The following is a 56,883-nucleotide window of genomic DNA, read 5'->3' on the forward strand; positions in this document are numbered from 1 at the left end:
TTACAGTCGTTAATAATGGTTCTTGTAAAGAAGTGGTTGCGTATTTAAATGATTTGTTTTTAGAAAATAGAATTCAAGATTTAATTCATGCGCAAAAAATAGGAAAATTAAATAGTATTATTAAAGCGCTAAAAAGTAGCTCAGAACCATTAATTACAATTACAGATGCAGATGTTTATTTTAAACCAAATTGGTTATCTAAAACTATGGATGTTTTTAATAATTTTCCAAAAGCAGGTGTTGTAGGAATAGTACCACAATTTAAACAGTATGAAAATTGGGGGTATAATATTATTTTTGATAATTTATTTAATTCTAATATAAATTTTACAGAAGTTAATAATGCTAATGGATTAATAAAATTTTATAAAAGTATTGGTTGGAATGATGATTATAATAAAAGTTATTTAAAGTATAATTTAACTGTTAAAAGTAATATAGATACAAACTTAAAGGCAGTCATTGGAAGTGGACATTTTGTAGCTACTTACAAAAGAAAATTATTTGATTCAGATCTAAAATTTACAGATTATTTATTAGGAGGTAATACCGAAGGAGATTATTTAGATAAGCCATGTGTTAAAAAAGATTTATGGAGATTAACAACCAATGGAAACTATGGGTATCATATGGGGAATATTTTAGAACCTTGGATGAAAGATAAAATTGATTATTCTTTACAAGATGAAATTAGTATTGATTTATCAAAAGAAACTAATGAAATAGTAAAAGATAAATTTTTTTATTTTTTACTAAAAACAATATTAATGAGACTTTTTTATAAAAGATTTAAATCTAAATTTTATAAAAAATGGGGATTACCTAAAGAATTGCATTCAACCTATTAATATGATTAAATTTTCTATTGTTATAACAACCTATAACCGGTTAAAAGATTTAAAGATTACATTAAAATCTTTAGAGAATTTAATTCAACGAAATGATGTTGAGTTGGTTATTTGTGATGATTATTCTACAGATGGAACTCAAGTTTTTTTGAAAAATAATTATATTAAACATACTTTAATTCTTAATAAAAAATCGAGAGGACTTATCTATAATAGAAATATTTTAAATAGTATAGCAAAAGGAAATTATATAATATCCTTAGATGATGATGCTCAATTTTTATCAGAAAATATTTTAGAAGAAATAGAAAAATGTTTTTTAAGTAATTTAAAATGTGGAGTTCAAAGCTTGAGAATTTTTTGGGGGAAAGAAAAACCTAGTATAATAAAAAGTATCGAAGAATTTCAAGTAAATAAAGGTTTTGTAGGTTGTGGTCATGTTTGGAGAAAGTCTGCATGGGAATCTATTGTTGATTACCCATCATGGTTTATTTTTTATGGAGAAGAGGATTTTGCTTCTTTCCAATTATTTAAAAAAGGATGGGATATTTTATATAATCCAAATATATTAGTACATCATAGGGTAGATATAAAATCTAGAAAAAAAGAACAAGATTATAGGTTAAGATTAAGAAGGTCTTTTAGATCGGGTTGGTATCTGTACTTTTTATTTTATCCATTAAAAGAAATACCTAGAAGGTTGTCATATACTTTATGGCAACAAATAAAACTAAAAACATTTAAAGGGGATTTTAAAGCTACAATAGGTGTTTTTCAGGCTATATTAGATGTAATTTATAATTTTCCTAAATTGCTAAAAAATGCAAATAGATTAACAGTTAACGAGTTTAAAGAATATCAAAAATTACCAGAGACAAAGCTATATTGGAAACCAGAAAAAAAATCATGAAAAATATAGTTATTATACCTGCTAGAGGAGGTTCTAAAAGGTTGGCTAATAAAAATATATTGGAATTAGAAGGAATTCCTTTATTAGTGCATAGTATTAATTATGCTAAAGAAAATAGGGATTTAGGTATAGATATTGTTGTTTCTACAGATGATTCTGAAATTAAAAGAATAGCATTAGAAAATGATGCAATGGTTGTTGATAGACCTGAAGAAATTTCAGGAGATTTTACGACTACGGTTGCTGTAATGAAACATGTTATAGATAAATTAAATACTAAATATGATCATGTTATTTTATTGCAACCAACAAACCCATTAAGACCAAAAGAGTTATTGAAAAGTGCTTTTAATTCTTTTATTAAAGGAAATTTTGACAGCTTAATGACGGTTAGTAAAAATGAGCATAAATTAGGTAAAATCATAAATGATATATTTGTACCATATACGTATCAGTTTGGACAAAGAAGTCAAGACATAGAGCCTTTGTATTACGAAAATGGTTTGTTGTATATTACAAAGACGTCATTAATATTAAAAGAACAAATTTTAGGAGAAAATAATTATCCTTTTATAGTAGAGCATCCTTTTGCTAAAATTGATATAGACACTTTAGAAGATTTTAATTTAGCATCTTTTTATTATAAAACATATAAAAATGAATAATCCATATATAGAAATAGCAGGAAGAAAAATAGGACCTGACTTTGCTCCATTAGTTGTAGCAGAATTAGGTATTAACCATGAAGGAAATATAGAAACGGCCTTTCAAATGGTAGATGCAGCGGCAAGAGCTGGAGTTGAAATTCTAAAACATCAAACGCATATTGTAGCAGATGAAATGAGTGGAGCTGCTAAAAAAGTAATTCCAGGAAATGCAGACATTTCTATTTATGAAATTATGGAGCGCTGCTCTTTAAATGAAGAAGAAGAAATAGCCCTTAAAAATTATGTAGAAAGTAAAGGAATGATTTTTATTTCTACTCCTTTTTCTAGAGCCGCAGCAGATCGTCTGGAGAGAATGAATGTGGATGCGTATAAAATTGGATCAGGAGAATGTAATAATTATCCATTATTAGAACACATAGCGGGTTTTGGAAAACCTGTAATTATGAGTACCGGGATGAATACTATTGAGAGTATAACCAAAGCATTGGCGGTTTTTGATAAATATAAAGTACCTGTAGCTATTTTGCATACTACAAATTTATATCCAACGCCACCAGAATTGGTTCGTTTAGGAGCGATGACAGAAATGCATGAAGCTTTCCCGGATAGAGTTTTTGGTTTATCAGATCATACAATAACTAATCACGCTTGTTTAGGAGCAGTAGCTTTAGGGGCCAGTATTTTAGAAAGACACTTTACAGATCATATGCAAAGAACAGGTCCAGACATTGTTTGTTCTATGGATGAATTTGAAACTAAAAATTTAATTACAGGTTCTCAATTAATGTGGAAAATGCGGGGAGGCATTAAAGAACCTGCAAAAGAAGAACAAGTAACCATAGATTTTGCTTTTGCTACCATTTGTACTATTAAATCCATTAAAAAAGGAGAAATTTTTACTAAAGAAAATATTTGGGTAAAAAGACCAGGTACTGGAGAAATTTTAGCAGAACATTTTAATAATGTTTTAGGAAAAGTAGCTAAAGTAGCTATTAATGATGATGAACAGTTAACGTGGTTACATGTCAAATAAAAAAATAGCTTTTTTAACAGGAACAAGGGCCGATTTTGGTAAAATTAAATCTTTAATTCAGGCACTTGAAGATAACTTAAATTATACACCTTATGTATTTGTAACAGGTATGCATTTAATGCAAGAATACGGTTATACACTTATAGAAATAGAGCGTTGTGGTTTTAAGCATATAGACACGTTTCAAAATCATACAGATGAAACTACGATGGATTTAACATTAGCTAAAACGATTGAAGGTTTTTCTGGTTATATTAAAAAAGTGAAACCCGATTTAATCGTTGTTCATGGAGATCGAGTTGAAGCATTGGCAGGTGCCATTGTAGGTAGTTTAAATAATATTTTAGTTGCTCACATTGAAGGAGGTGAAGTTTCTGGTACTATTGATGAATTGATTAGACATTCTGTATCCAAGATGAGTCATTTACACTATGTCGCAAATGATTTAGCAAAAAAAAGATTAATACAAATGGGAGAACTAGATGATAATATACATGTAATTGGCTCTCCAGATGTAGATATAATGTTTTCTAATAATTTACCTTCTTTAAAAGAAGTAAAAGAGTATTATGAAATTCCGTTCGAGAATTATGGTGTAGTGATGTATCATCCTGTTACAACTGAAATAAATGAAATGGAAAATTATGCCAGTCAATTTGTAGATGCTTTGTTAATGGATAATAGAAATTATGTGGTTATATTTCCTAATAATGATTTAGGATCTAAAGAAATTTTAAAAGCTTACAAACGTTTAAAAAATAATGTTAGATTTAAAGTTTTTCCATCTATTAGGTTTGAATATTTTTTAACTTTATTAAAAAAGAGCGATTTCATTATTGGGAATTCTAGTGCAGGAATTAGAGAAGCTCCTTATTACGGAATTGCTACTATAAATATAGGAACAAGGCAAGAAAATAGATCTTTGCATGAACATATTATCCATTCAGATTATAAAAGTGAATCTGTTTATAATTCAATTCAAAGAGTTAAAAGCATAAAAATTAAAAAAAGTAAACCTATTTTTGGTTTTGGGAATAGTGCAGAATTATTTGTAAAATCTTTAAATAATTTATCTTTTAATAAAGACAATGTCCAGAAACAGTTTATAGATTTATAAAGAACAATTATGATGAAAAAAATTGCCGTTTTAACAACTGTATCTAATTTTGAATTATACAATAAGACCAATCATTTATTTGGTTTAGAGTATGACAGATATGTAATAGATGGAAGAGATGGTATGTATGGTATACAGAGTGTTTTATATATGATGAAAAAGTTTAAGAACTTAGATTATGACTATATTATCATGGCTGATGAAGATTTTATTTTACAATCAAATAAAACACTTATAGATTTAATAGATGAGATGGATAAAAATAATATCACGGTCTCAGGAGTAAGAGATGGAGGTGTTATTAATCATAGAAATTATAACCCGTTTTGTATCAATACTTTTTTTTCAGTTATTAATTTAAAAAAAATAAAATTGATATGGAATAAAAAAGAAATGTTATCTAACCAAAAAATAGAAATTGGAGAGTTTTTTTTAAATGAAGTTTTAGATTATCAATATGATGAATGTAGTCTCTATGAACCTTATTATTGTTTTTATTTATGGTTATTACGTAAAGGAGAAAAAATTAAATATTTAACTTCTAAATCTCTAAATCTTAATAATGACTGTATTACAAATGTAATTTATCATAATAGTATAATTATAGGTTTCCATTCTTGGTATGCTAGAGCCTATGGTTCAAATAAGAAACAGACAGAAAGAATTGATTTACTTTTAAATGATTTAGATAATAATAGTCTAGTAACAATAAATTATATATTATGGAAAGACAATACTTTTAAGTATAAATTATACCTGAAAAAGTTTTTTAGAAAAATTATGATAAAGTTGAATAGAAATAAATAAAGTTATTTTAGAAAATATATTATTATGAAAGCTTTTATTTTATTACCGGATGGTGTAGGATTACGAAATTTTGCTTTTGGTAAGTTTTATGAAGAAGCATTAAAACAAAATTTTGATGTAACTTATTGGAATAACACTAGTTTTCCTATAAAAAATTTAGGTTATAAAGAAATTCAGGTAGAAATTGGCAAGTGTAAACCAATTTCTGACTTGTATAAAAGAGCAAAAAAAATAATTGAATTAAAGCAGAATTATAAGAATTTTAAAGATGAAGCTTACCTATCTTATATATTTCCTAATAGTTACAAAAGTTTAAAAGAAGGTCTAAAATCATTATATGTTGATGGATTAGTTTCTATTTATAATTCACAGAAAGGACTTCTTAAAATAGAACAAAAACTACATCAATTAGAAAGAAAGTCAGAGTATTATATAAAATCAAAAGAAACTTTAGAGAGAGAAAAACCTAAAGTGTTATTTTTAACAAATCAAAGACCTGCTAGTGCAATAGCCCCCCTTTTAGCTGCACAAGATTTAAATATACCTACAGTTACATTTATTTTTTCTTGGGATAATTTACCCAAAGGAACAATGGTCGTAAATTCGGATTATTACTTTGTATGGAGTGAACACATGAAAAAGGAACTGTTACAATATTACCCAAAGGTTCATGAAAATCATATATATGTAACTGGGAGTCCTCAGTTTGAATGTCATTACAACACGAAGTTTACTTCTAAAAAAGTATTTTTTAGAACATATAATCTTAAACTAGATAGAAGATATATCTGCTTTTCTGGGGATGATGTTACCACTTCTCCTAATGATCAGTTTTATTTAGAAGATGTTGCAAAAGCAGTACGCAACTTAAATAGTAAAGGATATAACATAGGTATTATTTATAGGAAATGTCCTGTTGATTTTACCAATAGACATATTGAAATTTATAATAATTTTAGAGAAGAAATTGTGTTGATTGATCCTAAATGGAATAATTTAGGCAATAGTTGGAACCAAGTTATGCCTTTACCAGAAGATTTAGATTTGTTGGCAAATACGGTTTATCATACAGAAATGGTTATTAATGTTGGTTCTTCAATGGTTTTTGATTATGTTGCCCAAGATAAATCTTGTGCTTATTTAAACTATAGGACTACTAAAAATGTGAATTTGAATTGGGATATTGATAGAATATATAAGTACATACATTTTCAATCAATGCCTTCAAATGATGCTGTTTTATGGGTAAATTCGGAAAACGATATAGAATCTATTATCATTAAAGCTTTAAAATCTCCAGATTTAAGTAATACAAAAGTGTGGTATCAATTTATTTGCGGATCTCAGCCAGAAAAATCATCCATACGAATATGGGAGACAATACACGAAATTATTAATAAAGAACAATAACCATTTTAAATTGTATGCACATAGCTTTCATTACTCCAGAATATCCAATATCTAGTTTTAAAGGAAACATTGGTGGAATTGGTACTTTTACAAAGAATTTTGCAGAACAATTGGCGAAAATTAATTTTGAGGTAACTGTTTTTGTTCATAGCCAGTCCATAGAAAATACATTGGTAGAAAATGGAGTAGAAGTTCATTTGGTGAAAAGAAAAGTATTTAAAGGGATTACTTGGTTTACAAATAGACGTTATTTTAATAAATATGTAAATAAGATAATTCATCAAAAAAAAATAAAAATAATAGAATCTCCAGAATGGACTGGTTTTACTGCTTTTATGAAATTTAATTGTCCTTTTGTAATAAGGTTGCATGGTTCGGATACTTACTTTTGTGATTTAGAAAAAAGAAAATTAAAAGCTAAAAATTATTTTTTTGAAAAGAAAGCCTTGTCTGGTGCGGATAAAATAGTTGGAGTAAGTAATTTTGTAGCTAAGAAAACCAAAGAACTATTTAAGCTAAATAATGAAATTGAAGTTGTACATAATGCAATTGATACAACTTTATTTATACCCAATCATAAACATATAAAATCAAAATCATTATTGTATTTTGGTACTATTGTTAGAAAAAAAGGGGTATTAGAAATAGCTAAAATGTTTAATGAAATAGTAGAAAATGATAATACTGTTACTTTAACTTTGTTAGGAAGAGATAATAATGATGTTTTTACAAAACAATCTACATTAGCTATATTTAAAGACTTATTATCCAAAAAAGCATTAAAAAATGTTACTTTTTTAAAGGCTGTACCTTATGAAGAAGTAATTACACATATTCAAAAATCTGAAGTCGTTTTATTACCAAGTTTTGCAGAAGCTTTCCCTATGACTTGGTTAGAGGCTATGGCTTTAGAAAAAAAGTTAGTGACATCAAATATTGGTTGGGCTAAAGAGTTAATGATTGATGGACAAACGGGTTTTACGATAAACCCAAAAGATACAGGTGATTTTGCTGACAAAGTTTTAACTTTGCTTAATAAGAAAGAAGAAGCAAGTAAAATGGCAAAAGAAGCAAGAAATAGAATTCTAAATCATTTTGATATGGAATTTGCGATTCAAAAGAATATAAAATTATATAAAAATTTAGTATGATTGTACTTTTTCATGATGGTGTAAAACCAATTAAGTATAAAGATACAGCTACTAAAGAGGAAGTTTTCTGTAACGAGAAAACAATTCAAAAATCATTATACAAGTTATCTGAAACATATTCAAATGAATTATTAATATGGTGTCATGAAGATTTAAGTGCTAATATTAATTATAAAGATATTAAATCTATTTTTCATCACCAACTAATTTTTGCGAGTTATAATGTAGGTTCAGTGGGAGTTATTTCTAAAGATATCGGCTATGTAGATCAGCATTGTTTTATAAATGTTAAAAGAGAAGTTCAATATCCTACTTGGCTTATGTCTGGCGATATTGGTGGAGCTTATGCAGCTGTAATTAAACAATCACAAGAAATTGTATTAATTTCTCAATCTTTTGGCTTATACTTATCTAGTTTTGCTAAATTAAGTATGCCTAAAGGTTTATTCTGTTATGCTACTCCTCAATTACTAAAAGGAGATTTTGAAAATGTAAAAATAGAATCAGCGATAAAGAATAGATTGTCTTTTAAATTTGTGCGAAGACATTATAAAATTGAATGGGTATTTATATTGTTTTTTTCTTTGATGTATCATCAAAAGAAAATTTACTTAGGAAATTTATTGATGAGTTTGTTTGTAAAAAGAAAATTAGGAAACAAAATAAGTTTTAAGAATGTACAAGTTTTATCAACAAAGAAAAAAATTGACAAAGAGTTATTTACAGTAGACGTTTTAATACCAACTTTAGGTCGTAAAGAACATTTGTATAATGTATTAAAAGATTTATCTAAACAAACGGTATTACCTGAAAAAGTAATTATTGTAGAGCAAAATGGGTTAGAAAGTTCGGTTTCCGAATTAGATTATTTAAATAATAATTGGCCATTTAAGATAGACCATACTTTTATTCATCAATTAGGAGCTTGTAATGCAAGAAATATAGCTTTATCAAAAGTAACATCAAATTGGGTGTTTTTTGCAGATGATGATATTCGGTTTGATAACGATTTATTACAGAAATCATTTGGTTACATTAATGATTTTGGAATGTCTAGTTTTAGTATAAGTTGTTTACAAAAAGGAGAAATTGAAAGTAATAAAACTCATTTTCAATGGGGGGGGTTTGGTACCAATGCATCTTTAGTCGAAAGTAAATATATAAAAGATTGTACTTTTAAACCTGAACATGAATTTGGTTACGGTGAAGACAATGATTTTGGAATGCAATTGAGAAATAAGGGGTGTGATAATCTATATATACCATATGTTAAAATGCTCCATTTAAAAGCAGCCATTGGTGGCTTTAGGGCTAAGGTTCATCCTAAATGGGAAAAAGAGCAAGTACAACCTAAACCATCACCAACAGTTATGGCTTATAACTTAAAACATATCACTAAAGAACAATTAAAAGGTTATAAATTGTTATTGTTTTTAAAATTTTATAATAGACAGACTATTAAAAACCCCTTTAAATATCTTAAAAGTTTTAAACAACGTTGGAATATTAGTGTTAAATGGGCAACTAAATTAATGGAATATGAAGTTTAGTTTAATTATTTGCACCTATATGCGTCCGGAAGCAATTTTAAAATTGTTAAAATCTGTTGAAGAGCAAGAATTATATCCAGATGAAATTTTAATTATTGATGGTTCTACAGATGATAAAACAACGCTTGTTTTAGAGCAAAATACCTTTAAAAATCTTCGTTATTTTAAAGTTGAAGACAATAATAGAGGGTTAACAAAACAACGTAATTTTGGAATATCAAAGGTTTCTAAGAATGTGGAGGTTGTTTGTTTTTTAGATGATGATACTTTACTTGATAAAAAATATTTTATAAATTTAGTAAATGTTTTTGAATCTGATAATAAAATTACTGGGGTTGGTGGTATTGCTATAAACGAAAATAAATGGAAAAAAAATAAAGTAAATTATTATCATCCTAAAAAATATATTTCCATTGATGGTTTTCATGTTAAATTAGGTCAACGTCATGTATTTAGAAATTATTTAGGTTTAGGAAGTGATCAATTGCCTGGAATTATGCCTGAGTTTTCTAATGGATTATCTTGCGGCTATCCTTTAACAGGGAAGTGTTATCAAGTAGACTTATTGATAGGTATGTCTATGTCTTTCAGAAAAAAAGTAGTAGATGAAATAAAATTTTCAACCTATTTTGAGGGCTATGGCTTGTATGAGGATGCGGATTTCTCTTTAAGAGCTTTAAAATATGGGAAAAATGTATTGGCTACAAATGTGCTTTTAGAACATCATCATGCTGTTGAAGGAAGACCTAATAAGTTTAAATACGGTAAAATGGTAAGTAGAAATGGATGGTACGTTTGGAGAACAAAATACCCAAAACCAGGTTTAAAAGCTCGTTTTAAATGGAATGCAATTGCAGTGGTGTTAATGTATATAAGATTTGTAAATACATTTACTACAAATAAGAAAAAAGAGGCTTTTACCGAAGCCTTAGGAAGAAAAATAGGTTGGATTAGTTTAATATTCAACAAACCTTTAAAAGTATGAAGTTTGCAATAATATCTCATACTTTACATAAAAGTAAAGACCAAAAGCTATATGCTTACGAACCTTATGTTCGTGAAATGAATTTATGGTTGCAGAATGTTTCTGAAACTAGAATTGTTGCACCTGTATCTAAAGCCGAAATTGTAGCTATAGAAGTGCCTTATAATACTAGTAATATTCATATAAAGGAAATACCAAGTTTTAATGTATTGTCTTTAAAAACTAAAATAGTTTCGATTTTTAAAATTCCATTTATTTTATTTGAAATCTTAAAAGCTTGTTTTTGGGCAGATCATATTCATTTAAGATGTCCTGGTAATGTTGGATTATTAGGTTGTTTTGTACAAATTTTATTTCCTTCTAAACCTAAAACTGTAAAGTATGCAGGTAATTGGGATCCTAAAAGCAAACAACCAGTAAGTTATCGCATTCAAAAATGGATAGTTTCTAATACTTTTTTAACTAAAAACTGTAAAGTTTTGGTTTATGGAAATTGGGAAGGCCAATCAAAAAATATAGTTCCTTTTTTTACTGCTTCTTATATTAATCATGAAATTATAGATCTTCCTGAAAAAGATTTTTCTTCTAAAATTAATTTTATCTTTGTCGGAGCATTTACAGAAGGAAAACAACCAATGTTAAGTGTTAAGGTTATAGAGAAACTTTTAGCGAAGAAGATAAAAGTACAATTAGATATGTATGGTAATGGATTGGAGTTTATAAAAGTTCAAGAGTATGTTGAACAAAATAATCTTGAAAAAAATATTATTTTACACGGCAATCAACCTAAAGAAATGGTTAAAAAAGCGTTTCAAAAAGCACATTTCTTAATTTTTATTTCAAAATCTGAAGGATGGCCAAAAGTTGTTGCCGAAGCTATGTTTTGGAGTTGCTTACCTATTTCTTCTAAAGTTTCTTGTGTAGAGAATATGTTAGGTTATGGAGCTAGAGGAGCTATTGTAGAAAGTAATGTGAATGAAAATGAAATTGTGTCCATTATTGAAAATTATATAAAAAATAAAGAATTGTATAAAAAGCAAGTTTTAGAAGCTAAAAATTGGTCTCAACAATATACTTTAGAAAAATTTTCATCAGAGATTAAAAAATTACTTTTACATGAATAATTTAGGAGTAATACAGGTAATAGATTCTTTAGATGCTGGTGGGGCAGAAGTATTGGCTGTTAATATCGCAAATGGCTTGAGTGCAAAAGGAATTAATTCACATTTATGTGCTACTCGAAAGGAAGGGATTTTAAAAAGTAACTTAAATAAAAATATTGGTTTCTTATTTTTAGAAAAGAAAAATAGTATTGATTTCTCTGCAATTTTCAGGTTTAAGAATTATTTAAAGAGAAATAAGATTGGTATTATTCACGCTCATACTACATCCTACTTTTTTGCCTTTTGTGTGAAATTGGTGTATCCTAAAGTAAAAATAATATGGCATAATCACACCGGAAACTATATAAAGTTAAAAGGATTTAAATTTTTGGTGATTAAATTTACAAGTATTTTTTTTAAAGGAATTATTAATGTGAATGAAGAATTAAATACTTGGGCACTTAAAAAGTTAAAACATAAAAACGCAATAAAATTAGATAATTTTCCGCAATTCATTAATAAAAATAATACAACAAAATTATTTGGAGAAGAAAATAAAAGAATTGTAATTTTAGCTTCTTTAAGAGAGGTTAAGGATCATTTAAATATTTTAAAAGCATTTAATAGTCTACATATTAAATATCCAGATTGGACTTTACATTTTATTGGTAAAGACTTTAATGATGAATACTCTAATAGCTTAAAACTATTTGTTTTAGAAAATAATTTAGAGAAATCTGTCTATTTATATGGAGTTTGCTTAGATATATCGAATATTCTAAATCAAGCTACCATAGCTGTTTTGTCTTCGAAGTCGGAAGGACTTCCCGTTTCTTTATTAGAATATGGATTGGCTAAATTACCCGTTGTAGTAACTAATGTAGGTGAATGTGGTAAAGTTATTGAAAATGATAAATCTGGAATTGTTGTAGATAAAGAAAATAGTTTCGAATTGGCAAATGCGCTAGAAGAGTATATTAATTCAGAAGAAAAGAGAAATACTTTTGCTGCATTACATTATAAAAATGTAGCAGAAAATTATTCTCAAAAAAGCTTTATAAATCAATTAATAAAAATATATACTTCATAATTTGGTTCAGAAAATATTAAATAATAAATTAAAATTTATATGTATTCATATTCTTATAGGGTATTTAGGAACGTTTCCTATGTTTCCGAAAATTTATGGATTATTATGTCTTATTGTTCCTTTGGTAGTTATTGTTTATTCTAATAATAAAAATGAAGAAGCCTTTTTGTTTGCTTCTTATTTGGCAGGAGGAGAAATATTTTTAAGGATGATTCAGGGAACTCTTCTTTACGAAATTGGAAAATATGGTGTAATGCTATTTTTAGTCTTAGGTATTATTTTTGGACCTTTTAAACAGCGGTTTTCTGTACATTATCTGTTTTATATTTTACTTTTATTATTGGGTATTGTTTTTACTCAAGTGCCAGAAGGAGAGTCTTTACGTACAAATATTGTGTTTAATTTAAGTGGTCCGATTGTATTAGGTGTCTGTGCTTTGTACTTTTATTATAGGCCCATAAGTAAACAAGACTTAATGGATGCATTATTTTTTATGCTGTTACCATTGTTTTCAATGATTACCTATATGTATTTTAGAACACCAGATTTAAAAGAAATTCTTTTTGGAGGAGCAGCATTAGCTGAAACTTCTGGAGGGTTTGGACCTAATCAAGTTGCTGCAGCTGTTGGTCTTGGAATACTTATTATAGCTATTTTTTTATTATTGAAAGAGAAATTAACAGGCTATGTTTATTTAGATGCATTCTTTTTAATATATTTTATATACAGAGGCCTATTAACTTTTTCTAGAGGAGGTATTTTTACAGCCGCAATTTCTTTAGTCTTTTTTGCATTTTTTTATATTATATATAAGAAAATGAGTTTGCAGATCATTTTTAAATACGTGCTTATATTTGGATTATTTCTGGTTGCTATTTGGGTTTACACCTCTAATATAACAGGCGGAATGTTAGATAATAGGTACACAGGTAAAAATGCGGCAGGAATACAAAAGAAAGATATTACTACTGGTAGAGTAGATATATTAGCATATCAGTTTACTAATTTTTTTGAACATCCTTTGGGTATTGGAGTTGGTAATGGTAAGTATGAAAGAATGAAATCACAAAAAAGAATGACAGCAGCTTCTCATAATGAGGTAGGAAGATTAGTTGAAGAGCATGGAATTATTGGATTTGTTTTGTTATTATTATTGTTAATTGTACCTCTCTTTAATTTTTTTAAAGGCAATAACTTTCAAAAAGCATTTATCATAGCGTTTTATATGATGTGGTTTTTAACCATTAATCATTCGGCAATGAGAGTTGCTTTGCCAGGTTTTATATACGCCTTAAGTTTGATAAGAATTACGGATATAGAAAATGAGTTAATCGATGAATGATAAGAGAATTCTATACATAGGTAATAACCTTTCTAAAAAATCTAAATACAAAACATCAATAGCTATACTTTCTGAATTATTAGAGAAAGAAGGTTTTACCGTAACAGTCGTATCCAATAAGACTAATAAATTGATTAGATTATTAGATATGATTTACAAAACAATCTTATTTAGGAATAAAGTAGATTTCGTTTTAATTGATACTTTTAGCACTTTAAATTTTTATTATGCTTATTTAATATCATTAATCTGTAACTTTTTTTCTTTAAAATATATTCCTATTTTAAGAGGCGGTGATTTGCCTAAAAGACTTAAAAATAGTTCGGTATTGTCTAAATCTATTTTTAAAAATGCTTATAAAAATATAGCACCTTCCAATTATTTAAAAACAGCTTTTAAAGAAGAAAATTACTATACAGAATTTATTCCCAATACAATTCCATTAGAAGATTATAATTACATCAATAGAACTAATATTCAACCAAAACTATTATGGGTAAGATCATTTAAACTTCTTTACAATCCTACATTAGCAATTAAAGTGCTTTTAGAATTAAAAAAGGAATATCCGAAAGCTGTTTTGTGTATGATTGGACCTTTTTTAGATGATTCTCATCAGAAAACATTAGAATTAATAAAAGAGTATAATTTAGAAAGTTCTGTTGAACTTACAGGAGTTTTAACTAAAGAAGATTGGCATAAGAAATCTAAAGATTACGACATATTTATAAATACCACTAATTTTGATAATACGCCGATAAGTGTTATAGAAGCCATGGCATTAGGTTTAACCATTGTTAGTACCAATGTTGGTGGCATGCCTTATTTAATTGATGATAAAGTTGATGGTTTATTAGTTGAAAAAGAAGATACTCTTCAAATGACCAATGCTATTATGGATGTAGTTAAAGGTAAATATCCTACATTATCTAAAAGAGCAAGAGAAAAAGCAGAAACTTTTGACTGGGAGGTTATAAAATATAAATGGTTTAAAATATTAAAATGATTTATAATAAATTAATTGAAAACATTTTTTTACCTATCGGAGATTTCATTAATAAATCATCATATCTAAAGCAATTAAAATATTGGAGAAAGTTAGATTCATTCTCTGAAACTGAATTAGAAAATCTTCAGAAAAAGAATTTAAAAACTATTTTAGAGCATACTGTAAAAAATGTAGCTAAATATAAAACTATTGAGTTAGAAGGCAGTAATCCTTATTTATGGTTAAATAACTTTCCTATTTTAACAAAGAATGATATTAGAAATGATTCTAAAAATTTACTTTCAAAGGAAGTAGATAAAGCTACTTTAATATCTTATTCAAGTAGTGGTTCTTCGGGGGTTCAAAGTACTGTTTATATGAATAAGGAAGAGCAGTCAAATATTAGAGCTATTTTATCGCATTGGTGGGAGTGGAGCGGTTATAAAATTGGTAATCGATTAGTACAAACAGGGATGTCTCCTGAAAGAGGTTTTTTAAAATCGATAAAAGATGGTTTGTTTAAAACAAAATACATCACAGCTTTTTCATTAACAGAAGAACAGTTAGCATCCCTTTTTAAAGAAATAAATAATACAAATAATTATTATTTAGCTGGTTATGCATCATCTTTAAATATTATTGCAGAATATGCTTTAAAAAATAATTCTAATGTACATTTTAAGTCTGTAATTAGTTTAGGCGATAAAATGTTTAGTCATTATAAAAAAAATATAGAAAAAGCTTTTGCTACAAAAGTATATGATACGTATGGTTGTAATGAAGGTTTTTTAATAGCTAGTGAAAAAGATTTAGAATATAAATACATCATGTCTCCTCATGTGTATTTAGAAATTTTAGATGATGATCATAATCCTGTTCCAGATGGAGAAATAGGTAATGTTGTTGTAACAAGATTAGATGCTTTTTCAATGCCATTAATAAGATATAAAATAGGTGATTTAGCAATTAAGTTACCAAAAGAAAAATATCCAGAAAAAAGATTGTATAATTATCCTTTATTAGAAAAAATAGTAGGTAGAGAAACAGATATTGTTGTTTTGTTAGATGATAGAAAATTGACAGTGCATTCATTTACTGGTATTTTTGAATATTTTACAGAAATTAAACAATTTCAAGTTATACAAGAAAAAAAAGGAAGAATTATCATTAAATATATAAAATCAGAAAGCTTTCATATTGATGTTTTAGAAAGAGCAACATCAGAAATGCAAAAACATATTCGAGATGCTAATTTTATAATTGAGTATAAAGAAGTCGATTTTATAGCTCCTTCAAAATCAGGGAAACCTCAAATAGTAGAAAGTACTTTAAAAAAATAAATATGAAATTAACAATTATAGCAGGAGCAAGACCAAATTTCATGAAGATTGCGCCTATTATTCATCAAATTATTAAAAGAAAAGAGGAAGGTGTTTCTATAGATTATAGATTAGTGCATACTGGTCAACATTATGATGAAAAGTTAAGTACTATTTTTTTTAAAGAACTAAATATTCCTGCACCAAATGTTAATTTAGAAATTGGTTCTGGTACACAAGCAGAGCAAACGGCGGGTATAATGGTGGCTTTCGAAAAAGAATTATTAGCAAACCCTACAGATGTAGTTTTGGTTGTTGGAGATGTTACTTCTACCATGGCTTGTGCTATAGTTGCTAAAAAACTAATAACAAAAGTGGTACATGTAGAAGGTGGAATTCGTTCTTTTGATTTATCTATGCCAGAAGAAATTAATAGAATGGTTACCGATGCAATTACTGATTACTTTTATGTTACTTCTGAAGTAGCTATAGAAAATTTAAAAAATATAGGTATTACAGAGGATAGAATTGTGTATGTAGGTAATACAATGATAGATACTTTAATCTCTAATTTAGATAAATTAAAAAAACCACCTGTTTTTGATGAATTAAATTTAAGCGATAAAAATTATATGGTTTTAACCATGCATCGACCAGCAAATGTAGATGAAGAGTTTAAATTAAAAGCTTTTTTAGAAGCAATTATAGAAAACTCTAATAATATTCCCATTATATTTCCGACACATCCAAGAACAAAATCCATATTAAATAAATTAGATATAGATCTAAAAAATTTACATTTAATTGATCCGTTAGGTTATTTAGAATTCAATTATTTGGTAAAAAACGCTAAGTGTGTAATTACAGATTCTGGAGGAATTACAGAAGAAACAACCTATTTAAAAATACCTTGTTTAACATTAAGAGATAATACAGAAAGACCTGAAACGATAATAATTGGTACCAATGAATTGGTAGGTACAAATCCTAGTGCAATTAAAAGAGCATTAGAAAGAGTTTTTGCAAATGATTGGAAAAAAGGAGGAATCCCTAAATTTTGGGATGGTAAAACTTCAGAAAGAATTATCAATCATATTATTACAATTTAATGGGGAAAAGTATTGTAATTATTTCAAATTATTATCCACCAGAAATGGGGGCAGCTGCTAATAGAATTAAAAATTTAGCAGAAGGATTGACAGAAAAAGGGAATGATGTTACTATTATTTGTCCTTTGCCTAACTATCCTATTGGGAAAATATTTGAAAAATATAAAAATAAATTTACAGTAAATGAATCTATCGAAGGCATAAAAGTAAAAAGGTTTTGGATATATCCATCTAAATCAGAAAAAGCAATTGTTAGATTGTTTAGTATGTTATCTTTTGCATGGTCTTTTTGGTTTTCTATTTTTAGTTTTATAAGAAAAAAACCAGATTTATTTATCATTCAATCTCCACCTTTATTAGTGGCGCTCTCTGGTTTGCTTTTTAGTAAATTATTAGGATGTAAAAATGTTTTAAATGTTTCGGATATTTGGCCTTTATCAGCCTTAGAATTAGGAGTGATAAAAAAAGGTTTCTTCTATAGTTTTTTAGAAAAAATAGAAAAAGTAAATTATAAATTGGCAGATAAAATAATAGGACAATCTGAAGAAATAATAACGCATATAAAAGCAGTTGTAGACAAAGATTTTTTGGTTTATAGAAATGTTCCTAATATTAAAAAGTATTCCGTAAAGGAGAAAAGTGAGGGTAATTTAAAAATTGTTTATGCCGGTCTGTTAGGATATGCACAAGGCATTTTAAATATTTGTAATGAAATTAATTTTAAAGAAATTGGTTCAGAATTACATATATATGGTGCAGGAATGGAAGAAGAAAAAATCATAGAGTTTGCAGCAAACCCAAATAACAATGTTTTTTTCTATGGTGTAAGAACCGCTAAGGAAATTAAAGAAGAAATTAGAAAATACGATATTGGTTTTGTTCCTTTAAAAAATAAAATATATGGAGCTGTACCTTCCAAAATATTCGAATTAATGCAATTGGGAGTTCCTATTCTATATGTGGGTTCTGGAGAAGCAGAAGAAATTTTAGGAAGTTACAAGTCGGGCTTGTATTCTGAACCAGGTGATTTAAAAAGCTTAATTAAAAATATTTCTATTTTTAAAGAAATGAATAATACGGATTATAGGGTATGTTCAAATAATAATAAAAGTGCTCATTTAAATGAGTTTAACTTAGAAAAACAAATGGATAAACTTCAAGATTTTATAAATTAAAAATATTAAATGCTTTTTAACTCAATAGATTTTGCCGTTTTTTTACCGATTGTTTTTATACTATATTGGTTTGTCTTTTCTAAAAAAACACAGCAACAAAATTTAGTGCTGTTAATAGCAAGTTATGTCTTTTATGGTTTTTGGGATTGGCGCTTTCTTTTTCTAATCTTTTTTAGTTCTATCATAGATTTTTTAATAGGTAAAAAACTAAATGAAGTTACTAATGTTTCTAAAAGGAAACTTTTTTTAAGTGTAAGTATTGTTGTTAATTTAGGACTTCTTGGGTTTTTTAAGTATTACAATTTTTTTCTAGAAAGTTTTGCTTCAGCCTTTACTTTCTTCGGAAATTCAATATCAGAACAAAGGCTTACTATAATTTTACCTGTTGGAATCAGTTTTTATACTTTTCAAACGTTAAGTTATTCTATAGATGTTTACCGTAATAAACTAAAACCTACCAATAACTTTATCGCTTTTTTATCTTTTGTAAGCTTTTTTCCGCAACTAGTTGCAGGTCCAATAGAAAGAGCATCAAATTTATTACCCCAGTTTTATAATAAAAGAACTTTTTCTTATGATAAAGCTGTTTCTGGAGTACAATTAATTGTTTGGGGCTTTTTTAAGAAAATAGTCATTGCAGACAATGCCTCAATTATAGTAAATGGAATTTTTAGTAATTACCAAAATCAATCTTTTGAATCGTTATTAATGGGGGCATTTCTATTTTCATTTCAGATTTATGGAGATTTTTCTGGGTATTCAGATATAGCCATTGGTACTGCCCGCCTTTTTAATTTTGATTTAATGGTGAATTTTAAGTTTCCTTATTTGTCAAAAAAACATTGGTGATTTTTGGAAACGTTGGCATATATCTCTTTCTACTTGGTTTCGAGACTATTTATATATTCCTTTAGGCGGAAGTAAAGGAACGTTGCTAAAAGCCATAAGAAATGTTGGTATTGTTTTTATTGTAAGTGGGTTTTGGCATGGTGCAAATTGGACTTTTATTTTTTGGGGATTTATTCATGCGGTTTTATATATTCCACTTTTTATTGCTTTAAAAAAGCGAAGTAATAAATCGAAAACGGAGAACATTACATTTAATTTTTTAAAAATTATAGTAACTTTTATTTTAGTGATGTTTTCTTGGGTTATTTTTAGATCTCTTACTATTACAGATGCTATAAATTACATCACAAGAATTTTTAGTTTATCTAACGGAAGTAAATTTTATGCATCAACCAGTAAGTATTTAATTATTACCGGTATTACGCTTTTTAGTATTCTTTTTTTAATAATTACAGAATTTTATAACGATAAAAAAGGAAGAATTGAAACGTATTTTAAATCTTATTTTTTGGTTTTCTTATGTTTAATAATCGCTTTTTTAGGTGCTATAAAAAATCATGCAGATTTTATCTATTTTCAATTTTAAAGAATGAAAAAATTTTTAATAAAAACATTTTATTATGCTACCTTAGTCTTTGTTTTAGGCAATGTTGTTGCTTTTAGTGCTAACTATTTCTTAAAAAAATCTAGTTTTTATAAAAGTAGTTTTTTAGTGAATGAATTTAATTCTGATAAAAAATTAGATTACTTTGTAGTAGGTTCTAGTAGAGGTTTAACAACCCTTAATTCTAATTTAATTGATGAAAAATTAGGCTTAAAAGGTGTTAATTTATCTATGGATGATACTGATTTAAAAACGCAATCATTAATGATTCATCATTTTTTTGAATCGAATTACAAAGCAGATTATTTAGTTTTAGTGCTAGACGCTAATCACTTTAAAAAAACATCATTAGAATTGGGTAATAATGATTATCGTTTTGTGCCTTTTATAGATAGAGATTATGTGAAAAATCATTTTAAGAAATATGAAAAAAGTACTTTAAATATTTTAACAAACTCTAATTATAATCCTTTTTTCGCATATTCTTATTATAATTTAGAGTTATTATTACCTGCTACTTTGAGCATTATTAAACCTAAATTTAGAAATAAATTTGATAAATTCGGTAATTATTCTTATCCATCTTCTGGTCATGAAAATAATAATGCTACTTTTAAAATTAAAGAAATTGACACAGAAATTACCAATCCTATAATTAAAGATATTAAAAATTATTTAGATGAAAATAAATGTAAATTAATTATTTATATAGCTCCTTATCAGTTAGAAAAGTTTACTTTTAATAACAAATTAGAGTATTCTATTATAAATAGCTCTTCTGCTTTAGTAAATAAAAATGAATTTTTTTATGACAAAATACATGTAAATAATAAAGGAAGAGAGCAGAGTACATTAATTTTTATAAATAATTTTAAATTACTTATTAATTAGTAATCTTTTTATAAATTTGTTACCTCTCATATAGTATATTAAGAACTCTTTTTCGATTATATATATGTAGTTGAATTAACTTAAAAAAGTTAAACAAAACAGCATCATTTGACAACAAAAACATCATACTTTAATGTATCAGAAAGAAAACTTTTTTTAGGAATAATAGATGTCTTTATTCTTATTTCTAGTCTGTATCTAGCCTCTTTATTTATCAATTTTACTTATATAAAATTTACTAGTAATGCCATTCTTAATTGGTTATTCTTGTTAGTTTTTTATTTCTTAATTTTTGGACAAATTTTTCAGCTGTATGGTTTAAATGTATCAAATAATAAATATTTAACTGTTAGAGCTGCTGTTCTTACTGTGTTTGCAACTACAATATTTTATATTTTCACACCTTATTTTTCACCTGAATTACCACCAAATAGATTACAGATTGTTTATTTTTTCTTACTTTCTTTTATACCTATTTTACTTTGGCGATTTATATATATGTCTTTAATATTTTCTCCTAAGTATTTTAAATCTATTGTTTTTGTAGGTAATTCAGAAAGAATTAAAAAATTATTGACTCAAGTACATAATGATTCTTTTCATGATGTTTTTGCTTATTTATCGGATAAAGAAATTAAAGGAATAAAAGGGTATGTAGATATCACTAAAACAACGATAACTCCAATAATTGCAAATAACGCTATTACAGATGTTATTGTTTCTAAAAAAGATCTTTCTGAAGAGGTAATCAATCGTTTAAACAAAGAACTTGTTGTGTTATTTGAACAAGGAGTAAATATAATTAGTTACGAAACTTTTTATGAAAATGTAAATGCTAGAATTCCTAAAGAATATCTGAATCATAATTTTTATAGACATATTAATTTTAGTAAAAATAATACCAATAACTTTTACCTTTTTGGTTTAAGGTTAGTAGATATACTAATTTCTTTAATAGGTGGATTGGGTTTTTTATGTATTATTCCATTCATTGTTATTGGAAATTTAATAGCAAATAGAGGCCCTTTGTTTTATACGCAAGTAAGAGTTGGGGAAAATGGTAAGGTCTTTAAAATTTTTAAGTTGAGGTCTATGATTAAAAATGCAGAAAAAGGTGGTGCTGTTTGGGCTCAAAAAAACGATGTGAGAATTACTGCTTTTGGTAAGTTTTTAAGACGAACTAGATTAGATGAAATGCCTCAGTTTTTTAATATATTAAAAGGAGATATGAGTTTAATTGGTCCCAGACCAGAAAGACCCGAGTTTGTGAAAGATTTAGAAGCTAAGATCCCTTTTTATGCAATTAGGCATGTTATAAGACCTGGTTTAACCGGTTGGGCGCAAGTAAATTATCCGTATGCGAATACAATAGAAGAACAAGAAACCAAATTGCGTTACGATTTATATTATATTAAGGAACGCAGTGCTTTTTTAGATTTTAAAATATTTATTATGACGTTTACTACAGTATTATATTTTAAAGGTCAATAATTTTTTTTGATAAATAGAAATATCTCACAAAAAGAAATATTAACAAGGGAATTATAACCACAGGAAAAACCTGAATTTCTGCCACCCAAAGAATAGGAATTATTACTAAAAATAAAAGTAGCATTAACATATATTTTTGCAACCATTTTGGTTGATGTGTTTTTAGTAATACAAAAGCTATAATTATATTAGGTGCAAAAGCCCACAACAAGTTAAAGTTATTTGGAGCGGTAGAGTGCGTAGAGAAAAACCATAGAAAAAATAGGACACAACCAATAAGTCCAGTGGTAAAAAATAAGATAAAATCTAAGGATTTGGTTCTTTTATCACTTTTGAAATCTTTATACGTAATATAAATTCCGAATAGCGCTAAAAGGCTAAAGATTAAAAACGGACTAAAAAGAGAACTCTTCGCTTCTTTTTCCTTAAATTTTAAAAGAACAATTTCATTCTTTACCAATTTTTTTGGTTGATTTTTGATAAAAACAGTAGCGTCTTTAAAAGAACTATACACATAGTCTGGTAAGTACATATACTGTTCAAAAGTGGCTTGTTCATCTAATTTTGTGCCTGCAATTAAATTTAAACCAAATGTACCCCAAGAATTCCAAGGAATTTCATGATTTGTTAATTGTCTAAATGTGAGGTTTTTTTCTACGTTGTTGTCATTAAAAACTACTTTATCTCCTAATATAGATTTTGTAATATCTCTTAATTTTGTGGCACAATTATCAAAATAAGGATCGTATTGATAGTTACTGTTTTGGGGTTGGGCATTATTTTCTAAGAATTTAAAATAGGCTTGTTTTTCTGGCTGATTTAAGTTTAATACTTGTTCTTTTAACCAACGTTTGTCTCTTCTATAACTAGCTATAAAGTATTTAAAATCATAGCGAGCTAAGCTATAAATCATATTTCCTTTTGCAAAATTAGTATAAAAATTAGGCTGATTAAAATCAAACATTCCGTAGTTATAAATTAAATCTATTTTTAAAACGGGATCTTTAATTCTAATGGCAGAATGCCCAAAAGCTTCGTATAATTCTTCTCCTGGTCCGGCAGTAACAATACTTACTTCTCCATATTTAGAAAGTTGTAGTTGTGCTTTTAAAGGTGAATAAATGGAAAGTAAAAATATGAAAAGAAAGTACTTTTTGTTCATGAAAATTAAGGTCTAAAAAAACTATAATCAATAGTAATTGAAAAAATATTTGAATATAAGGCGTTACCAACACTACCAATATTGGTTAAAGCATAATCTATTTTTATGCCATTGTATTTAAAACCAACTCCAAAATTGGGTTGCATCGAAAGCGATTTTGAGTTGTCGAATTCTGTGATGTATTGAAAATTACCAACTCCTGCTCTTAAATAAACCAATGCATCATAATCTACTTGAAACCCCATTGCTGGGTCTATACTTACAACGTCCGAAGAAAAAATATCATTGGTTTTTGCAAAACGCATATTGGCATTTACTTCGGTTAATAGGTTAAACATGCGTCCTATTTCCCAATTTTTAGCAACCCCTAATTGTAATTTTGGTTTTGTAATTTCTGTTGTTTCTGGTAAATCTTGATTTTGCCCAGGAATAGCATCCTTAATTTTATTGAATTCATCTTCATTTATGGCCCAACTGTTAAAGGTGGTGGTAATGTCTCTTGCCATCAACCCGAATTTCCAAGAATTACGTTCAAACTGAATTCCGGCATCAAAACCAAATCCATAGGAAGAAGCAAAATCACCAATAATTCTTCTTACAATTTTTGCATTCACTCCAAATTTTACATCCTTAAAAAGTAAATTTCTAGCGTATGCAAAATTAAAGGCATAATCTACCGAAGAAAAAAGTTGAATTCTATTATAATCGATATTTCCATCACTGTCAATTAATTCTGTAGTATTTAGAATGTCATCTACACCAAAACGAATTATAGAAACTCCAACGGCACTTTCTTTGTCTATTGGCATTGCAAAACTAACATGATTGTAATTGGCTATTCCCGCAAAATAAGAAGCGTGCATTAAAGAACCTTGATAGTCTTCTATACCAACCAATCCTGCTGGATTCCAGTAAATAGAATTTACATCATTGGTTGTAGCAACAACACTTTTGCTCATTGCTAAACCAGCAGCATCAACCCCAATAGTTAAAAATTCATTGGAATAATTTCTAAATGCTTGTGCAGATAAAAGTAGTGGTGTAAACAGTATAAAAAATAATATTTTTTGTTTCAAAGGCTTAAAATTATTTGTAACAAATATCTAAAAACATACTAAAATAACAGTAGTTTTTTAAAGATATTGTTTAGGAGATATTAATATGAATGTTTTCTCTTATAAATCTTTCTATTCTTTGCTCTAACCACTTGTTTTTAGCGTTGTAAAAAGAAGAGACAAACCCACAATGTCCTCCAAAATTTGTAGTTTCTAAAAAGAAATTTTTAGAATTATGAGCTTCATCAATAGGAAAACATGTATCAGACAAAAAGGTGTCGTCTTTAGAGTTTATAAGTAATGTTGGTATTTTTATTTTGGATAAATGCGGTTTAGCGCTCGCTTTTTCCCAATAATCTTCCGCACTATCAAAGCCAAATACAGGAACGGTGTATAAGTTTTCTAAATGTTTAAATCGGGTAGCTTTTGCTAATTTATCTTTATCTAATTGAAATTCAGGAAATTTTGCTGCTTTTTCTGAAATTTTAGTCTTCATACTTTTTAAAAAACGCTGTAGATAGATTTTGTTTTTAAGTTTTTCTAATTCAAACTCTCCTGAAGCAATATCAATAGGAACAGAAACGGCAATTCCTCCTTTTACTTTTGATGAAATATGATCAGACTGTTCACCTATATATTTAAGCGTTAAATTACCTCCTAAACTAAAACCAATGAGTATGATATTCTCATAGTCATAATTATCTAAAAGATGATGTACTACAAAATCTACATCTTCTGTTTTTCCGCTGTGATAAGTGCTTAAAAGTAAATTATCATCGCCAGAACAACCTCTTAAATTTAAACAAACGGTATCTAATCCTTTTGTATTTAAGTGATTGGTTGTAGATACGATATATTTAGATTGAGAACTTCCTTCTAAGCCATGAATAAGTAAGACTAAGGTTTTAGATCCCACCAAAGAAAAATCTAGATCCATAAAATCATGGTCCCAAGTAGAAATCCTTTTCCTTTCATAGTTACAAGATTCTTTTGTGAAAACAGATCTGTAAATAGTGTTAAAATGACCACTTTTAAAAGGGAAAGGAGGAGCGAAGTCGGATGTAAATACGGGCATAATTTTATAATTATTACAAATATCTTAAAAAAAATATAGAATAATGAAATCGACCAAATATGATTTCTTATTTTAGCCTATAAATCAAACTTTAAAATGAATTTCAAAAAACACATTCCTAATTTATTAACACTTGGTAACCTTTTTTGTGGAACAATTGCAACAATTTTTGCGGTTGAAGGAGATTTTGTCTTGGCAGGTTTATTTGTGCTTTTGGGAATATTATTTGATTTTTTTGATGGATTTGCAGCTCGGTTATTACACGTTTCTGGGGAGTTAGGAAAACAACTAGATTCTTTGGCAGACATGGTAACAAGTGGAGTTGTACCCGGAATTATTGTGTATAAATTATTAATTGAAAATTCTTCTGGCTTACATGATTTTAACGAACATAACTACCTGCCTTATTTGGGATTAATACTAACTTTAGGAGCTTGTTATAGATTGGCGAAATTTAATATTGACACAAGACAATCGGATTCTTTTATTGGTTTGCCTACTCCTGCAATGAGTTTGTTTATCATTTCTTTACCTTTAATTCAAGAATATTCAACAATTGAAGTAGCTCAAAATTTAATAGGAAATAATTACTTTTTAATAGCTATTACAGTATTGTTAACTTATTTAATGAATGCAGAATTGCCTTTGTTTTCTTTAAAGTTTAAGGAATACTCTATCAAGAATAATTTGGTAAAGTATTTGTTTTTAGTAGTATCTTTATTGATGATTATCTTCTTACAGTATATTTCGATTCCTTTGATAATAATATTCTACGTTGTTTTATCTGTAGTGAGTAATTATAGAAAAAAGGAGTTAATTTAGAAGTAAATATATAGTTATTAACGTAAAACATTTCTTTTCTCTAGCACTTTTATGAGATATAAATATTAAAAATAAATGATTAAAAGAACAATCTTTACTATTATTCTTACAACTTTAATACTCTTCATTTCCTGTAAAGAAAAGGATGCAAAAACTTCGAATACTAAAGAACCAAAACTTGAGAAGCAAATTTTAAAGGATTACAAACCTGCTGATTCTATAGATAAAAAGGTTGCTATTGATTCGGTTTTCAAAATAGATCATTATATCTGTTACACTTTTAATGATGATAAATCTAAAAGAATTTGGATAGGTTTTAGTAAAAATAAGGAAACGGTCAAATTAAAATATGAAGGACAAAAAGAACCTTTAATTCTTAAACATTCTAAGGAAGAATTTATTGAAGGAGGTGCGCATCCAACTATAATTAATTATTATGATGAAATATATAATGGTAAAGTAAACGGAGCATATAAACTTACCCATTCAGGAATTTGGGATTACGTAAAATATATTAGAGGAAAAGATAAAAAGGAATTTAACTTTACAATTGATCATAATTCAAATCCTTATGGCAGTAGCCCTTGTTTTTAACTAATATTAAAAGGAGTGTAAGTTGTTTATTTTCTTGTTAAAAAATCTTCTTCTTTTTCAATTCGAAGTCTTTACCCAAATATACTTTTCTAACCATTTCGTCTGCAGCTAATTCTTCCGGAGTTCCGCTTTTTAAAATGCTTCCTTGGTACATTAAATAGGTTTTATCTGTAATAGCTAATGTTGCTTGTACATCATGATCTGTAATTAAAATACCGATATTTCTGTCTTTTAAATGCGCAACAATACTTTGTATATCTTCAACAGCAATGGGGTCTACACCCGCAAAAGGTTCATCTAGTAAAATAAAATTGGGGTCAGAAGCTAAACAACGCGCAATTTCTGTTCTACGTCTTTCTCCTCCGGATAATAAATCTCCCCTGTTTTTACGAACATGGCCAATATTAAACTCTTCAATAAGTGATTCTAACTTATCTTTTTGTTGTTTTTTAGTTAAATCTGTAAATTGTAAAACAGACATTATATTATCTTCTACAGATAATTTTCTAAAAACAGAAGCTTCTTGTGCAAGATATCCAATCCCTTTTTGGGCACGTTTATACATGGCGTCTTCTGTAATTTCTTCATCATTTAAGAAGATTTTACCCGAATTTGGTTTTATCATTCCAACAATCATATAGAAAGAAGTTGTTTTTCCAGCTCCATTAGGCCCTAAAAGTCCGATAATTTCACCTTGCTGAACTTCTAAAGAAATTCCGGTTACAACTTTTCTACTTCCGTAGATTTTTTCTATATTTTCTGCTCTTAAAATCATATTTTATAAATATGTGTAATTGTTTAATTGTTGAAACGTGTAATTGATTGGTTTGTGTAAAAGTAATAAATTATGTTTTTTAAAATCTTAATAGATTCATAACATTCATTTTTTTTATTGATTACTGCAACTGAAAACTGCTTACTTATTTTCTAGCATTTCCCAATACTCAACGGCTCTTCTTAAATGCGGAATTACTATGGTACCACCAACTAACGTAGCAATAGACATGGTTTCCATTATTTCTTCTTTAGTAACTCCGTTTTTCATGGCAGCTTCTAAATGATATTGTACACAATCATCACATCGTAAAACAGCAGAAGCCACTAAGCCTAAAAGTTCTTTTGTTTTAACGGGTAAATGCCCTTCTTTAAAAGTATTTGTGTCTAAATTATATATTCTTTTAATTACTTTATTATCAGATTCTAGAATTTTATCGTTCATTTTCTGACGATAATCATTAAACTCTTTTACTTTATCGTGCATCTTTTTGCTGTTTTTTTATTACAATTTTTGAAACTCTAATACTCACTTCATATAAAATAAGAATAGGAATCGATACGATTACTTGACTAGCAACATCTGGAGGTGTAATAATTGCTGCTAAAATTAATACAACCACCAAAGCATGTTTTCTATATTTCTTTAAAAAATCTGGCGTTACCAAACCAATTTTTGTTAAAAAGTAAATTAATACAGGTAACTCAAATAAAATGGATACTCCAAGTAACATATTGGTAACAAGTCCGATATGTGAGTCTAGTGTAAAGTTATTCTGAATTAAATCTGTAATTTGATAGTTATACAAAAAGTGTATAGAAATTGGCGCAATAACATAAAAGCTAAAAGCGATACCACAGAAAAAAAGAAAAGAAGCCGCAAAAATAAATCCTCTAGATTTATTTACTTCATTTTTAGTTAAACCAGGAGATACAAATCGCCAAATTTCCCATAAAAGATATGGAAAAGACAAAATAATACCCAATATAAATGAAGACCAAATAGAGTTCATTAACTGTTGGGTTGGCTTTAAACTAATAAGGTGGTCATTAAATTCAACATTACAAAAGCTACTATCAAAACCAAAATAGGTAAAAAAGTCACAAAATAGTCGATAGGTTATAAAATCTGGTTTTCTATGTGCTAATAAAAAGTTTTCATAAACTTCTTTTTGAAACACAAATAATACAATAGCAATAATAAATATTGCGGCAGCGCTTCTTACCAAGTGCCATCTTAATTCTTCTAAATGACCTAAAAAGGACATTTCTTTTTGTTTTTCTGCCATTAGAAAATCCCTTCTTTAATTAAATCATGTAAATGTACAACTCCAACATATTTGTTTTTATCATCAACAACTAACATTTGAGTAATACTGTTTTTTTCCATAGTATTTAGAGCGTCAATTGCCATGGCGTCTTTATCTATGGTTTTAGGGTTTTTACCCATAATATCTTTTGCTGTAATTTTAGAAATTTCAGTGGTCTTAGAAAGCATTCTTCTAATATCACCATCTGTAATAATTCCAACTAACTTGTCAGTATTCATCACAGCTGTAACCCCTAATCTTTTTTCAGAAATTTCAACAATTACCTTTACAATGGTATCTGTTTCATTTACTTTAGGTACTTCATTATTTTCTACTAAATCAGAAACTCTTAAATATAAACGCTTACCTAAAGCGCCTCCTGGATGATATTTAGCAAAATCTTTACTGGTAAAACCACGTAAATTTAATAAACAAACAGCCAATGCATCACCCAAAACTAATTGAGCAGTTGTACTAGTTGTTGGTGCTAAGTTATTAGGACAGGCTTCTTTTTCTACATAAGCATTTAAGGTAAAATCTGCATGTTCTCCTAAATAGGAATCTACATTACCTGTAATAGCTACTATTTTGTTTCCATAATTTTTTATGAAAGGAACCAAAACCTTAATTTCGGGAGTATTTCCACTTTTAGAAAGACAAATAACAACATCGTCTTTTTGTACGTTTCCTAGGTCTCCATGAATGGCATCTGCAGCATGCATAAAAATTGCCGGCGTACCAGTAGAGTTTAAGGTAGCAACTATTTTGGTAGCAATGTTTGCACTTTTACCAATTCCTGTTACAATTACCCTTCCATTCGAATTTAAAATAAATTTAACGGCTTCTTCAAAGTCAGCGTCAATTAAATTTGCTAAATTAGCAATAGCATTACTCTCTGTTAAAATAGTTTCTTTGGCTGTATTTATAATTGTGTTTGTCTTTTTCAAATGTTTGGTGTTTTATCAGAATAAAAAAAAGTTATATCTTTAGATTAAGAAACAAGCAAATTTACTATAAATAATAGTTAGAGCAAATATAATAGTATGTTTGTGAATTGTTTTAAAAGTTAAACGAATATTTAATATAAATGGATTTATATACCCCTCTAAAAAAGTTCTTTGGATTTAATAAATTTAAAGGTCTCCAAGAGCAAGTGATTAAAAGTATTGTTGAAAATAATAACACTTTTGTAATAATGCCAACAGGTGGAGGGAAATCACTTTGTTATCAGCTACCTGCTTTAATGGCAGAAGGAACTGCTATTGTAGTTTCTCCATTAATTGCTTTAATGAAAAATCAAGTAGATGCAATTAGGGGGATTTCTGAACATAATGGTGTGGCGCATGTTTTAAATTCATCTTTGAATAAAACAGAAGTAGCTCAAGTTAAAGAAGATATTGCTAACGGAATTACAAAATTATTGTATGTAGCACCAGAATCTTTAATAAAAGAAGAATATGTTACTTTTTTAAGAACGCAAAAAATTTCTTTTGTAGCTATTGATGAAGCGCATTGTATTTCTGAGTGGGGACACGATTTTAGACCTGAATACAGAAATTTAAAACACATTATTAAAGCCATAGATAATGTGCCTGTTATTTGTTTAACAGCAACAGCAACAGAAAAAGTACAAGAAGATATTTTAAAAACTTTAGGAATTCCGGATGCAAATAGGTTTAAAGCGTCTTTTAATAGACCTAATTTATTTTATGAGGTAAGACCTAAAACAAAAGAAGTAGAAAAAGATATTATTCGTTTTGTGAAACAAAGAATGGGTAAATCTGGAATTATTTACTGCTTAAGCAGGAAAAAAGTTGAAGAAGTTGCTCAGATATTACAAGTAAACGGTATTAAAGCTGTTCCGTATCATGCAGGTTTAGATGCAAAAACTAGAGTGAAGCATCAGGATATGTTTCTAATGGAAGACTGTGATGTAGTAGTTGCTACGATTGCTTTTGGAATGGGAATTGACAAACCAGATGTTCGTTTTGTGATACATCATGATATACCTAAAAGTTTAGAAAGTTATTATCAAGAAACCGGACGTGCAGGGCGTGATGATGGAGAAGGATATTGTTTGGCTTTCTATGCATATAAAGATATAGAAAAGTTAGAAAAATTTATGGCGAGTAAGCCAATTGCAGAACAAGAAATTGGGCATGCATTATTACAAGAAGTGGTTGGTTATGCAGAAACGTCTATGAATAGACGTAAATATTTACTGCATTATTTTGGAGAAGAGTTTGATGCTGAAAAAGGTGATGGAGCAGATATGGATGATAACTCTAGAAATCCTAAGAAAAAACACGAAGCCAAAGAAGATGTACAACTTTTATTAAAAGTTATAAAAAACACCTTACAAAAGTATAAATCTAAGGAAATTGTAAATACGATTGTAGGAAAAGAAAATGCCCTATTAACATCACATAAAACACATTTACAACCCTTTTTTGGAAGCGGAAAAGATAAATCTCCTCTTTATTGGATGGCTTTAATTAGACAGGTTTTGGTGGTAAATTATATAAAGAAAGAGATAGAGCAATATGGTGTTGTTAAATTGACAGAAAAAGGAGCGGAATTTATAAAGAAACCTACTTCTTTTATGATGACGGAAGATCATTCTTATAATGAAGAAAATGATAATACGATCATAACAAATGCTAAATCTTCTGGGGGTGTTGCAGATGATAAGTTGGTAAAATTATTAAAAGATTTACGTAAAAGGGTAGCTTCGAAACAAGGAGTACCTCCATTTGCTGTTTTTCAAGATCCATCATTAGATGATATGGCATTGAAATATCCAATTACTTTAGCAGAACTTTCGACAGTTCATGGAGTAGGTGAAGGGAAGGCAAGAAAATTTGGTAAAGATTTTGTGAAACTAATAGCTACTTATGTAGAAGAAAATGATATTCTAAGACCAGATGATTTAATTGTAAAAAGTACCGGTACAAACTCTGGATTAAAGCTTTTTATTATTCAGAATACCGATAAAAAATTACCTTTAGAAGATATCTCTAAATCAAAAGGACTTGAAATGAGTGAGTTGATAAAAGAGATGGAAGTTATTATTTTTTCTGGAACCAAATTAAATATAGATTATGCTTTAGACGATTTGTTAGATGAAGATCAGCAGGAAGAAATTCATGATTATTTTATGGACGCAGAAACAGATAACATACAAGAAGCTCTAGATGAATTTGATGGAGATTATGATGAAGATGAGTTGCGCTTAATGCGAATTAAATTTATAAATGAAGTGGCTAATTAATGGCTATACTAAATTATTATAATCAAAAAACTAAGATAAATTTATCTTAGTTTTTTTTTGAAATTTATTTAAGTGTTTATGAAATATCTTAATTTAATATATAGACTAACGAAAATATTGAAATAAAGATCCACAGTGTAAGTGCCAGTATTATTGGTTTTATTCCTGTAGATTTTAAGTCTTTTATAGAAATACTAGAGCCTACAAGAAATAAAGTTAGTAATAACAATCGTTTTGATATTATAACAATAAATTTAGTAGTTGGTTCAGGTAAAAGGTGGTAACTATTTATCATAATAGCTACAATAAATAGAAGAATAAAATAGGGTATTTTAATTTTTTCTCCTTTTGTTTTAAAAAGAAACATTGAAAAAATTGATAAAGGAATAATCCACAGTGTTCTAGATAGTTTTACGGTAGTCGCTATGCGCAAAGCTTCTTCTCCGTACTCTAAAGCTGCTCCAACAACAGAACTTGTATCGTGTATTGCAATTGCACACCACAAACCAAATTGCTCTTGTGTTAAGTTTAGAAAATGCCCTACTGCAGGAAATACAAACAATGCAATAGAGTTTAATAAAAATACAATTCCTAAAGCAATACTTATATTTTTACTTTTTGCTTTAATAACAGATGAAATAGCAGCAATTGCACTCCCTCCACAAATTGCAGTTCCAGAGGTAATAAGATGTCCTAACTTTAAATCTATTTTTAAAAGCCTTGTTAACAATAAACCAATGGTCACCGTTAATAGAATAGAATAAATAGTTAGCCCAAACCCTGCTTTACTTGTAGCTAAAGTTTCTTTTATAAACATTCCGAAGCCCAATCCCACAACAGAAATTTTTAGTAAATAATGAATAGCTTTGTGACTATATGTCTGGAATGGATTGTTGAAAATTATGGTATATACAAAACCAATTATTAATGCTGTTGGGCTGTTTACAAAACCTAAAAGGGTAATTAGTACTAGAAGAAAGTAAACTGTTTTTGAGATAAAATCTTTCATATCATTGTGTATTATTTGATACAAAAGTAGCAGGTATTAATTACTTTAAAGCAAATTAATTAGCTATATGAGATAACTAAAAGTTATAGCTGTTTCGGGTAAATTTTTTAAAATAATCAAAAGTATTAGAAAGGTATCCAGTTCTATTAACAAAATAGAACCACCTTTCAATACTTAAATCTTTAATGTCTATTATTTTGAGTTTATTACTCATCAAATCGTCAGAAATAGAGTGGATAGAGAGTAGGGCGTAATGGTCTGAATTGTATAAATAATTTTTAATGGCTTCCGTACTATTAAAAGACACAACAGAATTAAGTTTTTTAATTTTATGATTTAAAAGGAAGCTATCTATAATTACTTTTGTTCCAGAACCCTTTTCTCTTTCAATCATGGGGATTTTTTGCAGCGTTTCTATATCAATATTCCTTTTTTGAAAAGTATTATTATTTGCATTTGTTACAAGTACAATTTCGTCTTTAATAAATTTCTCAAAATGTAATTTAGGGTTTGATATACTTCCTTCTGTAATTCCAAAATCTATTTCTTCATTTAAAATTAAGGCTTCAATATTTTCAGAATTATTGCTTATGATGTTAAATTTTGTTTGAGGAAATTGCGTTCTAAATTTGGCTATTACTTTAGGAATAATGTAGTTAGACAAGGTGGTGCTTACACCAAAGTTGATAAAATTTGGTAAATCATCTTTTTTATGAAGAAATTTTTCGTCCATTTCTGCATAAATGGCTAATATTTTATTCGTATAAATAAGAAAAGATTTTCCTTCAGTTGTCAATTCAATCGAGTTTCTTTTTCTTATAAATAAGGTGGTTTTAAACTCTTGCTCTAAATTTTTAATGGACTTAGATATGGCAGGCTGAGAAAGATATAATTGCTCAGCAGCTTTTGTAAAACTTAAATGTTTAGCTACAACTTTAAATATATGTAATTTGGTTTTCATTAGTTTGTGTACAATACCTTACTTTTAAATGTACAATAATTTCTACAGTTTTAATCAATATCATTACAACGTAAAAACGGTAAGTAAAACACCTAAAACGATAGCTATAAATTTCTGTAAGTTAAATTTATGGTTTTCAGAGCCTTCAAAAAGGATGATGGTAGAAATATGTAAAAACACCCCAATAATTAAGGCCGTTATTTCTGTAGCATACGTTGTAAAAAAAGTAATTTTATCTCCTAAAAGTAGCCCTAAAGGACTCATTAAAGCAAAAACAATTAAAAAAAGATAGGTTATTTTTTTAGAATATTTCGTCTGAATTAAAAAAGTAGTTAATACAATGGCAATAGGTATTTTATGAACCACAATAGCCCATAATAAGTTATCACCGCTATGATGAATAGGTAAGCCTTCAGAAAAAGAATGGATGCATAAACTAACAAATAACAAGGTTGGGAATTCTTTGTTATCAGAATGAATATGAATATGACCATGTTCTGCTCCCTTAGAAAAAGATTCTAAAACAGACTGAATAATAATTCCAACTAAAATAAAAATACCTATTTTTTTATATTCTGTAGTTTCAGAATAAACTTCTGGTAATAAATGTAAAATAGTAACAGCTAATAAATAGGCGCCACTAAAAGCTAATAATAAGCGCACAATTTTTTTACTTGGTTTTATAATAAAAACTAAGATAGAACCAATAAAAACAGCTACTATTAATAAGATGTAACTCATTTTGCAATAATAATTAATCGATCGGAAGTGTTTCCTTTAAATGTATTTAAATTGTAATCTCCAAAAACGGATGTAATAGTAAAACCAACTTTATTAAAGAAGGTAGTCATTTTAGCAAGATCTAAATATTTTACTTGTTCTGTGTAAGAATGCGCTTCACCATCAGCAAAAAAAGAAATATGCTTTAAGATAAATCCATCTTTAATCTCTCTTTTAATTTTAAAAGTAATATTATCTACAATTTTTGTTTCTTTAGTTACTAAATTTAGTTTTACTTTTTCTGCATTTAAAAAATCAAATACAAAAAAACCATTTTTATTTAAACCTTTTTTAATGTTTTCTAGAATTAAAATATCTTCCTTATCATCATCAAAATAGCCAAAACTTGTAAACAGATTAAAAACAGCATCGTAGGTATGATGAAAAGGTTTGCGCATGTCATGCACATTAAATTTTAACGTATCATTTTCGAATTTTTTAGCAGAATTTATACTGTTTTCTGCCAAATCACCCCCAGTAACTGTATAGCCCAAAGAATTCAAAAATACAGAATGACGCCCTTTACCGCAAGGTAAATCTAAAATATGCGTTGTTTTTGGCAAGTTTAAAAAAGAGGTAATATTTTTCATAAACAATTGAGCCTCATCATCGTTTCTTTCTTTGTATAATGTGTGATAATAAGGGGTGTTAAACCAATCTGTAAACCAATCTTTCTGTTTCATTTGTCTGTGTAATTTTGCAATACCTTTTTTTATATTATCTTATAATTGTGTTTATAAGTATTGGTTTGTTTTGCTTACTAAGAGTCTGTAAAAGTAACCAAAACTTACGTTCTGTAAAATGAATTTCTTAATTAGTATAAATCCTATTTATAAATAGTATTTTTGCAGTCAATTTTATGGGTATGAACAAAGATTTTAAAATGACGGCAACAACACTTTTCGGTTTAGAAGGTGTGTTGGCAAAAGAGTTGAAAGAACTAGGAGCACAAGATGTTAAAGAAGGCATTAGAATGGTTTCTTTTAGAGGAGACACCGGTTTTATGTACAAAGCAAATATTGCATTAAGAACGGCTGTAAGAATTTTAAAACCGATAAAAGTTTGTAAGATTTACGATGAAGAAGATTTGTATGAGGCAATTCAGAAAATTAAATGGGAAAACTATTTAGAAACTGAAGGTACTTTTGCTATCGGAGCCGTAGTAAATTCTAAGAATTTTACGTCAAACTCACATTATATTTCTTTAAAATCTAAAGATGCTATTGCAGATTATTTTAGACATAAATATAGTAAAAGACCCAATGTAGATTTAGATTACCCAGATTTAAAAGTACATATTCACATACATAAAGAGTGGTTAACCGTTTCTTTAGATTCATCGGGAGATTCTTTACATAAAAGAGGTTATAGAACCGCTACTAATATTGCACCTATAAACGAAGTTTTGGCTGCTGGTATGGTTTTATTATCTGGTTATACTGGCGAAGAAAACTTTATAGACCCAATGTGTGGTTCTGGTACTATTTTAATTGAAGCTGCCATGATTGCTAATCATATTCCGGCAAACATCAACAGAAAATTATTCGCTTTTGAGAATTGGAAAGATTATGATGAAGACTTGTATTTTACCATTCAAGAATCATTATTAAAGAAAATCCGTTCTTCTCATTTTAAAATTATGGGATTTGATAAAGCACCATCTGCAGTACAAAAAGCACAGGCAAATGTAGAAAATGCTAATTTAGATGAGTTTATTGGTGTGCATCACGTTAACTTTTTTAATTCTAAAAAAGAAGTTTTTGGTAACACTACCATATTATTCAATCCGCCATATGGCGAGCGTTTAAATATAGATACCGAAGAATTTTATAAGAAAATAGGAGATACGCTTAAAAACAATTACCCTGGCTCTACAGCTTGGTTAATTACATCGGATACAGACGCTTTAAAATGTGTAGGACTAAGAACTTCTAAAAGAATAGCCCTTAAAAACGGAGATTTAAACTGTAAGTTTGTAAAGTACGATTTGTACGAAGGAACTCGTAAATTTAAAGAACGTAAAGAAGATACTGATACAGAAGTAGAAACAGAAACGGAAGATTAGACTCTTTTTGTTATTGTAATTTTACAAAACAATCTGTTTATGAAGGAGTAAAGAGGTTATTTAAAAAAGATTAAATTTTGTTACAGTGAAGTTCAATCTTCATAAGAATCTGAAATAAATTCAGATTGACAAAAAACGACTTTTTTAGATAACCTCTTTTTTTTTGAAGCTATTTCCTGCTTTCCGCACTCGCTTTTTTTATCCTAAAAAGGAATAAAAAAGAGCTCAAACAATTGCTTCAATCAGGGCTAAACTAGTTTGCTAGTTTCAGTAACAATTAATAGATTATTTAATATAAAAAAACGTCTTATAAGCTGAATAAAATTAGCTTGATAAGATATTTCTCTATTTATAGCTAACGTTAAAATTAATATATAACGTTTTATATTCATAGTTAGCTAAGCTCGTTTTTTTTAGTTAAAAAATCAACAGTAAAAACACTAATTTTACTTTAAATGAAATAAGGTTTCGCTGTTATTTTAAACAATAAAAACCCAAAACAATTAAGTTTTGGGTTTTTTTATAAACTGAAGCAAGTGTTGGTACCTGCTTATTTTTTTCCTTTTTTCTGTTGTGCAGCTTGTTGATCTTGCGCTTGTTTCATAGCAGAATCTATTTTTTGACGGAATTTACTTTTCTTTTTTTCCGGTTTCTTTTTGTTTTCCTCTATCTGAGCATGAATTTTAGCTTCATCAATTACGTAGTGTTTAATTACTAACATAATAGTAATCGTTAACAGGTTAGAAACAAAGTAGTATAAACTTAATCCACTTGCATAGCGATTAAAGAAAACTAACATCATAATAGGAGAGAAGTAAATCATATACTTCATCATTTTACCCATGTCTGGCATTCCTTCTTGCGTTGGTGCTTGCATGTTTGCTTGCTGACTTTGGTTCATTTTCATGTAAAAGAAAATTGCAACAGAAGCTAGTATAGGAAATAAACTTACGTGATTTCCGTAAACAGGAATCTTAAAAGGTAAGTTATAGATAATATCGTAAGAAGATAAATCTGGTGCCCATAAAAAGCTTTGTTGTCTTAAAGCTAAGTTTGTTGGAAAAAATTTAAACAATGCAAAGAATACAGGCATTTGTAATAGTGCGGGTATACAACCAGATAACATACTAACACCAGCTTTTCGCTGAATAGCCATGGTTTCTTGCTGACGCTTCATTGCGTTTTCTTTACCTGGATATTTATCATTTAAGGCTGTTAATTCTGGTCTAATCACCTTCATTTTTGCACTTGATAAATAAGACTTATATACTAATGGAGACATGATAATTCTAACAACAACGGTCATTAAAATAATAATTAATCCATAGTTAGATAAAAATCCTTTTAAGAAATTAAAAACAGGGTAGAATACGTTTCTGTTTAAGAAGCCAAAAATTCCCCATCCTAAATCTGCTGTTTGATCTAAATCTGTACCTTTAAAAGTTTTTAATAAATTATAATCACTAGGGCCGTAAAACCATTTCATATTATAATTTAATTCTCCGTTCGTTAATTCTAAAGGTGTCTTTAACTCATAACGTTTTGTAAAAATACTATCAATTTCCTCATTTTTAACTAATTCAGTAGAAGTTATAGTTGCATTATTAAAAGGGGTATCCGTTAATAAATTAGACATAAAAAAATGTTGTTTGTAAGAAACCCAGTCAACATCGTTAATAACTTCAGATTTGCCAGCGTTTAAATGATCTACTTCATCTTCTGTTTTATAATAAAGATGAGAATACATGGTGTTTTCTGTGTATAAACTTTGTTCATGTCTGTAACCATCTAAAGACCAATTTAAATTAATTGGGTTAGAAGAGTTAATAACCGAGTTTAAACCTTGAGAACGAACCACAAAATTAACCATGTAATTTTTTGGTTTTATTTCATATCTATATTCAAGAAATTGAGTGTTAGACACTTTTAGTTTCATAGAAACAACAGTGTTTTCTCCATTTTTAGTAATGGTTGGCTCAAAGAATAAATCTTTAGTATTTAAAATTCTACTATCTGTAGTTCCAAAATTAATATTAAAAGAGGCGTTCTTATTCTTTATCATGTATAAAGGCAAGGAATCATAGGTTTTATAATTCTTAATTTCAGCCTCTATAATTTGTCCTCCTTTGTTACTAATAATTAATTTAACCAATTCGTTTTCTAGAACAGAAGTTCCTTCTTTTCCATTAATCGCACTTTGTGCAAATGCGCCTAACTTATCTGTAAAAGCAACTTGTTTTAAAGAGTCATTTTCAAAAACAGGTGTGTTTTCTGTTAAAGTATTAGTTGTATTGTTTGTAGTTTCTACAACTTGCTCTGTATTCGTAGGAGTATCAATTGTTTCATCTGGTTTGTTAGTGTTAATCCAGTATAATAAAATACCTCCTAATAGTACCATTCCTATAAAAGAATTGATATCGAATTTTTTTTGTTCCATGTGTTATTTTAAAATGTCAATTTGTCATTTAATCAAAAATATCTTTTGATTAAAACGCGACAAATGTAGTGAAAAAGAAGCTTTATATCGTTTTTGCTACTTTAAATGTTATACCTACTAATAGTTCAAATAGTATTCCTTTTTTTTACAAATATGATGTTCTCTTTTTAAATAGTAAGATTATATTTTTTTAACACATAGAAGCATAGGTTAAATATTCTATGATGCTATGTGTTAATTTAAAAGTTAGAATTTTAAATCTTAGACTGTTTTAAAGCTGCTTTAATAAAATCTACAAATAAAGGATGCGGTTTTAAAACGGTACTTTTATATTCTGGGTGATATTGAACACCAACAAACCAAGGATGCGAAGGTATTTCTACAACTTCTACCAACCCTGTTTTTGGGTTAAACCCTGTTGCTTTCATTCCGCCAGCTTCAACTTGTTCTAAATAAGCATTGTTAAACTCAAAACGGTGTCTGTGACGTTCGCTTATCAATTCAGTTTTATAGGCTTTAAATATTTTAGAATCTTTTTTCAATTCACAATCCCAAGCACCCAAACGCATGGTACCACCTTTTTCGGTAACCCCTTTTTGGCTTTCCATTAAATTAATAATAGGTTCTTTGGTGCTTTTGTTCATTTCTGTAGAACTAGCATTCTCTATACCTAATACATTTCTAGCAAATTCAATCACTGCCATTTGCATTCCTAAACAAATTCCGAAGAAAGGAATATTATTTTCTCTTGCATATCTTACTGCTCTAATTTTACCTTCAATACCTCTATCACCAAAACCAGGAGCTACTAAAATACCATTTACACCTTTTAGTTTTTTCTCAGCATTTTTAGGTGTTAAATTTTCAGAATGTACCCAACGTACTTTTACTTTTGTTTCATGCGTAGAACCTGCATGAATAAAAGCTTCTGTAATAGATTTATAAGAATCTTGCAACTCAATATATTTACCAATTAAGGCAATTTCTACTTCGTGTTTTGGGTTTTTATGTTTGGTTAAAAACTCGTTCCAAACTTTTAATTCTGGTTCTCCTTTAGAAGAAAGCTTTAATTTATTTAAAACAACGGTATCTAAACCTTGTTCTAACATTAAATTAGGTACGTCATAAATAGTTTCTGCGTCAATAGACTGAATAACGTCATCTTGTTTAACATTACAAAATAATGCTAGTTTACGTTTAATGTCGTCAGAAATTTCATGTTCTGTTCTACACACTAAAATATCAGGACTTACACCACTTTGCATTAACATTTTTACAGAGTGTTGCGTAGGTTTTGTTTTTAACTCACCAGCAGCAGCTAAATAAGGGACCAATGTTAAATGTATAACAATGGCATTTTCCTCTCCTTTTTCCCAAAGCATTTGTCTTACCGACTCTACATAAGGTAAAGATTCAATATCACCAACTGTTCCACCAATTTCTGTAATTACAATATCATAATCACCAGTTTCCCCTAAAATTTGGATTCTGCGTTTAATTTCATCGGTAATATGTGGTATAACCTGTACCGTTTTTCCTAAAAAATCACCTCTACGTTCTTTATTAATTACAGATTGATAAATTTTACCTGTAGTTACGTTATTAGATTGACTGGTAGGAATGTTTAAAAAACGCTCATAATGACCTAGATCTAAGTCTGTTTCAGCTCCATCATCTGTAACATAACATTCTCCATGTTCGTACGGATTTAAAGTTCCTGGGTCTATATTAATATAAGGGTCTAGTTTTTGGATAGTTACAGAAAAGCCTCTTTGCTGTAGTAATTTTGCTAATGATGCAGCAATAATTCCTTTTCCAAGCGATGATGTTACGCCTCCTGTTACAAAAACGTATTTAGTATTACTCATGGTATTCTTAGGTTTGCGCAAAAGTACTAACTCTAATATTTATGGCAAATAAAAATTGGTATTTATTTTTATATTTCTTCTATTTAAAATAGTATAAATTGCAATAGTTTTTGAATTGTTTAAAATAAAAAAAAATATTTTGAAAAAAATCTTACTAATATTAAGTCTTTTAATGTTTTCAAGCTGTGCTATTATTTTTCCAAAAGTATTTCAGCGTAAATCAGCAAATTTTACTTTTAATAATTTATGGTTTAATACACAATTAGACCATCATAAAAGTGCTCGCTATTTATTAAATACAACTCAACTGAGCATTAATGCATTTATTGGTGATGATTATAATGAGCAATTAGTAAATTTTGTCTCCAAGAAATTAGGGAATAATGTGTTTACAAAAGAAAGTTATAAAACCTCTGATGATAAAATAATTATTCCTTTTACGATAGAATACGAACTCACAAAAGAAAATATTGAACTTTTGCAAAAAACAACAGATTTAGATTATATAATCTTATCTAAAATACTGACTCCAGATTTAATAAATAAATCAAATGATCCGCAATATGATTTTTTAAAATACAGATCTAATGTTTTAGGAGGTTCTGTGGTTTTTGTTAAAATTTTTGACATTAAAAATAACAATGTTTTAATAGAAATGAGATGTAAAAGTGTGGTTTATGATGATGAAAACTTTAATTTTGATACAAATAGTTATGAAAATGACTCTAGAATATCCACTTATAAAAGTGAACAACAGTTGATAAAAAAGAGTTTTAAAAGAATTTTTAGAAGAATTGAATAAGTTTTAATTACAAATTGGGTTTATGTATTGGGTATTTTTCTTATTTACATTAGAAACATTACTCTTTTAAAAACTCAACTAATTTAGAGTATTTAGTCAACTTTATTTAAGATTAATTAGATAACAATATTTTTTTAAAGAAAGGTTTCAAAAATAAAAAAGGAAAATTAATTATTTCTTTTATTTAGGATATCAGATTACTTATAATAGATAACCTTTTTAAAAGAGAATACAGATATAGATTATGTGATTTTAACAAAAAGGTTATATTTAAAAGATCTGAATGATGTTTCTTTTGCTTAGAATAGTAAAGGACGGTTCAATGATTCTAATGCTGATGCGATGTCTTTTGTGAAAATTATTGATTTAATAAATGGAGGTATTTTGTTTTATATGAATTGCAAAGACGAAGTTTTTATTATAGAAAATAAAGATATGCAGACAAGAGCGCTAAGACCACAACCAATTTCAAATTATAAAAACTTTTATAGTTTATCAGAAAATACAATGAAAAAACTTCTTAAAAAGATAAAGTAATATTTTTTGATTTTTTTTTAAAATAGTGTTTGTCATAAATAAAAACAGTTGTATATTTGCCAACGCTTTAAATGAGTAGAATTTTAAGCAGTAAAATAATAATACAAGACATTTAAAAATACAGATAATGCCAAAAAGAACTTACCAACCGTCAAAGAGAAAGAGAAGAAATAAACATGGTTTCATGGAAAGAATGGCTTCTGCTAATGGTAGAAAGGTTTTAGCTAGAAGAAGAGCTAAAGGAAGAAAGAAAATTTCTGTTTCTACGGAAACTAGACATAAAAAATAAATGATTAACAATTGTTAATATAAGGTGTTACTTTTTTTAAGTAACACCTTTTTTTATACCCAAGCACTAACTATTTTTGTAAAACTAAATAACACAACAACTTACAATGCCAAAAAGAAAAGACCTCAAATCAGTTTTAATTATTGGATCTGGACCAATTGTTATTGGACAAGCATGTGAATTTGATTATTCTGGCTCACAATCACTACGTTCTTTAAGAGAAGATGGAATCGAAACTGTTCTAATTAACTCTAATCCTGCAACAATTATGACAGACCCTTCAATGGCTGATCATATTTATTTGTTGCCTTTAACAACAAAATCAATCATTCAAATTTTAAAAGAGCATCCACAAATCGATGCTGTTTTACCAACAATGGGTGGACAAACTGCATTAAATCTTTGTATTGAAGCAGATGATAAAGGAATTTGGGAAGATTTTAATGTAAAGTTAATTGGTGTAGACATTGATGCCATTAATATTACTGAAGATAGAGAACAATTTAGAGAGTTAATGTTAAAGATTGATGTGCCTATGGCGCCTCAAGCAACAGCAACTTCATTTTTAAAAGGTAAAGAAATTGCACAAGAATTTGGCTTTCCTTTAGTAATTCGTTCATCTTATACTCTGGGTGGGGCAGGAGCTTCTATTGTTTACAAAGCAGAAGATTTTGACCAACTTTTAAGTTTCGGTTTAGAAGCATCACCAATACATGAGGTGATGATTGACAAAGCGATGATGGGCTGGAAAGAATACGAGTTGGAATTATTACGTGATAAAAACGATAATGTTGTCATTATATGTTCTATCGAAAATATGGACCCGATGGGAATTCATACCGGAGATTCTATTACCGTAGCACCGGCAATGACACTTTCTGATAGAACTTTTCAGAAAATGCGTGACATGTCTATTAAAATGATGCGTTCTATTGGAGATTTTGAAGGTGGTTGTAATGTACAATTTGCAGTTTCACCAGACGAAAAAGAAGATATTATTGCCATTGAAATTAATCCTCGTGTTTCTCGTTCATCCGCTTTAGCGTCTAAAGCAACAGGATATCCTATTGCAAAAGTAGCTACAAAATTAGCCATTGGGTATACATTAGATGAGTTACAAAACGGAATTACAAAATCTACATCGGCTTTATTTGAGCCAACATTAGACTATGTAATTGTAAAAATACCACGTTGGAATTTTGATAAATTCGAAGGTTCAGACAGAACTTTAGGTTTACAAATGAAATCTGTTGGAGAGGTAATGGGGATTGGACGTTCTTTTCAAGAAGCATTACACAAAGCAACGCAGTCTTTAGAAATTAAAAGAAATGGTTTAGGTGCAGATGGAAAGGGATACACAGACTATAACCAAATTATAGAAAAATTAACCTACGCAAGTTGGGATCGTGTTTTTGCAATTTATGATGCAATTGCTATTGGAATTCCATTAACTCAGATTCATGATATCACAAAAATTGACATGTGGTATTTAAAGCAATATGAAGAGTTATTTCAACTTCAAAAAGAAATTTCTACCTATAACATTGATACTTTAGGAAGAGATTTATTACTAGAAGCGAAGCAAAAAGGATACGGAGATAGACAAATAGCGCACATGTTGGGTTGTTTAGAAAGTGAAGTATATACTAAAAGAGAAGAATTAAAAGTACAACGTGTTTTTAAATTAGTAGATACTTGTGCAGCAGAATTCAAAGCAAAGACTCCTTATTATTATTCAACTTTTGAAAATGAGATTGAAACTGCAGACGGACAAATTACAATTGCAAACGAAAGTATTGTAACTGATAAAAAGAAAATTATCGTTTTAGGTTCTGGACCAAATAGAATTGGACAAGGAATTGAGTTCGATTACTGTTGTGTACATGGTGTTTTAGCAGCTGCAGAATGTGGTTATGAAACGATTATGATTAATTGTAATCCAGAAACGGTTTCTACAGATTTTGATACGGCAGATAAATTATACTTTGAGCCTGTTTTTTGGGAACATATTTATGATATTATTCGTCATGAAAAACCAGAAGGAGTTATTGTACAATTAGGTGGACAAACTGCTTTAAAGTTAGCCGAAAAGTTAACAAAATATGGAGTTAAAATAATTGGAACTTCTTTTGAAGCATTAGATTTAGCGGAAGATAGAGGACTTTTCTCTGAATTGTTAAAAAGGAATAATATTCCTTATCCAGAATTTGGTATCGCAGAAACAGCAGATGAAGCTTTGGCTTTAGCAGATGAATTAGATTTCCCTATTTTGGTAAGACCTTCTTATGTTTTAGGAGGACAAGGAATGAAAATTGTCATCAACAAAGAAGAACTTGTTAAACATGTAGTTGATTTATTGGGAAGAATGCCTGGTAATAAATTATTGTTAGATCATTATTTAGATGGTGCCATAGAAGCAGAGGCAGATGCCATTTGTGATGCCGATGGTAATGTGTATATTATAGGTATTATGGAACATATAGAACCTTGTGGAATTCATTCTGGAGATTCTAATGCTACGTTACCTGCTTTTAATTTAGGTGAATTTGTGTTGCAACAAATTAAAGATCATACTTTTACAATTGCGAGAGAACTAAAAACGGTAGGTTTGATAAACGTTCAGTTTGCAGTTAAAGATGATATTGTTTATATTATTGAAGCAAACCCAAGAGCCTCTAGAACAGTACCTTTTATAGCAAAAGCATATAAAGAACCATATGTAAATTATGCTACAAAAGTAATGTTAGGAGAAAAGAAAGTAACAGATTTCGATTTTAAACCGCATTTAGATGGTTTTGCAATTAAGCAACCTGTATTTTCTTTTAACAAGTTTCCTAATGTAGACAAAAAATTAGGCCCAGAAATGAAATCAACAGGAGAGAGTATCTTGTTTATAGATAACTTAAAAGATGATGATTTTTATAATTTATACTCTAGACGTAAAATGTATTTGAATAAATAAAATACAAGTATATAACTTCTTAAAAACATCCATTTATGTTGAATTTTTTTCAATAATTTGGATGTTTTTTTGTGTAGTAAACTTTATATTTAACTTATATCTCTGAGTGAATACGTTAATTTTTTCAGAAAATAAATGATTATTATTTAAATGAATGAACATTTATTCATAACTTTGTTGACGCAAATTATTTAAAGCATGGCACGTAAAATTGATGAGGATAAAATAGCAAGAATCAAAGAAGCTACGATGCGTACAATTGTAGAAAAAGGGATAGAATCTACTACTATAGCAATGATTGCTAAAAAAGCAAATGTAAGTGGTGGCTATTTATATAGAACGTATGCCGGAAAACAAGATTTAATAAACGAATTATTTCATGACAAGGTAGATTTTCTTTATAATGAGTTAGAAAATTTATTGGCATTAAACCAAAATAGTATTAAACCATTACTTCAAACATTTATTAAAAATAGAATTAGTTATTTTTTGAAAGAGCCGAATGCTTCGAAGTTTTTTTATCAATTATTACACAATGAAAACTTTTTTGCTTCGGATGAAATTAAACATAAGAGTGCCGATTTAATCATAAAAATTAAAAATATTGGAGTTAAATCTGGAGAAATTTCAGAGGATACCACCGTTTATCAATTGCATTATCACATTTTAGTATATGCGGTAGATTATATCAACTTTACACGAAAAAATATTTTTGGAGAACAAGAAGTAACTATCAATGATGTAGATAAATTAACTAAAAATATTTTAAATATTTTAAAATAAATGAATATCAATATAAAAATTAAATAAATGAAATTGAATAGAATAGGAGTGTTTTTCTCCTTTGTATTATGTTTTATAACAACGTTTACAAACGCACAAGATATTACATTAAGGCAAGCGTATGATTTAATGTTGTCTAAAAACGGAAACGTAAAAGCATCTAACTTTGAAGTAAAAGCGATGGAAGAAGAACACAAAGCGACAAAGGGATTGCGCTTACCAACGGTTAGTGTTTCTGGTACTTATATGCACTTAGATAAAGATATTACTGCAGACTTAAATGAGCAAAAAAATATGGTGGGTGGTTTATTAGGTATAACAGACCCTACTGCAGTTTTAGGTGATTGGGATTTTACTTTGCAAGAAAAAAACTTAGGTTTTGCTACAGCAAATGTATCGATGCCAATTTATGCTGGAGGAAAAATAAATGCAGCCAATAAGGCATCAGAAATAAAATTAGCATTATCAGAAACCAAGCATAAAATAAAAGAAGATGAATTAACTATAAATTTAATAAATTATTTTTTTAAGTTAAAATTAGCGCAAGAAGCTGTACAATTAAGACAAGAAGTGTATAACGTTATTTTGTTGCATAATAACCAAGCAAATAAGTTTTTCGAAAACGGAATTATTCCGGAAGTAGAAACTTTAAACGCTAAGGTAGCCTTGTCTAATGCAAACAGAGAATTGTTAGCTGCTAAAAAAGACGTTGATTTAGCTACAACTGCAGTGCAGAATTTAATAGGAGTAAATTCAATTTCTGGACTTAATAGTGAATTTACGAAACCCACAATTGTAAAACCTTTGCAAGAGTTTACCAATGATATGTTGTCTGATAATGAACAGTTAAAAATCATTGAAAAAAATCATGAGTTAGCAAAAGTAGGCGTTCAAGTAGAAAATAGTGATTATTTTCCGAAAGTGGGAGTTTCTGGAAAATACATTCTTTGGAAAGATAATTTACCTTTAGTAGATACAAAATGGTTTGTAGGTGTTGGTGTAGAGTGGGAGTTGTTTAATGGTTTTCAAAGAGAACATAAAATAAAAGCATCAAAATATAAAATTTCTCAAGTTGAAGAACTTGATAAACAAGCGCGACTAAATTTAACTACGTATACCGAAAAGCTCTACAATACCATGCAAAAAGAACTAGAACAATACGAAAGTTTAAATGCTGATGAAGCATTGGCAAATAGATTAAAATTTATGAGAACACGTGCTTTTGAAGAAGGAACCGGAACTTCTTTAGAAGTTGTGGATGCTACTTTAAAATTATCAGAAATTAAATTACATAAAATAAAAGCCTTATACGAGTACAATGTAGCTTACGGAGAGTTAATGGTACTTACAGGAAAAACAGCAGCGTTCTTAAATCAAAATTAATAGTAAAATGAGAAATCCAAAATTTATAAAGTCATTAATTGGTGTTGTAATTATTTCAATTATAGTACTTACAGGCGTGTGGTTTTTAACGAAACCTAAATCTGTTATTTTACAAGGTAGAATAGAAGCAAAAGAAATTTATTTGTCTTCTAAAATACCTACACGTATTAATTCTTTTGAAGTAAAAGAAGGAGAAAGTGTAAAAAAGGGACAATTATTAGCAACGCTTTTAAGTCCAGAAATTATGGCAAAAGAGCAACAAGCTTTAGCGTTAAGAGATGCTGCAAATGCCCAAAAAAGTAAAGCACAAAACGGAGCAAGATCAGAAGAAATTAGAGCTGCAAAAAGTGTCTATGAAAAAGCAACGGCAGCTGCCAATGTAATGAGTAAAACATACACACGTATGGCAAACTTATTTAAAGACGGTGTGATTTCAGAACAGCAACGAGATGAAATATTTGCAAAAAAAGAAGTTGCCTTAAAAGACCAAGAAGCTGCGTTAAGTATGTATCAAATGGCAAAGAAAGGTGCTAGAAATGAAGATATAGAAGCCGCTTCTGCTTTGGTTAAACAAGCCGATGGAGCTTTAACTGAGTTAGAAGGTTATAAAAATGAACGTAATATTATTGCACCTATAGATGCAGAAGTTCTTAATTTTTTACCAGAAGAAGGAGAATTAATAGGAGCAGGATATCCTGTGGTTCATTTGGTAGATTTGGCTAATAGTTATGCTATTTTAAATATTAAAGAAACCAGTCTTTTCAATTTTAAAAAAGAGGGTGTTTTTGAAGCAACGATTCCTGCTTTAAATAATAAAAAGGTACAATTTAAAACGTATTACGTAGCTGCTTTGGGTGATTATGCAACTTGGAATGCAACAAAAGCAACCGGAGATTTTGATGTGAGAACGTTTGAAATTAAAGCTGCACCACTTACAAAAGAAGTAGCATTAAGACCTGGAATGAGTATTTTAATTGATTATTCTCAATTTAATGAGTAAAATGAAACCCTCTTTACGGATTGCAAAAAGAGAAATAGCGCTGTTATTTAATAGCAAGTCGTCCTTTATGCTTGCCATAATATTGCCTTTTGTTTCTATTTTGTTTTTCAATGCGCTTTTAAGTGAAGGTGTTGCCAGAGATTTACCTGTAGCTATTGTAGATTTAGATCATACGGCAACGTCTAGAAATGTAATTGCGCAATTAGATGCCGCTCCAGAGATTAAAATAGGTTTTTTTCCTATGAATCAACAAAAGGGAGAAGAATTAATTCGGTTGGGAAAAGCGTATGGTGTTATTACCATTCCTCAGAATTTTGAAGCAGATTTAAAAAGTGGTAAACAAGTAAATATTATCAATCAATACAATAGTAATTTATTATTGGCTGGTGGATTAGAATATAAAGCCTTTCGGAAAGTTATTGGTACAATATCGGCAGGTGTAAATATAGAAAAGCAACGTAAAAAAGGAGTTTCAATGCAACAAGCATTGGTAAATTATCAACCTATAAAAGCTAATAATCATGTATTGTCTAATCCGTATACAAATTATTCTTATTATTTAAATACCGGGTTTTTAACAATGTTTTTTCAGTTATTTGTGATGTTAACCACTATTTATTGTTTTGGAGCAGATTTAAAGTTTAGTAAAGGAAATAAGTTGTTAAGCATTGCAAACGGTAGTATGCCTGCTATTATTTTAGGAAAAGTGTTACCTTATACAATTTGGTTTTTGTTGGTAGGTATTGTTACGTTGTTAAGTATGTATGTTTGGCAAGATTTTCCGTTTTCTGGAAGTAAAATAATGGTACTTGTTGGGTTACTTTTATTAATATTAGCCAATCAATCATTCGCTTTGTTTTTTATTTCGGTAGGTAGTAGTTTTAGGGAAGCCTTAACAATTGGTTCTGGTTTTGGTGCAGTAAGTCTATCTTTTTCAGGGATTACATTTCCAATTTTTGGAATGCCAAAAATATTGCAATGGTTAAGTCAGATTTTTCCATTTACACATTTTTTTGAATTATTATTAGACCAATCACAGCGGGGGTTTCCAGTATTTTATTCTTTAAAATCAATAATTATCTTAGTTGTTTTATGTATTGTGCCAATTTTTTTAAGTTGGTTTAAATTAAAAAGATTGTTTTTAAAAGGTAGTTTTAAGCATAACATTTAAAATGAAGAATTACTATAAATCATATTATAAAGGAAAAATCTCATTTTGGAATACGTTTAAAACAGAATGGAATTCAATTAAATCGGATAAAGCGGTAGTAAGTACTTTTTTATCTGTAACACTACTTATTTTAGTAGTGTATACGTATATATACTCTAATCAGATAATTAAAGAAGTTCCTGTAGCCATTGTAAACCAAGATGGTACTAAAATGAGTAGAGATTATATTGCTATGTTAGAAGCTACTGAGGGCACAAAAACAATAACCAAATTCACAGATTTAGAAGCCGCTAAGGTAGCTTACTATTCTAGAAAAGTTCAAGGTATTGTTATGATTCCAAAGAATTTTGAAAAGGATATTAGAAGTGGTAAACAAACTACGATTACAACTTTTTCTGATGCTGCAAATATGTTGTTTTACAAACGTGTTTTAGGAGATGTAACTACGGTTAGTGGATATTTTAGTGCAGGAATAGCAATAAAAAAAGAGATGGCGAAAGGTGTATCTTTAGATGAGGCTCAGAAAAATTATACACCAATAAAAGCAATATCTACCAGTTTATTTAATACAAATTCTGGGTATGCAACCTACTTAATACCAATGTTAACGGCGTTGATTATTCAATTGGTATTGTTGATGGGCATTGGACTTTTAAGTGGTTCTAGAAGAGAAACCATAAGTACGCATACAGAATTTCCAAGAATATTACATAAAGGAGGTGTAATAGTTATTTTATTGGCAAAAGCTTGTTTATATACTTTAATTTATTTGGTAATTATTCCAATTCAAGTTGGAATTGTTTATTCTATATTCGGAATTCCAGTACGTTCTTCATTATTTACCATCTATGTATTTATAATTCCGTATATATTTTCTGTAGTATTTTTAGGCATTTCTATCAGTTCCTTTTTTAAAAGAAGAGAAGATTCTATTGTTTTTTTAGTGTTGCTTTCTATTCCGTCATTAATGTTAAGCGGATTGTCTTTTCCTGCGGAAGGATTTACGCCGTTTTTTAAATTTATATCAGAAATAATTCCATCAACACCAGGTATGAATGGCTTTGTAAAATTAACGCAAATGGAAGCTTCCTTCTTAGATGTAGTAAAAGAATGGAATCATTTATGGTTTCTAACAATTATTTATTTTGTGATTGCCGCTATCTCTTTAAAATTAAGAGCAAAAAAAGAGGTAATGTTAAAAAAGGAATTATAAAATATGGATATTGCTTTTTTTTGATTTGAAATACTTGAAATAACTAAGCTTTTCTTAATCTTTCTCAAATTTCTATTATCTTCGTTTTTCTAAAAAAAGAAACTTAAAATGAGTAGAAATATAAAAGACTATATAGTTATTGGTTTAAAAGGAATGGCTATGGGAGCAGCAGATGTGGTTCCTGGCGTTTCTGGAGGTACAATTGCTTTTATTTCTGGTATTTATGAAGAATTATTAGGTTCTATTAGCAACGTAAATCTGGGTTTATTTAAGACCTTAAAACAAGATGGGGTAAAAGCTGCTTGGACACAACTAAACGGAAACTTTTTAGCTTCGATATTTATAGGGATATTTATAAGTATTCTTTCTCTTGCAAAAGTTATTAAATATTTATTAGAGAATGAGCCTATTTTATTATGGTCGTTCTTTTTTGGTTTGGTATTGGCTAGTATTATTTACATAGCAAAACAAATTACAAAATGGAACGTTATTTCTTTTATAGTATTAGTTTTAGGAGCTTTTTTAGCCTATTATATTACAACTTTAAATCCTTTAGTTTCAGAAAATTCTTCTCCTTTATTTATATTTCTTGCAGGAGCAATAGCAATTTGTGCAATGATTTTACCAGGAATTTCAGGTTCTTTTATTTTAGTATTATTAGGTGCATATAAGCCCGTTTTGGATGCTTTAAATAACAAAGATTTTAAAACAATTTTAGTGTTTATGGCAGGTGCAGTTGTTGGTTTATTAACTTTTTCTCGTATTTTAAAATGGTTGTTTAAACATTATAAAAATATAACATTAGCAGCTTTAACTGGTTTTATAATTGGTTCTTTAAATAAAATTTGGCCTTGGAAAGAAACCTTAACATGGCGTACAAATTCTCATGGAGTAGAAGTACCCTTTAATCAACAAAGTGTAAGTCCTTTTTCTTTTAGTGGAGAAGCAGAATTAACCATGGCAATTGTATTGGCTGTTGTTGGTTTTGTACTTATTTTAGGAATGGAAAGATTAGCAGTGGATAAAAAATAAATGGTAAAAGAAAGAACTTTTTTACAGAAATTAAGCCTCTTTTTTAAAGGGTTGGCTATGGGAGCTGCAAACAAGGTTCCCGGAGTTTCTGGCGGAACTGTTTCTTTTGTGCTTGGTTTTTATGAAGAGTTAATTTATTCGTTTAGAAAGATAAATTTAAAAGCTTTTAAATTACTTTTTAATGGTCGTTTTAAAAGCTTTTACAGCTATGTAAATGGCCCATTTTTGCTATTAATAATGGGCGGGAGTATCTTTAGTTATTTTAGTGTTTCTTTAGTTTTAGATTATTTTTTGGCAAACTTTGAGTTGTATGTTTGGAGTTGGTTTTTTGGAATGATAATAGGTTCTATTTACTATATTGGTAAGGACTTTGGAGATTGGGATTTTAAAAATATACTTTCCTTAATTATTGGAGCTACTATAGGAATAGGAATAAGCTTTTTAACACCAGCAACAGAAAATGACAATCTTTGGTTTGTTTTTGTTTGCGGAATTATAGGGGTTTCTGGTATGACACTTCCTGGGCTTTCTGGGTCTTTTATTTTAATCCTTTTAGGAAATTATGTTTTGTTATTGGTAGATTCTGTAAACGTATTATCTAGTGTAATTGCAAGTTTATTATCAGGAGATTTTAAAGTTTTGTCAGATCCAATTAAAATAAGATATTTAAAGATAATTGGTGTTTTTACAGCAGGTTCTGCTTTCGGTTTGGTTTCTATTAGCCATGTTTTAGGATATGTTTTAAAACGTTGGCATCAAATTGTAAATGCACTTATTATTGGTTTTATTACCGGTTCTTTGGGGATTGTTTGGCCTTGGAAAAAAGTAATTTATTTACAAACAGACGGTAGTTATTTAATTGATAAAAAAGGAAATAAAATAGTAGAAAATTACGAACGATTTGTTCCTGATTTTTCGAATACAGAAACGTGGTTTGCTATGTTTTATATAGCAATAGGTATTTTGTTAATTTTAGCAATAGATTTTTATGGAAGAAAGAAAAAATAAAGTTTTTGGTTTATTAGGAAAAGATATTGAATACTCTTTTTCGCGTGGTTATTTTACAGAAAAGTTTGAAAAACTGGATTTAAAAAAATGTAAGTATGTTAATTTTGACATACCAAAAATAGAAGATTTTCCGTCCTTAATAGAAGAAGGAGGAGATAAACTAAGAGGTATTAATGTTACCATTCCTTATAAGGAAGTTGTAATGAAATACTTAGATAAATTAGATAAAACGGCAAAAGAAATCGGTGCGGTTAATACTATTAAATTTACTAAAAGAGGAAACCTAAAAGGCTATAATTCTGATGTGGTTGGTTTTGAAAAATCGATATTTCCGTTGATAAAAAAACAGCATAAAAGAGCTTTAATTTTAGGTACTGGTGGTGCTTCTAAAGCCATTGCGTATGCTTTAAAAAAGAATGATATTAAATTTAAATTTGTTTCTAGAAACCCAGAAGGTAAAAAAGAAATTTCGTATCAAGATTTAACGGAAACTGTTATGGAAAAGTATCAGATAATTATCAATTCTACACCAGTTGGTACTTCGCCAAATACGGATAGATGTCCAGATATTCCATATCAGTTTATTACAGAAAACCATTTGTTATACGATTTAATTTACAATCCAGAAGTAACTACTTTTTTAGCGAAAGGAAAAGCACAAGGAGCAACTATTAAAAATGGATATGAAATGTTGCAGTTACAAGCAGAAGAATCTTGGAGAATTTGGAATACGTAACAAAAATTGTATGAAAGTATAGGAGTTCTATTTTTGTTGGCAAGTTAGCGCGTTAGGGATTGCATTGGAAATCCTTTTTATGAAGTATGAATAAAAAGATTGTAAAGGAAAGCCCGACCTGCAAGGGAACGCCCAAAAAATAATTAAACGCTATATTTTTATAGTTAGATAGTTTGTAGATTTAGTAAGTTGTCTGTATCTTTATAAGATATATAATAGTGTATTATAGTAGACCTTAAACATTGTAGATATGTTAGAAAATAACGATGAAAACGTTGAAAAGACGGAAAAGAAAATAGTAGAAGTTGTAAATGAAACTTCAAAAGTTGAAGTTGAAGAAATTATAAAGGATACGGATGATACCGTTGTTGCTGTTGAGGAAATAGAGAAATCTATTGCTGTAGATGCTGAAAAAGATACCGAGAAAGAGGAAGAATCTGATGCGGTAGATTACTCTAAATTATCTTTAGAAGATTTAGTTGCAGAACTTAAAAAAACACTTTCTGATAACCCTGTTCAAAAAATTAAAAACCAAGTAGAAGGTATTAAAAGTGCTTTTAACCAACAATTTGGTGCTCTTTTAGCAGAAAAGAAAGCTGCTTTTTTAGAAGAAGGTGGTAATTCTATTGATTTTCAATTTTCTAGCCCTATAAAAGCTGATTATAATACGCTGTTGTCTGATTACAAAAAACAGCGAGATGCTCATTATAACGATTTAGATAAGCAATTGTCTTCTAATTTAGAAAAAAGACTTTCTGTTATTGAACAATTAAAAGATTTAATTGAAAATGCAGATACAGCAACCATGTATAAAAGTTTTAGAGAGTTGCAAGATTCTTGGAAAACGATTGGTCCTGTTTCTAAAAACCACTACAATGATACTTGGAAAACATTTCATCATCATGTAGAGCGTTTTTACGATTTACTACATTTAAGTAATGATTTTAGAGATTTAGATTTTAAACATAATTTAGAAGAAAAATTAAAAATCATTGATAAAGCAAATGCATTAGCAGAAGAACCAGATATTAATATTGCTTTTAAAGAACTTCAGAATTTACATAAAATTTGGAAAGAAGATATTGGACCTGTTTCTCAAGAAATGAGGGAAGATGTATGGAAGACATTTAGTATAGCTACTAAAAAAATTCATGATAGAAGACATGATCATTTTAGAGAAATGCGTTCTAAACACCAAGAAATTATAGAAAAGAAATTAGTGGTGGTTGAAAAGCTAAATGCTTATGATACGGCTAATAATAAAACGCATAACGATTGGCAAAAAAGTATTAAAGATATAGAAGAATTAAGACAAGAGTATTTTAATGCTGGTAAGCTTCCGTATTCTAAAAGTGAAGAAGTTTGGCAAAAATTTAAAGCGGCTACAAAGAAATTTAATAGTGCTAAAAATGTTTTTTACAAACACGAAAAAAATGATCAGCAAGAGAATTTAAAGAAGAAAATGGAGTTAATTGAACTTGCAGAATCTTTAAAAGAAAGTGATGATTGGGAATCTTCGACAAATACTTTAAAGAAAATACAAGCAGATTGGAAAAAAATTGGTCATGTACCTCGTAAATTTTCTGATGATATTTGGAAACGTTTTAAAGCAGCTTGTAACCATTATTTTGATAGATATCACGAACAAAAGAACTCTTTAAATAAAGAACAACAAGAAGTTGTAGATGCTAAAAAAGCATTTTTAGAAACAATAAAAGAGTTAAAAGAACCTACGAAAGACGAAATTTTTGAAGTTATAAATAACTGGAGAGAATTAGGTGTATTGCCAAGAAACGCTAGGCATATAGATGGTAAGTTTAATAAATTAATAGATAGAGCTTTAGGAGGTTTAGATTTAGATAAGAATGAAGTTGCAATGTTAAAGTTTACACATGTTGTAGATAGCCTTGCAGCAGATAACGATGTTAGAAAGTTAGATTCTGAGCAAATGTTTGTTAGAAAGAAAATTGATGAAGTTGTTAAAGAAATTCAGCAATTAGAAAACAATTTAGGTTTCTTTTCTAATGCGAAAGCAGATAATCCTTTGGTGTTAAATGTAAGAAATAGAGTAGAGGAGTTTAAGGTAGATTTAGCTCTTTGGAAAGAGAAGTTAAGCTATATTAAGAAATTAGATTACTAATTTACTTAGACCTTTTTATAAAAACAAAAAACTCGAAGCGAATGGCTTCGAGTTTTTTTGTTTATAGGCTGTGCTCCAAAATTGTATAAGTAAAGTTATTTATTTCGTGGACACTATCCTAAAATCTGTGTAAGTTAAAAAACTCAGGGTTAAATTATTTATAGTTTAATCCTGTTTTCAAATATAGCTAAAAATTGATTAAGT

At 28.5% G+C, this 56,883-nt stretch carries 49 protein-coding genes and 1 pseudogene (1 of these 50 cut by a window edge); 37 read left to right on the forward strand and 13 right to left on the reverse strand.

Features of this window, described 5'->3' with window-relative positions:
- The 20 genes and pseudogenes from MPF19_RS12340 to MPF19_RS12435 all read left to right on the forward strand — a co-directional run.
- Nucleotides 1-848: the 3' portion of a glycosyltransferase gene (locus MPF19_RS12340; RefSeq protein WP_249988479.1), read on the forward strand. 175 nt of this gene lie to the left of the window's left edge; the window shows 848 of its 1,023 coding nt (coding positions 176-1,023); its start codon lies off the left edge, out of view; the stop codon is at nucleotides 846-848.
- 1 nt (nucleotide 849) lies between these two features.
- Nucleotides 850-1,758: a glycosyltransferase family 2 protein gene (locus MPF19_RS12345; RefSeq protein ID WP_249988480.1), complete on the forward strand. Its 909-nt coding sequence runs from the start codon at nucleotides 850-852 to the stop codon at nucleotides 1,756-1,758.
- A complete protein-coding gene (locus MPF19_RS12350; RefSeq protein WP_249988481.1) occupies nucleotides 1,755-2,423 on the forward strand; it encodes an acylneuraminate cytidylyltransferase family protein in 669 nt (222 codons plus the stop codon). Before MPF19_RS12345 ends, MPF19_RS12350 begins: the two co-directional genes overlap by 4 nt.
- Nucleotides 2,416-3,459: an N-acetylneuraminate synthase family protein gene (locus MPF19_RS12355; protein ID WP_249988482.1), complete on the forward strand. Its 1,044-nt coding sequence runs from the start codon at nucleotides 2,416-2,418 to the stop codon at nucleotides 3,457-3,459. The genes MPF19_RS12350 and MPF19_RS12355 overlap by 8 nt, the downstream gene beginning before the upstream one ends.
- Complete coding sequence (neuC, locus tag MPF19_RS12360) at nucleotides 3,449-4,576, forward strand: UDP-N-acetylglucosamine 2-epimerase (protein ID WP_249988483.1); 1,128 nt, start codon at nucleotides 3,449-3,451, stop codon at nucleotides 4,574-4,576. Before MPF19_RS12355 ends, neuC begins: the two co-directional genes overlap by 11 nt.
- A gap of 9 nt (nucleotides 4,577-4,585) precedes the next feature.
- Nucleotides 4,586-5,383, forward strand: a complete 798-nt coding sequence (locus tag MPF19_RS12365) for a hypothetical protein (protein ID WP_249988484.1) — start codon at nucleotides 4,586-4,588, stop codon at nucleotides 5,381-5,383.
- Nucleotides 5,384-5,407: 24 nt separating this feature from the next.
- A complete protein-coding gene (locus MPF19_RS12370; RefSeq protein ID WP_249988485.1) occupies nucleotides 5,408-6,793 on the forward strand; it encodes a UDP-glycosyltransferase in 1,386 nt (461 codons plus the stop codon).
- Between the two features lie 14 nt (nucleotides 6,794-6,807).
- Complete coding sequence (locus tag MPF19_RS12375; protein WP_249988486.1) at nucleotides 6,808-7,944, forward strand: glycosyltransferase family 4 protein; 1,137 nt, start codon at nucleotides 6,808-6,810, stop codon at nucleotides 7,942-7,944.
- Entirely contained in the window at nucleotides 7,941-9,494 is a 1,554-nt protein-coding gene (locus MPF19_RS12380; protein ID WP_249988487.1) for a glycosyltransferase family 2 protein, read from the forward strand. Before MPF19_RS12375 ends, MPF19_RS12380 begins: the two co-directional genes overlap by 4 nt.
- A complete protein-coding gene (locus tag MPF19_RS12385) occupies nucleotides 9,484-10,479 on the forward strand; it encodes a glycosyltransferase family 2 protein (RefSeq protein ID WP_249988488.1) in 996 nt (331 codons plus the stop codon). The genes MPF19_RS12380 and MPF19_RS12385 overlap by 11 nt, the downstream gene beginning before the upstream one ends.
- Nucleotides 10,476-11,603, forward strand: coding sequence for a glycosyltransferase (locus MPF19_RS12390; RefSeq protein ID WP_249988489.1), 1,128 nt, complete (start codon nucleotides 10,476-10,478; stop codon nucleotides 11,601-11,603). Before MPF19_RS12385 ends, MPF19_RS12390 begins: the two co-directional genes overlap by 4 nt.
- Nucleotides 11,596-12,672: a glycosyltransferase gene (locus MPF19_RS12395; protein ID WP_249988490.1), complete on the forward strand. Its 1,077-nt coding sequence runs from the start codon at nucleotides 11,596-11,598 to the stop codon at nucleotides 12,670-12,672. The genes MPF19_RS12390 and MPF19_RS12395 overlap by 8 nt, the downstream gene beginning before the upstream one ends.
- A gap of 79 nt (nucleotides 12,673-12,751) precedes the next feature.
- Nucleotides 12,752-14,014: an O-antigen ligase family protein gene (locus tag MPF19_RS12400; RefSeq protein ID WP_249988491.1), complete on the forward strand. Its 1,263-nt coding sequence runs from the start codon at nucleotides 12,752-12,754 to the stop codon at nucleotides 14,012-14,014.
- Nucleotides 14,007-15,020, forward strand: a complete 1,014-nt coding sequence (locus MPF19_RS12405; protein ID WP_249988492.1) for a glycosyltransferase family 4 protein — start codon at nucleotides 14,007-14,009, stop codon at nucleotides 15,018-15,020. Before MPF19_RS12400 ends, MPF19_RS12405 begins: the two co-directional genes overlap by 8 nt.
- A complete protein-coding gene (locus MPF19_RS12410) occupies nucleotides 15,017-16,342 on the forward strand; it encodes a phenylacetate--CoA ligase family protein (protein ID WP_249988493.1) in 1,326 nt (441 codons plus the stop codon). The genes MPF19_RS12405 and MPF19_RS12410 overlap by 4 nt, the downstream gene beginning before the upstream one ends.
- A gap of 2 nt (nucleotides 16,343-16,344) precedes the next feature.
- Entirely contained in the window at nucleotides 16,345-17,430 is a 1,086-nt protein-coding gene (gene wecB / locus MPF19_RS12415; RefSeq protein ID WP_203394510.1) for a non-hydrolyzing UDP-N-acetylglucosamine 2-epimerase, read from the forward strand.
- The gene (locus MPF19_RS12420) at nucleotides 17,430-18,605 is read left to right on the forward strand and encodes a glycosyltransferase family 4 protein (RefSeq protein ID WP_249988494.1); all 1,176 of its coding nucleotides are present in this window, start codon (nucleotides 17,430-17,432) and stop codon (nucleotides 18,603-18,605) included. Before wecB ends, MPF19_RS12420 begins: the two co-directional genes overlap by 1 nt.
- Nucleotides 18,606-18,614: 9 nt before the next feature.
- Nucleotides 18,615-20,040: pseudogene (locus MPF19_RS12425) on the forward strand (MBOAT family O-acyltransferase).
- A 3-nt stretch (nucleotides 20,041-20,043) separates the two neighbouring features.
- On the forward strand, nucleotides 20,044-20,949 hold the full coding sequence (locus MPF19_RS12430) for a hypothetical protein (protein ID WP_249988495.1): 906 nt from the start codon (nucleotides 20,044-20,046) through the stop codon (nucleotides 20,947-20,949).
- Between the two features lie 108 nt (nucleotides 20,950-21,057).
- The gene (locus MPF19_RS12435; RefSeq protein ID WP_249988496.1) at nucleotides 21,058-22,440 is read left to right on the forward strand and encodes an exopolysaccharide biosynthesis polyprenyl glycosylphosphotransferase; all 1,383 of its coding nucleotides are present in this window, start codon (nucleotides 21,058-21,060) and stop codon (nucleotides 22,438-22,440) included.
- Here the strand turns inward: MPF19_RS12435 and MPF19_RS12440 are convergent.
- The 3 genes from MPF19_RS12440 to MPF19_RS12450 form a co-directional block, all read right to left on the reverse strand.
- Complete coding sequence (locus MPF19_RS12440) at nucleotides 22,427-23,602, reverse strand: lipoprotein N-acyltransferase Lnb domain-containing protein (RefSeq protein WP_249988497.1); 1,176 nt, start codon at nucleotides 23,600-23,602, stop codon at nucleotides 22,427-22,429. The genes MPF19_RS12435 and MPF19_RS12440 overlap by 14 nt on opposite strands.
- A 5-nt stretch (nucleotides 23,603-23,607) precedes the next feature.
- Complete coding sequence (locus MPF19_RS12445) at nucleotides 23,608-24,678, reverse strand: putative type IX sorting system protein PorV2 (RefSeq protein WP_249988498.1); 1,071 nt, start codon at nucleotides 24,676-24,678, stop codon at nucleotides 23,608-23,610.
- Nucleotides 24,679-24,748: 70 nt separating this feature from the next.
- Complete coding sequence (locus MPF19_RS12450) at nucleotides 24,749-25,732, reverse strand: YheT family hydrolase (RefSeq protein WP_249988499.1); 984 nt, start codon at nucleotides 25,730-25,732, stop codon at nucleotides 24,749-24,751.
- Between the two features lie 96 nt (nucleotides 25,733-25,828).
- Between MPF19_RS12450 and MPF19_RS12455 the strand changes: the two genes are divergently transcribed.
- A complete protein-coding gene (locus MPF19_RS12455) occupies nucleotides 25,829-26,554 on the forward strand; it encodes a CDP-alcohol phosphatidyltransferase family protein (RefSeq protein WP_203394502.1) in 726 nt (241 codons plus the stop codon).
- Nucleotides 26,555-26,629: 75 nt separating this feature from the next.
- Nucleotides 26,630-27,148 carry a hypothetical protein gene (locus MPF19_RS12460; protein ID WP_203394501.1) on the forward strand — a complete coding sequence of 173 codons (519 nt, stop codon included), beginning with the start codon at nucleotides 26,630-26,632 and terminating at the stop codon, nucleotides 27,146-27,148.
- A 37-nt stretch (nucleotides 27,149-27,185) separates the two neighbouring features.
- On the opposite strand, the gene lptB is transcribed toward MPF19_RS12460, so the two are convergent.
- The 4 genes from lptB to MPF19_RS12480 all read right to left on the reverse strand — a co-directional run bounded on the left by lptB (nucleotide 27,186) and on the right by MPF19_RS12480 (nucleotide 30,179).
- Nucleotides 27,186-27,923: an LPS export ABC transporter ATP-binding protein gene (lptB, locus tag MPF19_RS12465; protein ID WP_203394500.1), complete on the reverse strand. Its 738-nt coding sequence runs from the start codon at nucleotides 27,921-27,923 to the stop codon at nucleotides 27,186-27,188.
- A gap of 141 nt (nucleotides 27,924-28,064) precedes the next feature.
- Complete coding sequence (locus MPF19_RS12470) at nucleotides 28,065-28,409, reverse strand: carboxymuconolactone decarboxylase family protein (RefSeq protein ID WP_249988500.1); 345 nt, start codon at nucleotides 28,407-28,409, stop codon at nucleotides 28,065-28,067.
- Complete coding sequence (gene tatC, locus MPF19_RS12475; RefSeq protein WP_249988501.1) at nucleotides 28,399-29,211, reverse strand: twin-arginine translocase subunit TatC; 813 nt, start codon at nucleotides 29,209-29,211, stop codon at nucleotides 28,399-28,401. The genes MPF19_RS12470 and tatC overlap by 11 nt, the downstream gene beginning before the upstream one ends.
- Entirely contained in the window at nucleotides 29,211-30,179 is a 969-nt protein-coding gene (locus MPF19_RS12480; RefSeq protein ID WP_249988502.1) for a KpsF/GutQ family sugar-phosphate isomerase, read from the reverse strand. Before MPF19_RS12480 ends, tatC begins: the two co-directional genes overlap by 1 nt.
- A 140-nt stretch (nucleotides 30,180-30,319) precedes the next feature.
- On the opposite strand from MPF19_RS12480, the gene MPF19_RS12485 reads away from it, so the two are divergent.
- Nucleotides 30,320-32,503, forward strand: a complete 2,184-nt coding sequence (locus MPF19_RS12485) for an ATP-dependent DNA helicase RecQ (protein WP_203394496.1) — start codon at nucleotides 30,320-30,322, stop codon at nucleotides 32,501-32,503.
- 88 nt (nucleotides 32,504-32,591) lie between these two features.
- Here the strand turns inward: MPF19_RS12485 and MPF19_RS12490 are convergent, their stop codons facing one another.
- The 4 genes from MPF19_RS12490 to MPF19_RS12505 form a co-directional block, all read right to left on the reverse strand.
- On the reverse strand, nucleotides 32,592-33,512 hold the full coding sequence (locus MPF19_RS12490) for a YeiH family protein (protein ID WP_249988503.1): 921 nt from the start codon (nucleotides 33,510-33,512) through the stop codon (nucleotides 32,592-32,594).
- 76 nt (nucleotides 33,513-33,588) lie between these two features.
- Nucleotides 33,589-34,473: a LysR substrate-binding domain-containing protein gene (locus tag MPF19_RS12495; protein ID WP_203394494.1), complete on the reverse strand. Its 885-nt coding sequence runs from the start codon at nucleotides 34,471-34,473 to the stop codon at nucleotides 33,589-33,591.
- Between the two features lie 63 nt (nucleotides 34,474-34,536).
- Nucleotides 34,537-35,214: a ZIP family metal transporter gene (locus tag MPF19_RS12500; RefSeq protein WP_203394493.1), complete on the reverse strand. Its 678-nt coding sequence runs from the start codon at nucleotides 35,212-35,214 to the stop codon at nucleotides 34,537-34,539.
- The gene (locus MPF19_RS12505) at nucleotides 35,211-35,936 is read right to left on the reverse strand and encodes a methyltransferase domain-containing protein (protein ID WP_249988504.1); all 726 of its coding nucleotides are present in this window, start codon (nucleotides 35,934-35,936) and stop codon (nucleotides 35,211-35,213) included. The genes MPF19_RS12500 and MPF19_RS12505 overlap by 4 nt, the downstream gene beginning before the upstream one ends.
- Nucleotides 35,937-36,118: 182 nt before the next feature.
- Between MPF19_RS12505 and MPF19_RS12510 the strand changes: the two genes are divergently transcribed.
- Entirely contained in the window at nucleotides 36,119-37,318 is a 1,200-nt protein-coding gene (locus MPF19_RS12510) for a THUMP domain-containing class I SAM-dependent RNA methyltransferase (RefSeq protein ID WP_203394491.1), read from the forward strand.
- Between the two features lie 550 nt (nucleotides 37,319-37,868).
- Here the strand turns inward: MPF19_RS12510 and yidC are convergent.
- Nucleotides 37,869-39,755, reverse strand: coding sequence for a membrane protein insertase YidC (gene yidC / locus MPF19_RS12515; protein ID WP_203394489.1), 1,887 nt, complete (start codon nucleotides 39,753-39,755; stop codon nucleotides 37,869-37,871).
- Nucleotides 39,756-40,009: 254 nt separating this feature from the next.
- Nucleotides 40,010-41,623, reverse strand: a complete 1,614-nt coding sequence (gene pyrG, locus MPF19_RS12520; RefSeq protein ID WP_203394488.1) for a CTP synthase — start codon at nucleotides 41,621-41,623, stop codon at nucleotides 40,010-40,012.
- A gap of 139 nt (nucleotides 41,624-41,762) precedes the next feature.
- Between pyrG and MPF19_RS12525 the strand changes: the two genes are divergently transcribed.
- The 13 genes from MPF19_RS12525 (at nucleotide 41,763) to MPF19_RS12585 (ending at nucleotide 56,679) form a co-directional block, all read left to right on the forward strand.
- Nucleotides 41,763-42,425, forward strand: a complete 663-nt coding sequence (locus MPF19_RS12525) for a hypothetical protein (RefSeq protein WP_249988505.1) — start codon at nucleotides 41,763-41,765, stop codon at nucleotides 42,423-42,425.
- A 342-nt stretch (nucleotides 42,426-42,767) separates the two neighbouring features.
- Nucleotides 42,768-42,962 carry a hypothetical protein gene (locus tag MPF19_RS12530; protein WP_249988506.1) on the forward strand — a complete coding sequence of 65 codons (195 nt, stop codon included), beginning with the start codon at nucleotides 42,768-42,770 and terminating at the stop codon, nucleotides 42,960-42,962.
- A 127-nt stretch (nucleotides 42,963-43,089) separates the two neighbouring features.
- Nucleotides 43,090-43,251, forward strand: a complete 162-nt coding sequence (rpmH, locus tag MPF19_RS12535) for a 50S ribosomal protein L34 (RefSeq protein ID WP_036820926.1) — start codon at nucleotides 43,090-43,092, stop codon at nucleotides 43,249-43,251.
- Nucleotides 43,252-43,357: 106 nt separating this feature from the next.
- Nucleotides 43,358-46,213, forward strand: a complete 2,856-nt coding sequence (gene carB, locus MPF19_RS12540) for a carbamoyl-phosphate synthase large subunit (RefSeq protein WP_249988507.1) — start codon at nucleotides 43,358-43,360, stop codon at nucleotides 46,211-46,213.
- Nucleotides 46,214-46,411: 198 nt separating this feature from the next.
- Nucleotides 46,412-46,996, forward strand: a complete 585-nt coding sequence (locus tag MPF19_RS12545) for a TetR/AcrR family transcriptional regulator (protein WP_203394485.1) — start codon at nucleotides 46,412-46,414, stop codon at nucleotides 46,994-46,996.
- Between the two features lie 27 nt (nucleotides 46,997-47,023).
- Nucleotides 47,024-48,379 carry a TolC family protein gene (locus MPF19_RS12550; protein ID WP_249988508.1) on the forward strand — a complete coding sequence of 452 codons (1,356 nt, stop codon included), beginning with the start codon at nucleotides 47,024-47,026 and terminating at the stop codon, nucleotides 48,377-48,379.
- A gap of 7 nt (nucleotides 48,380-48,386) precedes the next feature.
- Nucleotides 48,387-49,379 (forward strand): HlyD family secretion protein, encoded by a 993-nt coding sequence (locus MPF19_RS12555; RefSeq protein ID WP_203394483.1) that lies wholly within the window; start codon nucleotides 48,387-48,389, stop codon nucleotides 49,377-49,379.
- Nucleotides 49,372-50,550, forward strand: a complete 1,179-nt coding sequence (locus MPF19_RS12560; protein ID WP_249988509.1) for an ABC transporter permease — start codon at nucleotides 49,372-49,374, stop codon at nucleotides 50,548-50,550. The genes MPF19_RS12555 and MPF19_RS12560 overlap by 8 nt, the downstream gene beginning before the upstream one ends.
- A gap of 1 nt (nucleotide 50,551) precedes the next feature.
- Entirely contained in the window at nucleotides 50,552-51,763 is a 1,212-nt protein-coding gene (locus tag MPF19_RS12565; RefSeq protein ID WP_249988510.1) for an ABC transporter permease, read from the forward strand.
- A gap of 108 nt (nucleotides 51,764-51,871) precedes the next feature.
- Entirely contained in the window at nucleotides 51,872-52,795 is a 924-nt protein-coding gene (locus MPF19_RS12570; RefSeq protein ID WP_249988511.1) for a polyprenyl-phosphate transporter, read from the forward strand.
- Entirely contained in the window at nucleotides 52,796-53,803 is a 1,008-nt protein-coding gene (locus tag MPF19_RS12575) for a DUF368 domain-containing protein (RefSeq protein ID WP_203394479.1), read from the forward strand.
- Nucleotides 53,784-54,539: a shikimate dehydrogenase family protein gene (locus MPF19_RS12580; protein ID WP_203394478.1), complete on the forward strand. Its 756-nt coding sequence runs from the start codon at nucleotides 53,784-53,786 to the stop codon at nucleotides 54,537-54,539. The genes MPF19_RS12575 and MPF19_RS12580 overlap by 20 nt, the downstream gene beginning before the upstream one ends.
- Before the next feature lie 250 nt (nucleotides 54,540-54,789).
- Complete coding sequence (locus MPF19_RS12585; protein ID WP_249988512.1) at nucleotides 54,790-56,679, forward strand: DUF349 domain-containing protein; 1,890 nt, start codon at nucleotides 54,790-54,792, stop codon at nucleotides 56,677-56,679.
- Nucleotides 56,680-56,883: the final 204 nt, after the last annotated feature.

It is taken from the genome of Polaribacter sp. Z014 (assembly GCF_023555435.1).
Classification (GTDB): Bacteria; Bacteroidota; Bacteroidia; order Flavobacteriales; family Flavobacteriaceae; genus Polaribacter.

Coding starts and splice junctions, on each gene's coding strand:
- MPF19_RS12345 (WP_249988480.1), top strand. CDS start 850: ATGATTAAATTTTCTATTGTTATAACAACCTATAACCGGTTAAAAGAT.
- MPF19_RS12350 (WP_249988481.1), top strand. CDS start 1,755: ATGAAAAATATAGTTATTATACCTGCTAGAGGAGGTTCTAAAAGGTTG.
- MPF19_RS12355 (WP_249988482.1), top strand. CDS start 2,416: ATGAATAATCCATATATAGAAATAGCAGGAAGAAAAATAGGACCTGAC.
- neuC (WP_249988483.1), top strand. CDS start 3,449: ATGTCAAATAAAAAAATAGCTTTTTTAACAGGAACAAGGGCCGATTTT.
- MPF19_RS12365 (WP_249988484.1), top strand. CDS start 4,586: ATGATGAAAAAAATTGCCGTTTTAACAACTGTATCTAATTTTGAATTA.
- MPF19_RS12370 (WP_249988485.1), top strand. CDS start 5,408: ATGAAAGCTTTTATTTTATTACCGGATGGTGTAGGATTACGAAATTTT.
- MPF19_RS12375 (WP_249988486.1), top strand. CDS start 6,808: ATGCACATAGCTTTCATTACTCCAGAATATCCAATATCTAGTTTTAAA.
- MPF19_RS12380 (WP_249988487.1), top strand. CDS start 7,941: ATGATTGTACTTTTTCATGATGGTGTAAAACCAATTAAGTATAAAGAT.
- MPF19_RS12385 (WP_249988488.1), top strand. CDS start 9,484: ATGAAGTTTAGTTTAATTATTTGCACCTATATGCGTCCGGAAGCAATT.
- MPF19_RS12390 (WP_249988489.1), top strand. CDS start 10,476: ATGAAGTTTGCAATAATATCTCATACTTTACATAAAAGTAAAGACCAA.
- MPF19_RS12395 (WP_249988490.1), top strand. CDS start 11,596: ATGAATAATTTAGGAGTAATACAGGTAATAGATTCTTTAGATGCTGGT.
- MPF19_RS12400 (WP_249988491.1), top strand. CDS start 12,752: ATGTTTCCGAAAATTTATGGATTATTATGTCTTATTGTTCCTTTGGTA.
- MPF19_RS12405 (WP_249988492.1), top strand. CDS start 14,007: ATGAATGATAAGAGAATTCTATACATAGGTAATAACCTTTCTAAAAAA.
- MPF19_RS12410 (WP_249988493.1), top strand. CDS start 15,017: ATGATTTATAATAAATTAATTGAAAACATTTTTTTACCTATCGGAGAT.
- wecB (WP_203394510.1), top strand. CDS start 16,345: ATGAAATTAACAATTATAGCAGGAGCAAGACCAAATTTCATGAAGATT.
- MPF19_RS12420 (WP_249988494.1), top strand. CDS start 17,430: ATGGGGAAAAGTATTGTAATTATTTCAAATTATTATCCACCAGAAATG.
- MPF19_RS12430 (WP_249988495.1), top strand. CDS start 20,044: ATGAAAAAATTTTTAATAAAAACATTTTATTATGCTACCTTAGTCTTT.
- MPF19_RS12440 (WP_249988497.1), bottom strand. CDS start 23,602: ATGAACAAAAAGTACTTTCTTTTCATATTTTTACTTTCCATTTATTCA.
- MPF19_RS12450 (WP_249988499.1), bottom strand. CDS start 25,732: ATGCCCGTATTTACATCCGACTTCGCTCCTCCTTTCCCTTTTAAAAGT.
- MPF19_RS12455 (WP_203394502.1), top strand. CDS start 25,829: ATGAATTTCAAAAAACACATTCCTAATTTATTAACACTTGGTAACCTT.
- MPF19_RS12460 (WP_203394501.1), top strand. CDS start 26,630: ATGATTAAAAGAACAATCTTTACTATTATTCTTACAACTTTAATACTC.
- lptB (WP_203394500.1), bottom strand. CDS start 27,923: ATGATTTTAAGAGCAGAAAATATAGAAAAAATCTACGGAAGTAGAAAA.
- MPF19_RS12470 (WP_249988500.1), bottom strand. CDS start 28,409: ATGCACGATAAAGTAAAAGAGTTTAATGATTATCGTCAGAAAATGAAC.
- tatC (WP_249988501.1), bottom strand. CDS start 29,211: ATGGCAGAAAAACAAAAAGAAATGTCCTTTTTAGGTCATTTAGAAGAA.
- MPF19_RS12485 (WP_203394496.1), top strand. CDS start 30,320: ATGGATTTATATACCCCTCTAAAAAAGTTCTTTGGATTTAATAAATTT.
- MPF19_RS12490 (WP_249988503.1), bottom strand. CDS start 33,512: ATGAAAGATTTTATCTCAAAAACAGTTTACTTTCTTCTAGTACTAATT.
- MPF19_RS12495 (WP_203394494.1), bottom strand. CDS start 34,473: ATGAAAACCAAATTACATATATTTAAAGTTGTAGCTAAACATTTAAGT.
- MPF19_RS12500 (WP_203394493.1), bottom strand. CDS start 35,214: ATGAGTTACATCTTATTAATAGTAGCTGTTTTTATTGGTTCTATCTTA.
- MPF19_RS12505 (WP_249988504.1), bottom strand. CDS start 35,936: ATGAAACAGAAAGATTGGTTTACAGATTGGTTTAACACCCCTTATTAT.
- MPF19_RS12510 (WP_203394491.1), top strand. CDS start 36,119: ATGAACAAAGATTTTAAAATGACGGCAACAACACTTTTCGGTTTAGAA.
- yidC (WP_203394489.1), bottom strand. CDS start 39,755: ATGGAACAAAAAAAATTCGATATCAATTCTTTTATAGGAATGGTACTA.
- pyrG (WP_203394488.1), bottom strand. CDS start 41,623: ATGAGTAATACTAAATACGTTTTTGTAACAGGAGGCGTAACATCATCG.
- MPF19_RS12530 (WP_249988506.1), top strand. CDS start 42,768: ATGTCTTTTGTGAAAATTATTGATTTAATAAATGGAGGTATTTTGTTT.
- rpmH (WP_036820926.1), top strand. CDS start 43,090: ATGCCAAAAAGAACTTACCAACCGTCAAAGAGAAAGAGAAGAAATAAA.
- carB (WP_249988507.1), top strand. CDS start 43,358: ATGCCAAAAAGAAAAGACCTCAAATCAGTTTTAATTATTGGATCTGGA.
- MPF19_RS12545 (WP_203394485.1), top strand. CDS start 46,412: ATGGCACGTAAAATTGATGAGGATAAAATAGCAAGAATCAAAGAAGCT.
- MPF19_RS12550 (WP_249988508.1), top strand. CDS start 47,024: ATGAAATTGAATAGAATAGGAGTGTTTTTCTCCTTTGTATTATGTTTT.
- MPF19_RS12555 (WP_203394483.1), top strand. CDS start 48,387: ATGAGAAATCCAAAATTTATAAAGTCATTAATTGGTGTTGTAATTATT.
- MPF19_RS12560 (WP_249988509.1), top strand. CDS start 49,372: ATGAGTAAAATGAAACCCTCTTTACGGATTGCAAAAAGAGAAATAGCG.
- MPF19_RS12565 (WP_249988510.1), top strand. CDS start 50,552: ATGAAGAATTACTATAAATCATATTATAAAGGAAAAATCTCATTTTGG.
- MPF19_RS12570 (WP_249988511.1), top strand. CDS start 51,872: ATGAGTAGAAATATAAAAGACTATATAGTTATTGGTTTAAAAGGAATG.
- MPF19_RS12575 (WP_203394479.1), top strand. CDS start 52,796: ATGGTAAAAGAAAGAACTTTTTTACAGAAATTAAGCCTCTTTTTTAAA.
- MPF19_RS12580 (WP_203394478.1), top strand. CDS start 53,784: ATGGAAGAAAGAAAAAATAAAGTTTTTGGTTTATTAGGAAAAGATATT.
- MPF19_RS12585 (WP_249988512.1), top strand. CDS start 54,790: ATGTTAGAAAATAACGATGAAAACGTTGAAAAGACGGAAAAGAAAATA.